Annotated in this window: 54 protein-coding genes, 8 tRNA genes and 2 pseudogenes; 27 read left to right on the top strand and 37 right to left on the bottom strand. The window is 72.4% G+C overall.

Annotation, left to right across the window (positions count from 1 at the left end; translation table 11 throughout):
• From ABZ881_RS28105 to ABZ881_RS28090, 4 genes are all read right to left on the bottom strand, one after another.
• The coding region (locus ABZ881_RS28105; RefSeq protein WP_358488689.1) for a bifunctional adenosylcobinamide kinase/adenosylcobinamide-phosphate guanylyltransferase at window positions 1-990 on the bottom strand (990 nt) is incomplete at its 3' end.
• Window positions 991-1,515: 525 nt separating this feature from the next.
• A complete protein-coding gene (locus tag ABZ881_RS28100; protein WP_358488692.1) occupies window positions 1,516-1,767 on the bottom strand; it encodes a hypothetical protein in 252 nt (83 codons plus the stop codon).
• Window positions 1,710-1,973, bottom strand: a complete 264-nt coding sequence (locus ABZ881_RS28095; RefSeq protein WP_358488688.1) for an ATP-binding cassette domain-containing protein — start codon at window positions 1,971-1,973, stop codon at window positions 1,710-1,712. Before ABZ881_RS28095 ends, ABZ881_RS28100 begins: the two co-directional genes overlap by 58 nt.
• A 7-nt stretch (window positions 1,974-1,980) precedes the next feature.
• On the bottom strand, window positions 1,981-2,640 hold the full coding sequence (locus tag ABZ881_RS28090) for a DUF3043 domain-containing protein (protein ID WP_358488687.1): 660 nt from the start codon (window positions 2,638-2,640) through the stop codon (window positions 1,981-1,983).
• Between the two features lie 37 nt (window positions 2,641-2,677).
• On the opposite strand from ABZ881_RS28090, the gene ABZ881_RS28085 reads away from it, so the two are divergent.
• The 3 genes from ABZ881_RS28085 to ABZ881_RS28075 all read left to right on the top strand — a co-directional run bounded on the left by ABZ881_RS28085 (window position 2,678) and on the right by ABZ881_RS28075 (window position 5,413).
• The gene (locus tag ABZ881_RS28085) at window positions 2,678-3,805 is read left to right on the top strand and encodes a glycerate kinase (RefSeq protein ID WP_358488686.1); all 1,128 of its coding nucleotides are present in this window, start codon (window positions 2,678-2,680) and stop codon (window positions 3,803-3,805) included.
• 149 nt (window positions 3,806-3,954) lie between these two features.
• Window positions 3,955-4,332, top strand: a complete 378-nt coding sequence (locus tag ABZ881_RS28080; RefSeq protein ID WP_344023405.1) for an iron-sulfur cluster assembly accessory protein — start codon at window positions 3,955-3,957, stop codon at window positions 4,330-4,332.
• A gap of 145 nt (window positions 4,333-4,477) precedes the next feature.
• Window positions 4,478-5,413: a carbohydrate kinase family protein gene (locus tag ABZ881_RS28075; RefSeq protein WP_344023449.1), complete on the top strand. Its 936-nt coding sequence runs from the start codon at window positions 4,478-4,480 to the stop codon at window positions 5,411-5,413.
• Window positions 5,414-5,768: 355 nt separating this feature from the next.
• On the opposite strand, the gene asnB is transcribed toward ABZ881_RS28075, so the two are convergent.
• Complete coding sequence (gene asnB, locus ABZ881_RS28070) at window positions 5,769-7,715, bottom strand: asparagine synthase (glutamine-hydrolyzing) (RefSeq protein WP_344023400.1); 1,947 nt, start codon at window positions 7,713-7,715, stop codon at window positions 5,769-5,771.
• 284 nt (window positions 7,716-7,999) lie between these two features.
• Between asnB and ABZ881_RS28065 the strand changes: the two genes are divergently transcribed.
• The gene (locus ABZ881_RS28065; protein ID WP_344023398.1) at window positions 8,000-8,950 is read left to right on the top strand and encodes a cytochrome c oxidase subunit II; all 951 of its coding nucleotides are present in this window, start codon (window positions 8,000-8,002) and stop codon (window positions 8,948-8,950) included.
• Between the two features lie 14 nt (window positions 8,951-8,964).
• Window positions 8,965-9,363, top strand: coding sequence for a cytochrome c oxidase subunit 4 (locus ABZ881_RS28060; protein WP_358488685.1), 399 nt, complete (start codon window positions 8,965-8,967; stop codon window positions 9,361-9,363).
• Window positions 9,364-9,516: 153 nt separating this feature from the next.
• Here ABZ881_RS28060 and ABZ881_RS28055 read toward each other — a convergent pair whose 3' ends face one another.
• Entirely contained in the window at window positions 9,517-10,674 is a 1,158-nt protein-coding gene (locus ABZ881_RS28055; protein WP_358488684.1) for an acyl-CoA dehydrogenase family protein, read from the bottom strand.
• 128 nt (window positions 10,675-10,802) lie between these two features.
• Here ABZ881_RS28055 and ABZ881_RS28050 point away from each other — a divergent pair, with 128 nt between their 5' ends.
• Both ABZ881_RS28050 and ABZ881_RS28045 read left to right on the top strand, forming a co-directional pair.
• Entirely contained in the window at window positions 10,803-12,272 is a 1,470-nt protein-coding gene (locus ABZ881_RS28050) for a sensor domain-containing protein (protein ID WP_344023390.1), read from the top strand.
• A gap of 38 nt (window positions 12,273-12,310) precedes the next feature.
• Window positions 12,311-12,952: a response regulator transcription factor gene (locus ABZ881_RS28045; protein WP_358488691.1), complete on the top strand. Its 642-nt coding sequence runs from the start codon at window positions 12,311-12,313 to the stop codon at window positions 12,950-12,952.
• Window positions 12,953-12,958: 6 nt separating this feature from the next.
• Here the strand turns inward: ABZ881_RS28045 and ABZ881_RS28040 are convergent, their stop codons facing one another.
• Complete coding sequence (locus ABZ881_RS28040) at window positions 12,959-13,846, bottom strand: trypsin-like serine protease (RefSeq protein ID WP_358488683.1); 888 nt, start codon at window positions 13,844-13,846, stop codon at window positions 12,959-12,961.
• Between the two features lie 18 nt (window positions 13,847-13,864).
• Complete coding sequence (locus ABZ881_RS28035) at window positions 13,865-15,682, bottom strand: NHL domain-containing thioredoxin family protein (protein WP_358488682.1); 1,818 nt, start codon at window positions 15,680-15,682, stop codon at window positions 13,865-13,867.
• A gap of 60 nt (window positions 15,683-15,742) precedes the next feature.
• On the opposite strand from ABZ881_RS28035, the gene ABZ881_RS28030 reads away from it, so the two are divergent.
• Window positions 15,743-16,321 carry a hypothetical protein gene (locus tag ABZ881_RS28030; RefSeq protein WP_358488681.1) on the top strand — a complete coding sequence of 193 codons (579 nt, stop codon included), beginning with the start codon at window positions 15,743-15,745 and terminating at the stop codon, window positions 16,319-16,321.
• A gap of 25 nt (window positions 16,322-16,346) precedes the next feature.
• Here the strand turns inward: ABZ881_RS28030 and ABZ881_RS28025 are convergent, their stop codons facing one another.
• Both ABZ881_RS28025 and pgi read right to left on the bottom strand, forming a co-directional pair.
• The gene (locus tag ABZ881_RS28025) at window positions 16,347-17,012 is read right to left on the bottom strand and encodes a phosphatase PAP2 family protein (protein ID WP_358488680.1); all 666 of its coding nucleotides are present in this window, start codon (window positions 17,010-17,012) and stop codon (window positions 16,347-16,349) included.
• The gene (pgi, locus tag ABZ881_RS28020; RefSeq protein WP_358488679.1) at window positions 16,997-18,670 is read right to left on the bottom strand and encodes a glucose-6-phosphate isomerase; all 1,674 of its coding nucleotides are present in this window, start codon (window positions 18,668-18,670) and stop codon (window positions 16,997-16,999) included. Before pgi ends, ABZ881_RS28025 begins: the two co-directional genes overlap by 16 nt.
• 565 nt (window positions 18,671-19,235) lie before the next feature.
• On the opposite strand from pgi, the gene ABZ881_RS28015 reads away from it, so the two are divergent.
• From ABZ881_RS28015 to ABZ881_RS28000, 4 genes are all read left to right on the top strand, one after another.
• On the top strand, window positions 19,236-19,703 hold the full coding sequence (locus tag ABZ881_RS28015; RefSeq protein WP_358488678.1) for a DoxX family protein: 468 nt from the start codon (window positions 19,236-19,238) through the stop codon (window positions 19,701-19,703).
• A 145-nt stretch (window positions 19,704-19,848) separates the two neighbouring features.
• Complete coding sequence (locus tag ABZ881_RS28010) at window positions 19,849-20,718, top strand: HipA family kinase (protein WP_358488677.1); 870 nt, start codon at window positions 19,849-19,851, stop codon at window positions 20,716-20,718.
• Window positions 20,715-21,158 (top strand): DUF3037 domain-containing protein, encoded by a 444-nt coding sequence (locus tag ABZ881_RS28005; RefSeq protein ID WP_344023379.1) that lies wholly within the window; start codon window positions 20,715-20,717, stop codon window positions 21,156-21,158. Before ABZ881_RS28010 ends, ABZ881_RS28005 begins: the two co-directional genes overlap by 4 nt.
• Window positions 21,159-21,359: 201 nt before the next feature.
• On the top strand, window positions 21,360-21,839 hold the full coding sequence (locus ABZ881_RS28000; RefSeq protein ID WP_358488676.1) for a DUF6069 family protein: 480 nt from the start codon (window positions 21,360-21,362) through the stop codon (window positions 21,837-21,839).
• A 6-nt stretch (window positions 21,840-21,845) separates the two neighbouring features.
• Here ABZ881_RS28000 and ABZ881_RS27995 read toward each other — a convergent pair whose 3' ends face one another.
• Window positions 21,846-23,204, bottom strand: a complete 1,359-nt coding sequence (locus tag ABZ881_RS27995) for a cytochrome P450 (RefSeq protein WP_358488675.1) — start codon at window positions 23,202-23,204, stop codon at window positions 21,846-21,848.
• Window positions 23,205-23,334: 130 nt separating this feature from the next.
• Between ABZ881_RS27995 and ABZ881_RS27990 the strand changes: the two genes are divergently transcribed.
• Complete coding sequence (locus ABZ881_RS27990; RefSeq protein WP_358488674.1) at window positions 23,335-24,210, top strand: metallophosphoesterase; 876 nt, start codon at window positions 23,335-23,337, stop codon at window positions 24,208-24,210.
• 53 nt (window positions 24,211-24,263) lie between these two features.
• A complete protein-coding gene (locus ABZ881_RS27985; protein ID WP_358488673.1) occupies window positions 24,264-25,592 on the top strand; it encodes an FAD-dependent oxidoreductase in 1,329 nt (442 codons plus the stop codon).
• Window positions 25,593-25,673: 81 nt separating this feature from the next.
• Here the strand turns inward: ABZ881_RS27985 and ABZ881_RS27980 are convergent, their stop codons facing one another.
• A complete protein-coding gene (locus tag ABZ881_RS27980; protein ID WP_358488672.1) occupies window positions 25,674-25,925 on the bottom strand; it encodes a type B 50S ribosomal protein L31 in 252 nt (83 codons plus the stop codon).
• Between the two features lie 73 nt (window positions 25,926-25,998).
• Between ABZ881_RS27980 and ABZ881_RS27975 the strand changes: the two genes are divergently transcribed.
• Window positions 25,999-26,412, top strand: coding sequence for a hypothetical protein (locus ABZ881_RS27975; RefSeq protein ID WP_358488671.1), 414 nt, complete (start codon window positions 25,999-26,001; stop codon window positions 26,410-26,412).
• A gap of 70 nt (window positions 26,413-26,482) precedes the next feature.
• Here the strand turns inward: ABZ881_RS27975 and ABZ881_RS27970 are convergent, their stop codons facing one another.
• Window positions 26,483-27,256 carry an IclR family transcriptional regulator gene (locus ABZ881_RS27970; protein ID WP_358488670.1) on the bottom strand — a complete coding sequence of 258 codons (774 nt, stop codon included), beginning with the start codon at window positions 27,254-27,256 and terminating at the stop codon, window positions 26,483-26,485.
• 48 nt (window positions 27,257-27,304) lie between these two features.
• Between ABZ881_RS27970 and ABZ881_RS27965 the strand changes: the two genes are divergently transcribed.
• The 5 genes from ABZ881_RS27965 (at window position 27,305) to ABZ881_RS27945 (ending at window position 32,188) form a co-directional block, all read left to right on the top strand.
• Window positions 27,305-28,588, top strand: coding sequence for an MFS transporter (locus tag ABZ881_RS27965; RefSeq protein WP_358488669.1), 1,284 nt, complete (start codon window positions 27,305-27,307; stop codon window positions 28,586-28,588).
• On the top strand, window positions 28,585-29,694 hold the full coding sequence (locus ABZ881_RS27960) for a cupin domain-containing protein (RefSeq protein WP_358488668.1): 1,110 nt from the start codon (window positions 28,585-28,587) through the stop codon (window positions 29,692-29,694). Before ABZ881_RS27965 ends, ABZ881_RS27960 begins: the two co-directional genes overlap by 4 nt.
• A gap of 31 nt (window positions 29,695-29,725) precedes the next feature.
• Window positions 29,726-30,571, top strand: a complete 846-nt coding sequence (locus ABZ881_RS27955; RefSeq protein WP_358488667.1) for a fumarylacetoacetate hydrolase family protein — start codon at window positions 29,726-29,728, stop codon at window positions 30,569-30,571.
• Entirely contained in the window at window positions 30,568-31,254 is a 687-nt protein-coding gene (locus ABZ881_RS27950) for a maleylpyruvate isomerase family mycothiol-dependent enzyme (RefSeq protein WP_358488666.1), read from the top strand. Before ABZ881_RS27955 ends, ABZ881_RS27950 begins: the two co-directional genes overlap by 4 nt.
• 109 nt (window positions 31,255-31,363) lie before the next feature.
• Window positions 31,364-32,188 (top strand): SDR family oxidoreductase, encoded by an 825-nt coding sequence (locus ABZ881_RS27945; RefSeq protein WP_358488665.1) that lies wholly within the window; start codon window positions 31,364-31,366, stop codon window positions 32,186-32,188.
• A 14-nt stretch (window positions 32,189-32,202) separates the two neighbouring features.
• Here ABZ881_RS27945 and ABZ881_RS27940 read toward each other — a convergent pair.
• Together ABZ881_RS27940 and ABZ881_RS27935 are read right to left on the bottom strand one after the other, a co-directional pair.
• Window positions 32,203-32,278 (bottom strand) — tRNA-Gly (locus tag ABZ881_RS27940).
• A gap of 90 nt (window positions 32,279-32,368) precedes the next feature.
• Window positions 32,369-33,259, bottom strand: coding sequence for an SMP-30/gluconolactonase/LRE family protein (locus ABZ881_RS27935; protein WP_358488664.1), 891 nt, complete (start codon window positions 33,257-33,259; stop codon window positions 32,369-32,371).
• A 105-nt stretch (window positions 33,260-33,364) separates the two neighbouring features.
• Here ABZ881_RS27935 and ABZ881_RS27930 point away from each other — a divergent pair, with 105 nt between their 5' ends.
• Window positions 33,365-34,006, top strand: coding sequence for a TetR/AcrR family transcriptional regulator (locus ABZ881_RS27930; protein WP_358488663.1), 642 nt, complete (start codon window positions 33,365-33,367; stop codon window positions 34,004-34,006).
• A gap of 9 nt (window positions 34,007-34,015) precedes the next feature.
• Here the strand turns inward: ABZ881_RS27930 and ABZ881_RS27925 are convergent, their stop codons facing one another.
• From ABZ881_RS27925 to ABZ881_RS27890, 8 genes are all read right to left on the bottom strand, one after another.
• Window positions 34,016-35,017 carry an LLM class flavin-dependent oxidoreductase gene (locus ABZ881_RS27925; protein ID WP_358488662.1) on the bottom strand — a complete coding sequence of 334 codons (1,002 nt, stop codon included), beginning with the start codon at window positions 35,015-35,017 and terminating at the stop codon, window positions 34,016-34,018.
• Window positions 35,018-35,174: 157 nt separating this feature from the next.
• Window positions 35,175-35,249: transfer RNA gene (locus ABZ881_RS27920), tRNA-Val, on the bottom strand.
• 1 nt (window position 35,250) lies between these two features.
• Window positions 35,251-35,322: transfer RNA gene (locus ABZ881_RS27915), tRNA-Cys, on the bottom strand.
• 29 nt (window positions 35,323-35,351) lie between these two features.
• Window positions 35,352-35,424 (bottom strand) — tRNA-Gly (locus tag ABZ881_RS27910).
• A gap of 144 nt (window positions 35,425-35,568) precedes the next feature.
• A tRNA-Val gene (locus tag ABZ881_RS27905) sits at window positions 35,569-35,643 on the bottom strand.
• A gap of 1 nt (window position 35,644) precedes the next feature.
• Window positions 35,645-35,716 (bottom strand) — tRNA-Cys (locus ABZ881_RS27900).
• A 51-nt stretch (window positions 35,717-35,767) separates the two neighbouring features.
• Window positions 35,768-35,840, bottom strand: a tRNA-Gly gene (locus tag ABZ881_RS27895).
• A 152-nt stretch (window positions 35,841-35,992) separates the two neighbouring features.
• Window positions 35,993-36,421, bottom strand: a complete 429-nt coding sequence (locus ABZ881_RS27890) for an SsgA family sporulation/cell division regulator (protein WP_344023347.1) — start codon at window positions 36,419-36,421, stop codon at window positions 35,993-35,995.
• 275 nt (window positions 36,422-36,696) lie between these two features.
• On the opposite strand from ABZ881_RS27890, the gene ABZ881_RS27885 reads away from it, so the two are divergent.
• The 4 genes from ABZ881_RS27885 (at window position 36,697) to ABZ881_RS27870 (ending at window position 39,078) form a co-directional block, all read left to right on the top strand.
• Window positions 36,697-37,374 (top strand): sigma-70 family RNA polymerase sigma factor, encoded by a 678-nt coding sequence (locus ABZ881_RS27885; protein WP_358488661.1) that lies wholly within the window; start codon window positions 36,697-36,699, stop codon window positions 37,372-37,374.
• Between the two features lie 26 nt (window positions 37,375-37,400).
• A complete protein-coding gene (locus tag ABZ881_RS27880) occupies window positions 37,401-38,384 on the top strand; it encodes an anti-sigma factor (RefSeq protein ID WP_358488660.1) in 984 nt (327 codons plus the stop codon).
• 137 nt (window positions 38,385-38,521) lie between these two features.
• Window positions 38,522-38,944, top strand: coding sequence for a TIGR02611 family protein (locus ABZ881_RS27875; RefSeq protein ID WP_358488659.1), 423 nt, complete (start codon window positions 38,522-38,524; stop codon window positions 38,942-38,944).
• A gap of 62 nt (window positions 38,945-39,006) precedes the next feature.
• Window positions 39,007-39,078, top strand: a tRNA-Val gene (locus ABZ881_RS27870).
• 79 nt (window positions 39,079-39,157) lie between these two features.
• Here the strand turns inward: ABZ881_RS27870 and ABZ881_RS27865 are convergent.
• The 7 genes from ABZ881_RS27865 to ABZ881_RS27835 form a co-directional block, all read right to left on the bottom strand.
• Window positions 39,158-40,420 (bottom strand): site-specific integrase, encoded by a 1,263-nt coding sequence (locus tag ABZ881_RS27865; RefSeq protein ID WP_358488658.1) that lies wholly within the window; start codon window positions 40,418-40,420, stop codon window positions 39,158-39,160.
• Window positions 40,417-40,662 (bottom strand): helix-turn-helix domain-containing protein, encoded by a 246-nt coding sequence (locus ABZ881_RS27860; RefSeq protein WP_020627013.1) that lies wholly within the window; start codon window positions 40,660-40,662, stop codon window positions 40,417-40,419. The genes ABZ881_RS27865 and ABZ881_RS27860 overlap by 4 nt, the downstream gene beginning before the upstream one ends.
• A 13-nt stretch (window positions 40,663-40,675) precedes the next feature.
• The gene (locus ABZ881_RS27855; protein WP_358488657.1) at window positions 40,676-42,205 is read right to left on the bottom strand and encodes a replication initiator; all 1,530 of its coding nucleotides are present in this window, start codon (window positions 42,203-42,205) and stop codon (window positions 40,676-40,678) included.
• Window positions 42,205-42,522 carry a hypothetical protein gene (locus ABZ881_RS27850; protein WP_358488656.1) on the bottom strand — a complete coding sequence of 106 codons (318 nt, stop codon included), beginning with the start codon at window positions 42,520-42,522 and terminating at the stop codon, window positions 42,205-42,207. Before ABZ881_RS27850 ends, ABZ881_RS27855 begins: the two co-directional genes overlap by 1 nt.
• Window positions 42,519-43,484 carry an FtsK/SpoIIIE domain-containing protein gene (locus tag ABZ881_RS27845; RefSeq protein WP_358488655.1) on the bottom strand — a complete coding sequence of 322 codons (966 nt, stop codon included), beginning with the start codon at window positions 43,482-43,484 and terminating at the stop codon, window positions 42,519-42,521. The genes ABZ881_RS27850 and ABZ881_RS27845 overlap by 4 nt, the downstream gene beginning before the upstream one ends.
• Window positions 43,477-44,286 carry a hypothetical protein gene (locus tag ABZ881_RS27840; protein WP_358488654.1) on the bottom strand — a complete coding sequence of 270 codons (810 nt, stop codon included), beginning with the start codon at window positions 44,284-44,286 and terminating at the stop codon, window positions 43,477-43,479. Before ABZ881_RS27840 ends, ABZ881_RS27845 begins: the two co-directional genes overlap by 8 nt.
• Before the next feature lie 125 nt (window positions 44,287-44,411).
• Window positions 44,412-44,735 carry a hypothetical protein gene (locus ABZ881_RS27835; RefSeq protein ID WP_358488653.1) on the bottom strand — a complete coding sequence of 108 codons (324 nt, stop codon included), beginning with the start codon at window positions 44,733-44,735 and terminating at the stop codon, window positions 44,412-44,414.
• A gap of 157 nt (window positions 44,736-44,892) precedes the next feature.
• Between ABZ881_RS27835 and ABZ881_RS27830 the strand changes: the two genes are divergently transcribed.
• Together ABZ881_RS27830 and ABZ881_RS27825 are read left to right on the top strand one after the other, a co-directional pair.
• Window positions 44,893-45,636, top strand: coding sequence for an XRE family transcriptional regulator (locus ABZ881_RS27830; RefSeq protein WP_210027361.1), 744 nt, complete (start codon window positions 44,893-44,895; stop codon window positions 45,634-45,636).
• Window positions 45,637-45,643: 7 nt separating this feature from the next.
• Entirely contained in the window at window positions 45,644-46,111 is a 468-nt protein-coding gene (locus ABZ881_RS27825) for an NUDIX domain-containing protein (protein ID WP_358488652.1), read from the top strand.
• Here ABZ881_RS27825 and ABZ881_RS27820 read toward each other — a convergent pair.
• The 7 genes and pseudogenes from ABZ881_RS27820 to ABZ881_RS27790 all read right to left on the bottom strand — a co-directional run.
• Entirely contained in the window at window positions 46,102-46,659 is a 558-nt protein-coding gene (locus ABZ881_RS27820) for an HD domain-containing protein (RefSeq protein WP_358488651.1), read from the bottom strand. The two genes, ABZ881_RS27825 and ABZ881_RS27820, sit on opposite strands and share 10 nt — an antisense overlap.
• 193 nt (window positions 46,660-46,852) lie before the next feature.
• Window positions 46,853-47,737, bottom strand: coding sequence for a HipA domain-containing protein (locus ABZ881_RS27815; RefSeq protein ID WP_358488690.1), 885 nt, complete (start codon window positions 47,735-47,737; stop codon window positions 46,853-46,855).
• A 42-nt stretch (window positions 47,738-47,779) separates the two neighbouring features.
• Window positions 47,780-48,106, bottom strand: a pseudogene (locus ABZ881_RS27810) (HipA N-terminal domain-containing protein); the annotation flags it as partial.
• Window positions 48,096-49,706 carry a DUF262 domain-containing protein gene (locus tag ABZ881_RS27805; protein ID WP_358488650.1) on the bottom strand — a complete coding sequence of 537 codons (1,611 nt, stop codon included), beginning with the start codon at window positions 49,704-49,706 and terminating at the stop codon, window positions 48,096-48,098. The pseudogene ABZ881_RS27810 and the gene ABZ881_RS27805, both read right to left, overlap by 11 nt.
• A 591-nt stretch (window positions 49,707-50,297) precedes the next feature.
• On the bottom strand, window positions 50,298-51,527 hold the full coding sequence (locus ABZ881_RS27800; RefSeq protein WP_358488649.1) for a site-specific integrase: 1,230 nt from the start codon (window positions 51,525-51,527) through the stop codon (window positions 50,298-50,300).
• 8 nt (window positions 51,528-51,535) lie between these two features.
• The gene (locus ABZ881_RS27795; RefSeq protein ID WP_358488648.1) at window positions 51,536-51,727 is read right to left on the bottom strand and encodes a helix-turn-helix domain-containing protein; all 192 of its coding nucleotides are present in this window, start codon (window positions 51,725-51,727) and stop codon (window positions 51,536-51,538) included.
• Window positions 51,728-51,795: 68 nt separating this feature from the next.
• A pseudogene (locus ABZ881_RS27790) lies at window positions 51,796-52,008 on the bottom strand (transposase); the annotation flags it as partial.
• Window positions 52,009-52,094 lie beyond the last annotated feature (86 nt).

Genomic DNA, 52,094 nt, shown 5'->3' with positions numbered 1-52,094 from the left:
CACTCTTCCCCTCCCCCCCGCTCTCCCGAACTCCCAGCCGCCGCGCCCGCCGACCCGCCCCCGGCCGCCCGGGGGCAGCGCGAGGCCGTCGACGAGCGCGACGGCCTCGCGCCGGGTCCGCAGGTCGGGCCGCCCGACGGCGGCGGGGACGGACGGCCGCTCGGCGGGCTCCTGCCCGGTCACCTGCGCGGCGGAGGAGCCGGTCGCCGGGGTGACCGCGCCGGGGACGCCCGCCGGGGTGCCGGCGACGTCACCGTCCGGGTCGGCGACGCCGGGATCCGCGGGGGCGGGCGGCACATCCGGGACCGCCGCACCGGGCGCCCTCGCTGCCGGGTCCGGGACGCCGGCTGCCGCACCGGACGCGCCGCCGGCTGCCACCCCCGCGGCGCGGGCCGCCGCATCCGGGGCGGGAGCCGGGGCACCTGCGGCGGGGGCCGGGGCACCCGCCGTACCGGCGTCCGGCCCCGGCAGCCGCAGCGCCCGCCCGGCGACCACCAGCACCGTGTCCGCGCAGACCTCGGCGAGCGCGGCGTTCAACCCGCCCAGCAGGTCCCGGAACAGCCGCCCGGAGGCGGACCCGGGCACCACGCCCAGCCCCACCTCCGCCGACACCAGCACGACCGGCCCGGGCGCGCCGGCCACGGCGGCGACCAGGCCGTCCAGCAGCTCGTCGATCTCGGTGTGCGGCCCCGGCCGGTCCCAGGCGCCCGCGTCGTCGAGCACCCCGGCCAGCCAGGTACCGAGATCGTCGACGAGCACCGGGCCGGGGACGGCGAGCGCCGCGACGAGCGCGCCGCCGGAGACCTCCTCGGTCGTCCACGCCGCCGGGCGGCGGACGACGTGCGCGGCGATCCGGGCGTCCCACTCGGCGTCGCCGTCGGTCCGCCGCCCGGTCGCCAGGTACCGGACCGGCACCTCCCCGCCGAGCAGCTGCTCGGCGTAGCGCGACTTGCCCGACCGGGTGCCTCCGATGACGAGCGTTGCGTTCATGCCGCACATCGTGTCGCACCCGTCCGGCGCGGCATCCGGAAGGGGGCTCGTCAGAACTCCACGAGGTTGTCCCGGAATAGCGGGTGCGCACCCGGCCACGTCGCTGCAGGGCGGGGACGAGCCCGTCGCAGACCCGGCCGACGACGTCGCGGGACATCTCCCCGGAGACCAGGAAGCCATCGCCGCCGACCTCGTCCATCGCCGCGCACATCGCGTCGGCCACGGTGTCGGGGGGCCCGACGAGCTCGAGCGAGGAGATCGTCCAGCGCGCCGCGGCCTCGCGCAGGGTGGCGGCGTCGGCGGCGCCGCGCAGGAAGTCGGCCAGCGTGGACCGCTGCCCGTTGGTGGTGACCCGGGGGACCGGGCCGACCAGGTCGAAGCCGGAGAAGTCGTTCTCGGTGAGCGCGGACAGGTGCGCCCGCGCGGCCTCGGCGAGCACCGGCGCCACCACGAAAAGGATCTTGCAGCTGTCCGGGTCGCGGTCGGTCCGCTCCATCCAGGACCGGACGTCGTCGCGGTTGGCCTTCATCGCCTCGACCCCGGCGCCGAGGCGATGATCGTCTCGGCGTGCGCGGCGGGCGTACTCCCGGCCGCGCGGCGAGCCGCCCGAGCCACCACCCGCCGCGGGTGCGCCGCCAGCAGCCCTCGGGTGTGGAGGTGCTCGGCGGCCCGCACGATGTCGGCCGACGGCCCGCGCTCGACGACGGTCCCGCGGTGCATCACCGTGATCTCGTCGCACAGGAACGCGGTGGCCGGCAGCCCGTGCGAGACGAACACCAGGCCGGTGCCGCTGCCGACGCGCTGGTCGGCTCGTCGGTGATGACCAGCTCGGGGTGTCCGGCGTGGGCGAGCGCGAGCATCACCCGGTGGCGCATACCGCCGGACAGCTCGTAGGGCGGGCGCCGAGCACCCGCGCGGTGTCGGGCAGGCCGACCCGCACCAGCCAGTCGGCGGTCTGCTCGCGGGCCTGCGCCCGGATGCACCCGGTCGTCAGGGGTTGTCGCCGCGCTTGACCCGCGGCTTCGGCACCCGCATCCGGCGCGGCTGGGTGGCCCGGGAGAACGCGTACCAGCCGGTGCCGAGCCCGCGGATGTCCTCCTCCGGGAACTTCTCGCGGGCCTTGCGCAGCACCTGGTAGCCGAGCAGCGTGCCCTCGACGACCATCACCGCCAGCATCAGGAACGTGAACAGCGTGACGTACTGCTGGATGACCGGGTTCTGGATCAGCGCGGCGACCAGCACCAGCGCCGCCAGCGGCAGGAACAGCCCGATCACGTGCGGGCGGGAGTCGACGATGTCGCGCACGTAGGCGCGGACCTTGCCGCGGTCGCGGGGGAGCAGCACCCGGTCGTCGCCCGCGTCCATCCGGCGGCGGCGCTCCGCGGCCTTGGCCCGGCGGTCCTCCCTGGACGGGCGGTTGGCCTTGGCCAGCTTCGCGGCCTCGCGCTGGGTGCGCGGCGGGGGCGGGGCCGGCCCGCGGCGCTTGCTCTCGGCATCGCGGCGCTTGGGCGTCGCGCGGCCCTTGCCGGGTGTGGTGTGCGGGCGGGACCGGCCGTCCGCGCCCTCGTCCTCGGCGCCCTCGGCGACCGGGGTGTCGACCGCGGTCTGCCCGGCCTGGTCGGAGCTGTCGGAACGGCGCAGGAACCTCACACCTCTCACAATACGGGCCCGGGCTAGCCTCGCCCGCATGCGGATCGTGGTTGCCCCGGACTCCTTCGGCGGGACGCTGAGTGCGCTCGAGGCGGCGGAGGCGATCGCCGAGGGCTGGCGGAGATCGGTACCGGCGGCGGACCTGCGGCTGGTCCCGCTGGCCGACGGCGGGACCGGTTTCGTCGAGGTGCTGCACACCGCGCTCGGCGGCACCGTGCACGAGCTGGAGGTGACCGGCCCGCTCGGCGACCCGGTCCCGGGTTCCTGGCTGCAGGTCGGCGACACCGGCTACCTGGAGTGCGCCTCGGCGTGCGGGTTGCACCACGTGGCCCGGGCGGACCGGGTACCCGCGGTCGCCCGGACCGCCACCACCTACGGCGTCGGCGAGATGCTCGCCGACGCCCGCGACCGGGGCGTCCGGACGGCGGTCGTCGGGCTCGGCGGGTCCGCCACCACCGACGGCGGCGCCGGGATGCTCGCCGCGCTCGGCGCCGCGCCGGTCGACACCGACGGCCTCGCGCTGCCCCCGGGCGGCGCCGCGCTGGCCCTCTGCGACCGCCTCGACGGCCGCCCCGACCTGGGCGGGATGCAGCTCGTCGCGGCCTCCGACGTGGACAACCCGCTGCTCGGCGAGCACGGCGCCGCCGCGGTGTTCGGGCCGCAGAAGGGCGCCGACGCGGCCACCGTCGCCGAGCTGGACGCCGCGCTGGGCGTGTTCGCCGGGGTGCTGGCCGGGACGGCCGGGCGCGAGATCCGCGGCGACGCCGCGGGTGGTGCCGCCGGCGGGCTCGGTGCGGCACTGCTCGCGCTCGGCGCACGCGTCGAGTCCGGGGCCGGCCTGGTCCGGCGGCTGGTCGGGCTGGACGCCGAGCTGGACGCCGCCGCCGGGGCGGGCGGCCTGGCCGTCACCGGCGAGGGCAGCTTCGACTGGCAGTCGCTGCGCGGGAAGCTGATCACCGCGGTCGCCCGCGGCGCGGCGGACCGGGGGATCCCGTGCGTGGTGCTGGCCGGCCAGGTCAGCGTCGGGCGCCGGGAGGCCGGTGCGGCAGGCGTCGACGCGGCGCACGGCGTCGCCGACGAGCTCGGTCTGGACGCCTCGATGGCCGACCCGGCCGGGACGCTGGCCGAGCTCGCGTCCCGGGTCGCGCCGCAGTGGAACCGGTGACCGGGCGGGGCACGGTGACGGCCGCCACGTCCACCGTCGCCGAACGGGGGTTCGCCACCGGGCTGGACTCCCACCCGGCGTCGTAGTATTGACCTGAGGAAGAGCACCGCCGGGGGAACACGGCGGACCCGCACGTTGTTGGGAGAGCCATGACCGTCGAGAACGCAGTGAACGCCGGAAACGCCGCCACCGCGGAAGAGACCCACGGTGTGGAGCTCACGGAGTCCGCCGCCGTGAAGGCGCGCACCCTGCTCGAGCAGGAGGGGCGCGACGACATGCACCTGCGCATCGCCGTGCAGCCGGGTGGCTGTGCCGGGCTGCGCTACCAGCTCTTCTTCGACGACCGCTCGCTCGACGGCGACCTGTTCCGGGACTTCCAGGGCCTGAAGGTGGGCGTCGACCGGATGAGCGCGCCGTACCTGCAGGGCGCCACGATCGACTTCGTCGACACCATCGAGAAGCAGGGCTTCACCATCGACAACCCGAACGCCGGTGGCTCCTGCGCCTGCGGCGACAGCTTCAACTGAGGTCTGCGTCACCGGCGTATTGCCTGGTGAAAGGCACACCCGGGCCCCGTCAAGATCGCTTCGATCATGACGGGGCCCAGTTGCGTGACGTAGGGTCCCCTGCGTGCCTATTGCCGTGACGGGATCGATCGCCTCCGACAACCTGATGCACTTCCCGGGGAAGTTCTCCGAGCAGATCCTTGCCGAGCAGCTGGACCGGATCTCGGTCAGCTTCCTGGTCGACGACCTGACGGTCCGCCGGGGCGGGGTGGCCGGGAACATCGCCTTCGCGCTGGGCGTGCTGGGCCAGAGCCCGGTGCTCATCGGGGCGGTCGGAGCCGACTTCGCCGAGTACAGGAAGGTGCTGGAGGACCTGGGCGTGGACACGTCCGGCGTCTCCACCCACGACGACGTGCACACCGCGCGGTTCGTCTGCACCACCGACGACGACATGCGCCAGATCGCCTCCTTCTACACCGGCGCGATGGCCAAGTCGAAGGAGATCGAGCTGGCCCCGATCGCCGAGCGGGTCGGTGGGTTCGACCTGGTGCTGATCGGCGCCAGCGACCCGGAGGCGATGGTCCGGCACACCGACGAGTGCCGTGACCGTGGCTATCCGTTCCTCGCCGACCCCTCGCAGCAGCTCGCCCGGATGGAGGGCCCCGAGGTGCGCCGGCTCGTCGAGGGCGCCACCTACCTGGTCACCAACGACTACGAGTTCGAGCTGCTGATGAAGAAGACCGGCTGGACCGCCGAGGACGTCGGCGCGAAGGTCGGCACCCGGATCACCACCTTCGGCGAGAAGGGCGCGGTGATCGTCGAGTCCGGCGGCACCGAGACCTGGATCGACGTCGTCCCGCCGACCGAGCAGGTCGACCCGACCGGGGTCGGCGACGCCTGGCGCGCCGGGTTCCTCACCGCCGTCGCCGGTGGTCTGCCGCTGGAGCGCTCGGCGCAGCTGGGCGCGCTGATCGCGACCTACGTCCTGGAGTCCGACGGTCCGCAGGAGTGGACCTGGGACCGGGACGCGGCGCTGACCCGGCTGCGCGACACGTTCGGCGATCTCGCCGCCGACGAGCTCCGGGCCGTGCTGCCCGCCTGACCGTCCGCTCCCGTGACACCCCGGCCGGCGCCCGCGACCCGCGGACGCCGGCCGGTCCGCTGTCCGGGGGTGCGGCCCGGCCCGGGTGCGGGGACGGCGGCCGGGTGACCGCGGTCGCCGTGCTGCGCCGCGAGTACCTGCGCCTCGGCGGCGGCGAGCTCGCCGCCGCTGCCGTGTTCGCGGCGGTCCCGGTCGCCGGGCGCCTCGCGACCGGCCCGGCGCCGGCGCCGCGCTCGCCGGGCTGCTCGCGGTGCTGCTGCACGCCGGGACGTACTGGCTGCTCGCCCGCCGCACCGGTGGCTCGACGGGATCCGCCGCTGCAGGTCGCCGCGCCTGCGCCGCGACCTGCAGCGGGTCAGATCTTGACCGGGTAAGTGGGCGTCGGGACGTCCGGCACGATCCGGCGCTCGACGAAGATGCCGTGCCAGATCAGGAACACCAGCACCGCCCAGATCCGCCGGGAGTGGTCCACCGGACCCTCCCGGTGCGCGTCCAGCATGCGGTGCACGGCCTGCAGGTCGATCAGGTGCCCGGCACCGGAGTTCTGCAGGATGTCCCGGGCCCAGGCGTACATCTCGTCTCGCAGCCAGTGCCGGATCGGCACCGGGAAGCCCAGCTTCGGCCGGTTCAGCACGTGCGGCGGGATGATCCCCTCGCAGGCCCGGCGGAGCGCGTACTTCGTCGTGCCGTTCGAGCCGTGGGTGATCTTCTGCGACTGCGGCAGCGACGACGCGATGTCGAACACCTCGGGATCGAGGAACGGCACCCGCAGCTCCAGCGAGTGCGCCATCGTCATCTTGTCGGCCTTGACCAGGATGTCGCCGCGCAGCCAGGTGAACAGGTCCACGTGCTGCATCCGGGCGACCGGGTCCCAGTCGTGGCTGGCGAAGTAGTGCGGCGCCGTGACGTCCTGGTGCGACACCCGCGGGTCGTAGCCGCGCAGCACCTCGTGCAGCTGGTCGTCGCGGAAGATCCGCGCGTTGCCGTAGTAGCGCTGTTCCAGGCTCAGCGAGCCGCGGCGCAGCAGGTCCTTGCCGCGCATGCCCTCCGGCATCCGCCGCGACGCCCGGCGCATGATCGGCCGCAGCGTGCCGGGGACCTTCTCGAACGGCGCCAGCGACAGCGGCTCCCGGTAGATCGAGTACCCGCCGAACAGCTCGTCGGCGCCCTCGCCGGACAGCACGACCTTGACGTGCTCGCGGGCCTCCCGCGCGATGAACCACAGCGGGACCAGCGCCGGATCGGCCACCGGGTCGTCGAGGTACCAGATGATGAGCGGCAGCGACTCCATCATCTCGTCCGGCTTGACCGTCCGGACCACGTGCCGGACGCCGATCGCCGCGGCCGACTCCGCGGCCACGTCGACCTCGGAGTAGCCCTCGCGCTCGAACCCGGTGGTGAACGTGATCAGGTTCGGGTTGTGCTCCTTGGCGAGCGCCGCGATCGCGGTCGAGTCGATGCCGCCGGAGAGGAACGCGCCGACGGTCACGTCGGCGCGCATGTGCTTGGCCACCGAGTCGCGCAGCACGTCGGCGATCTCGCCGTGCACGATCGCCTCGGCCTCGGCGCTCGCCGGGGCGTGGCTGGGCAGCGAGATGAACTTCGGCGCGAAGTAGCGCTGGTGCAACGGCTCCTCGCCGGGGCGGACGGTCACGTGCGTGCCGGACTCCACCCGGGAGATCATCCGGTGCAGCGACATCGGCTCCGGCACGTACTGCAGGGTCAGGTAGTGCTGCAGCGCGGCGGGCTCCAGGTCCAGCCCGATGCCCAGCTCGCCGGCCAGCGCGAGCAGCGACTTCTTCTCGCTGGCGAACGCGGTGCCGGTCGCGGTCGTCGCCAGGAACAGCGGCTTGATGCCGAACGGGTCGCGGGCGAGGAACATCTCGCGCTCGACGGCGTCCCAGATGGCGAACGCGAACATCCCGCGCAGCCGCTGCACGGCGTCCGGGCCCCAGTAGTGGAACGCGGCCACGATGACCTCGCCGTCGCCCTCGGTGGCGAACGCGGCGTCGTAGGTCTCGATCAGCTCCTCACGGAGCTCGAGGTAGTTGTAGATCTCGCCGTTGAAGACGATCGTGTACCGGGTGTCCTCGCCGGGCACCGGCCCCCAGTGCAGGGGCTGGTGCGAGTGGTCGACGTCGATGATGGACAGCCGATTGAACCCCAGTACGAGATCGTGGTCGTTCCACGTCGCGCTCTCGTCGGGGCCGCGATGCCGCGCACAGCGCAGCGCGTCGGCGATCGGCTCGACCCGGTTGGCGGCGTCCGCCCCGGCGGTCAGCAGTCCCAGCAGTCCGCACACGAAAGTCAGTATGACGAGTCATCCGGACGCGTCGTGCGCGCCCCGGGGCGAAGCGGCCTTTTTCCTGCGAGACTGCCTGATTCCGCACGCCCGGGTGATCCCGCGCAACGACCCCGGAGGACGCGCGGCGGGCGGCCTTCGTCTAGTCTCTACGCGAGGTCGAAGACGGTGCTCCATTCGAGTGGGGCGGAGCCCGTCGCGGCCGTTCCCGTGGTGACGGCAAGGCAGGAAAGAACGTGCTGGCAGTGCGGCTGACGCAGGAGACGACAGGAAGGCGGCGCGCAGTGGCCCGAACGGAAGGCCGCTCCCGGATCGCCCGGGCGGCGAAGGTCGGCCTGCTGGGTGTGCTGGCGGCGCCGGTGCTGTCCGGCTGCTCGGTGGAGGAGGTCATCCGGTTCGGATGGCCGGTCGGGGTCACCCCCGAGGCCGAGGCCATGCGGAACCTCTGGACCTGGTCCGCGATCGCCGCGCTCGTCGTCGGCGTCATCACCTGGGGCGTCATGTTCTGGGCGATGATCTTCCACCGGAAGCGCAAGGACGACGACGGCTCGCTGCCGCGCCAGACGCAGTACAACCTCCCGGTCGAGCTGGTCTTCACCGCCATCCCGACGGTCATCGTCGCGGTGCTGTTCGGCTTTACCGTGAACGTGCAGAACTACGTCGACAAGGACGAGGCCACCGCCGGCGGCCCGGCCGACGTCCGCGTCGACATCGTCGGCTTCCAGTGGAACTGGGAGTTCTCCTACCCCGACGAGGTCGGGCCGGACGGGCAGCCGGTGAGCACGCTGGGCACCAGCGACGTCATCCCGATCATGGTGCTGCCGACCGACCGCTCGATCGAGTTCACCCAGCGCTCGCCCGACGTGATCCACTCGTTCTGGGTGCCGGAGTTCCTGTTCAAGCGCGACGTCTTCCCGTTCCCGGAGCGCAACGACCAGGACAACACCTACGTGATCGACAACATCGACACCGAGGGCGCGTTCGTCGGCCGGTGCGCCGAGCTCTGCGGCACCTACCACTCGCAGATGAACTTCGAGGTGCGCGCGCTGCAGCCCGCCCTCTACGACCGGTACATCCAGCTCCGCAAGGAGACGAACCCGGTCACCGGCCGGCCGTACAACGCCGGTGAGGCGCTGCAGGAGCTGAACTGCGGCGAGTGGTGCGCCCCCGAGGCGATCACGACGACGCCGTTCCCGACCGACCGTGGCCAGCTGGCCGCGCAGGCCACGGGCTGAGGGGAGAACGACTCATGAAGATCGAGTCCCGGATCTTCGAGATCTGCACCGGGTTCTTCGTCATCGCCGCGCTGGTGTACATGTTCCTCACCCAGGAGGTCGTGGGCACGACGGCGCTCTGGCTGACCGCCGGCCTGTCGCTGATCATCGGCACCTACTTCCGGTTCGTCTCGCGCCGGCTGGAGGAGCGGCCCGAGGACAACCCGGAGGCCGAGGTCTCCGACGGCGCAGGCGACGTCGGCTTCTTCTCCCCGGGCAGCTACTGGCCGCTGGGTATCGCGGCCGCCGCGGCGCTCACCGCCATCGGGCTCGCCTTCTGGTACCCATGGCTGGTCACCGTTGGCGTGACCCTGATCCTGATCGCGGTGGGAGGGCTCGTCTTCGAGTACCACCGGGGTGTCGCACACCACTGATCCCGTTCCATCGAACGCCCCGCCCGGCACCCCCGGGCGGGGCGTTCGTCGTTCCGCGGCCCGGCCCGGCTCCTCGACCTGCGCCGCCCCGACCTGCGCCGCCCGGCCCCGCCCCGCGCCGCGCCGAGGCCCCGCTCCGCGAGCCCGGCCGGGTCAGGCCCGGGCGGCCTTCCCCAGCGCATCCCGGGCGATGATCACCTGCTGGATCTGGCTGGTGCCCTCGTAGATCCGGAACAGCCGGGCGTCGCGGAAGGACCGCTCGACGGCGACCCCGCGCATGTACCCCGCACCACCGTGCACCTGGACGGCCCGATCGGCGACCCGCCCCACCATCTCCGAGCAGAAGTACTTCGCCGTGGCGGGGCCGGAGACTTTGTCGGACCCGTCGTCGAAGCTGCGGGCCGCGTCGAGGACGAGGCCGCGGCCGGCCCGGGCGTCGGTCACCGAGTCCGCGACGAGACCCTGGACCAGCTGGAACCGGGCGATCGGCCGGCCGCCCTGCTCCCGGGTGCGCGCGAACTCGACGGTCTCGTGGACCAGCCGGTCGGCCATCCCGACGCACACCGCGGCGATGTGCAGCCGTCCGTGGGCCAGGCAGCGGGCGGCGGTGAGGAAGCCGCTGTCGATCCCGTCGGTGCCGCCGACGACGGCGTCGAACGGGACGCGGACGTCGTCGAGATGGACGTCGGCGGTCCAGGCCCCGAACTGGCCCATCTTGTGGTCCTTCGGTCCGACCGTCAGGCCCGGGGTGTCGCGCGGCACCAGGAAGGTCGAGATGCCGCGGTTGCCGGGGGCGTCCGGGTCGGTCCGGGCGAACACCATGATCACGTCGGCGACCGGGGCGTTGGTGATGTAGCGCTTCGAGCCGTTGAGCACCCAGGAGACGCCGTCCCGGACGGCGCGGGTGGTCAGCGACGAGGGATCGGACCCGGCGTCGGCCTCGGTCAGCCCGAACGACGCGGTCACCTCGCCCGAGGCCAGCCGCGGCAGCCACCGCTGCTTCTGCTCCTCGGTGCCGCCCTCCAGCAGGACGTGCCCGGCGATGCCGGTGTTGGTGCCGAACAGCGAGCGCAGCGCGGGCGTCGTCCAGCCGAGCTCGAAGGCCATCCGGACCTCCTCCGACGCGCTCAGCCCCAGGCCGCCGTACTGCTCGGGGATGGTGAACCCGTAGAGCCCCATCTCCTTGCACTGGGCGACGATCCGCGCGGGGACCTCGTCCTCGGCATCGATCGTCTCCTCCAGCGGCACCACCTCGGTGCGGATGAAGTCGCGAACCGAGTCCAGCACGTCCTGCAGGTCGGAGGGGTCCACCGGAAGATCCTCGCTCTCACGTCGGCGCCGTCGCGCGCCCAGCTCATCACGTCACACCCGGCATCGCGAGCGCATCGCCGCGCGCCGCCTATTCTCGACGCGCACCACCCGAACCGGAGGGGGCCGCGATGCCCGAGACCACCCGCGCGCCGGGGAACGACCCGGCGGCCGCCGGTGACCCGGTGGCCGGGCCGGAGCGGGTGCCCCCGGGCGGTCCGCTCGATCCGCACCTGGTCCGGGCGGCGGACGGCCGGGGCATCGGCGGGATGCGCGAGCACGTGTTCCGGGACGGTCCGCTGCACCTGCCGCAGGCGATGCACTGGCCGTCCGGCTGGCCCGGCCGGACCCGGCTCGGCGCACAGATGGCGTACCTGCTGGCCGGGCTCCCGCTGGCCGTGGTCAGCGGGCTGGTGGTGATCATCGGGCTGGTGCTCGGCGCCGGGACGTTCGTCATCTGGATCGGGATCCCGATCACCGTCGGCACGCTGGCCGCGGCCCGCGGCTTCGCCGAGCTGGAGCGCCGCGCCACCGAGGCGGCCACCGGGCTGCCGCTGCCACCGCACCACTACCGGCCCAACCGCGGCCGGCGGCTGATGGGCCGGCTGTTCCGCGCGCTTGTCGACCCGCAGAGCTGGCGGGACGTCGCGCACGCGGTCATCGCGCTGCCGGTCCGCGCGGTGACCGCGGCCGTTGCGCTGGTCTGGTCGGTGGCCGGCCTGGGCGGGCTGCTCTACGTGTTCTGGCAGTGGTCGATCCCGCGCGGCAGCGAGGACTGGACCCTGTTCCGGTCGGTGACCGGGGTGCACTCCGGCGTCGGGGACATCGCGCTGAACACCGGCCTCGGCGTGCTGCTGCTGGTCACCCTGCCGACTGTGGTGCGCTGGCTGACCGACGTGCGTGCCCTGCTGGCCCGCGGCCTGCTGACCAACCAGACCGCGGCACTGCGCGCGCGGGCGCAGGCGCTGGCCTCCGGCCGGCGGGCGGCGGTCGCCGCGGAGGCGCAGACGCTGCGCCGGCTGGAGCGGGACATCCACGACGGGCCGCAGCAGCGGCTGGTGCGGCTCGGCATGGATCTCGAGTCGGCGGTGCGGCGGCTCGACGACGATCCCGAACGCGCCCGGCCGCTGCTGCACGAGGCCCTCGAGCAGACCCGCGAGGCGCTGTCCGAGCTGCGCGCGCTGTCCCGCGGCATCGCCCCGCCGATCCTCGCCGACCGCGGCCTGGGCCCGGCGCTGGCCGCCGCGGCCGGCCGCTGCCCGGTGCCGGTCGACCTCGACGTCGAGCTGGACCCGGGCGCCCGGTTGCCGGCACTCGTCGAGAACACGGCGTACTTCGTGGTGTCCGAGGCGCTGACCAACATCGCCAAGCACGCCGGTGCCTCCGCGGTCACGGTGACCGTCACCGTCGACGACACGGTCCTGCGGGTGGTGGTCCGCGACGACGGCCGCGGCGGCGCCCACCCGGGCAAGGGGCACGGGCTGGCCGGTCTCGCCGACCGGCTGGAGATCGTCGAGGGCAGCCTGGACGTGCACAGCCCGCCGGGCGGGCCGACGGTGCTCACCGCCGAGGTCCCGGTCGCCGGGCTGGGGGAGGGGTGAGCGCTCCGCGGCGCACCGGCGAGGATGCACGCATGACGATGCGCGTTGTCCTCGCCGAGGACTCGATGCTCCTGCGGGAGGGGCTGGTCCGGCTGCTGGAGGAGGCGGGTGCGACGGTGCTCGCCGCGGTCGGTGACGGGGCCGCGCTGGTCGAGGTGGTGGCCGAGCACCGCCCGGAGGTGGCGGTGGTGGACGTGCGGATGCCGCCGTCGTTCACCGACGAGGGGCTGCGCGCGGCGCTGGAGATCCGCAGCCAGTACCCGGAGATCGGGATCCTGGTGCTCTCCCAGTACGTGGAGGAGTCCTACGCCACCGACCTGCTGGAGGCCGGCGGCGGCGTCGGTTACCTGCTCAAGGACCGGGTGTCCAAGCTCGCCGACCTGTCCGACGCGCTCACCCGGGTCGCCGCAGGCGGCACCGTGCTCGATCCGGAGGTGGTGTCGGCGCTGCTCACCCGGCGCCGCCGCCGCGACCCGCTGGCGGAGCTGTCGCCGCGCGAGCGCGAGGTGCTGGAGCTGATGGCCCAGGGCCGCACCAACACCGCCATCGGACGGCTGATGGTGATCACCCAGGGCGCCGTCGAGAAGCACATCTCATCGATCTTCACCAAGCTCGGGCTGCCCCCGTCGTCGGACGACCACCGGCGGGTGATGGCGGTGCTGACCTGGCTGGAAGGGTGAGGCGGATCAGCCGGTGAACCGCCCGGTGACGCTCGCCCGGTCGATCAGGCGCTGCAGCTCGGCGGCGTGGGTGGCGACCCGCGCGTGGTAGTTCGGGGTTGCCGGGTCCGGGTCGGGGCCCCAGGCGTTCACCCCCGCCAGCCGGCCGCTGACGACGACCGGTGCTCCGCTGTCGGTCGGCCGGTACGGGGGGTTGGGCACGCCTGGTCCGGGTGCCGGGGTCCCGGCCGCGCAGAGGTAGTCGGCACGGTCGTACACGTAGCCGTGCCGGACCGGGACGGGGAACGTCAACCGGACCGCCCGGGCGATGGCGGCGCACTCCCGGTCGTCGAGCACGACGACCGGTGACTGCCAGAGCACCGGCAGGTCCGCCGGATCCACCCGCCACCCGTAGAAGACGGCGGCCGCGCCGGGGGTGGCGTCACCGGCCGTGTCGAGCGGCAGCGTCGGCTGTGCCAACGGCTCGGCGAGGAGCACCATCCCGAGGTCGGGTGCCGCGGCCACCGGGCCGGACAGCCCGCCGAGGAGCCGGTTCCCGTCGAACGCACCGGGCACCTCCCACAGGTCGGCCGCCGGGACCTCCACACCGTCGCGGGTCCGCAGATCTGTCCGACCGGCGATCACCGTCAGGTCCGCCGGCTCCCGGTTCATCACACAGTGCGACGCCGTGACGACGACCGACGGCGCGACCAGCGTTCCCACGCAGTGCTTGACCGGAGGATCGGCGGCGGACGCGAGCGCCACCACCCACGGCGCCCGCTCGGTGCTGACGGCGCCGTGCCCCGGCACCGGTGGCGGCTCGGCCCGCGGCCGGTAGTTCCATGCCACGAACCCGGCGAGCAGCACGAGCACGGCGAGCAGCGGGTAGGGCCATCGTCGGCTCCGCGAGGTCACCGAGCCGTTGTAGCGGACTCAGTGGACCGCGCGCAGGTCCAGGTCGAGTGTGGACGGCCCGTCCGGGGTCACGACGACCGGGATGCCCCAGTCCTGCTGGTAGCGGTGGCAGGCGGCGAACGTGGCGGAGGTGCCGTCCGGCGCGGCGTCGCAGGCCGCGGCGGCGACCGCGACCTGCAGCACCCCGGACCCGACCGCGGGATCGAGCTCGAGGGTCCGGACGAGGCCGGTCGCGGTGCCGGTGCCGGCGCGCAGCAGCCCGGGCGGGTCGGCGGCCACGGTCAGCGACGTCGGGTCGCCGAACCGGTCGTCGAGATGCTGACCGGCGGGTGGGGTGAACCCGATCCGCAGGCTGACGCCGGCGGCCAGCGGCGTCGGGACCCGGCGCACCCGGTGCGCGTCCCCGGCGACCGGCGACCCGGCGGGAATCGGCAGCCGGACCAGCCGGTGCGCCGCCGACTCGACGACGACCAGGGTGTCGCCGTCGACCAGCAGGTCCGACGGCTCGGCGAGGCCGTCGGCGAGGGTGCTGACGGTGCCGCGGTCCGGATCGAAGCGGCGTACGGCGCCGTTGTAGGTGTCGGCGACGGCGACCGAGCCGTCGGGCAGCACGGTGACGCCGAGCGGGTGCTGCAGCAGCGCCTCGGCGGCCGGCCCGTCCCGGTGCCCGAAGTCGAACAGGCCCAGCCCGACGGCGGTGCCCACCTGCGGCCCGGTGACCGGCTCGGCCGACACCCGGCGCAGCGCCGACACCTCGGAGTCGGCGACCCACAGCGTGCCGTCCGGCCCGGTGGCGAGCCCGCTCGGCTGGGCCAGGAACGCCTCGTCGAACGCGCCGTCGCGCAGGCCCTCGTTGGTGGTGCCGGCGAGCACGGTCGCGGCCCCGGTGCCCGGGTCGACGGTCCACAGCTGGTGCGAGCCCGCCATCGCGACGACCACCCGGCCGTCGTCCCACAGCGCCAGGTCCCACGGCGACGACAGCTGTGCGGCGCCCGATCCGGGCGGGATCCGCTCGCGCAGCTGCTCGCCGGTCCCGGCGAGCGTGGAGATGGTGCCCGCGGCCAGCGACAGCGACCGGACGGCGTGGTTCACGGTGTCGGCGACCAGCACGGTGTCACCGTCGGGCAGCACGAGCAGCCCCTGCGGCTCGGCGAACCGCGCGTCCGCGGCCGGTCCGTCGCGCAGCCCGCGGGTCCCGTCGCCGAACCGGCGCCGCTCGGTGACCAGGTCGTCGGCCAGGTCGACGAGCTGGTGGTGCGCGCTGTCGGACACCAGGAACCCGCCGTCCGGGAGCCGGGTCACCTTCCCGGGGAAGCGCAGCGCCGTGGCCGGGGCGGGCGGCGGCAGGTACGGGTCGTCGCCGCGGCGCAGCCGGTCGCCGTGCTCGGCGATCAGCTCCCGGACCAGGGCGGCCAGGCCGGGGCCGTGCCCCTCACCGGCCATCCGGGCGACGACGAACCCCTCCGGATCGACGACGGCCAGCGTCGGCCAGGCGCGGGCGGCGTAGGCGTCCCAGGTGGTCAGCTCCGGATCGTCGAGCACCGGATGGGCCACGCCGTAGCGTTCGACCGCCGCCTCGACGGCCGCCGGATCGGCCTCGTGCAGGAACTTCGGCGAGTGCACGCCGATCACGGTGAGCACGTCGCCGAACTCGTGCTCGACGGCGCGCAGCTCGTCGAGCGCGTGCAGGCAGTTGACGCAGCAGAAGGTCCAGAAGTCCAGCACGACGATCCGGCCGCGGAGCCCGGCCAGGGTCAGCTCCCGGCCGCCGGTGTTCAGCCACCGCCGCCCGCGCAGCTCCGGCGCGCGTACCCGCATCCGCTCGGTCACGATCATGACAACGCCGGTGCGGCGCGCGCGTGTTCCGCGTCCCGGGGCCGGTGGCATGATCTCGGCGTGCCGGACGACTCGGATGCCGCCCTGCTGTTCGTCGACCGCGGCCTGGTCCGGGCCGAGCATGGCCCGCCGGACCGGGCGGCACAGCATCGCGCCGTCGCGCTGGCCGGATGGACCCGACGGCTGCGGTTCGCGGTGCCTGTGGTCGCCGTGGCGGCGGTGCTCGGTGCGTTCCTCGGCACCGGCCCGGCGCTCGCCGGGGCGGCGCTGGTGCTGCTGACGCTGGTGGGGTTGCTGCTGGTGGCGCGGCGGGCGCAGGTCGCGCACGCGGTCGCCGGGCTGCCGGTGCCGATCGAGAACGTCGCCGAGGTCGCGAAGGCGATGCGTGCGGTCGGCGCGATGACCCGGGTGCTCGCCACCGACCGCCGGTGGCGCCGCTCGGACTCGGCGGGGGAGGCGACCGGGGTGCTGCGGACCTGGTCCCGGGGCGCGGACGCGCTGCGCGGCGCCTGGGTGCGCGACGACGTCGTCGAGTGGATCGAGACCGCCCGCGAGCTCGCCGCGACCCGGTCGCGGGCCGAGGCGGTCACCCGGGCCCTGGACCCGCCCGCCGACGAGGAGCGGTACCCGGAGGGCTGAACCACCCGGCCGGGCCGGCGAGGAGTCAGACCTCCGCGGCCCGGCGCGCCGTCACCGCGGCCAGCACCGCCACCCCGGCGAACGCCAGCCCGGCCCCCAGCGCCCAGCCGGCGAGCACGTCGGACAGCCAGTGCACGCCCAGGTAGATCCGGGTGATCCCGACCGCCGCCACCCACAGCACCGCGAACCCGGAGAGCAGCGCGCGGCCCCGGGCCGCGCACCGCGGCCACAGCACGAGCACCAGCACGGTCCAGGCGGCGGCCGCCATCGCCGCGTGCCCGGACGGCAGCGACTCGTTCGCCACCGCCATCACCTGCAGCTCCTCCGGCGGCCGGGGCCGGTCCAGGACCCGCTTCAGCGCGCTGAACACGACGCTGGTCAGCAGCGGGACGATCGCCACGCACAGCCCCTCGGCCCGGAACCCCTGCCAGGCCAGCGCGCCGCCGACCACCAGTGCGAGGCCCGCGCTCGCGGCGGTGTTGCCGATCTCGGTCACGACCAGCGCGGTCGCGGTCGCCGCCGGGCGCCGCTCGTCGGCCAGCCCGACCGCGGTGCCGACGTCCCGGCCGGCCAGCGCGCCGGAGCTCGCGACGGCCATCAGCGCCACCGCCGCCGCGAGCAGGACCAGCGCGACGACCGCGAGCCGGCGGACGTCGCGGGCCGGGGCGGCCGGGCTCACCGCCCGCGCCACGCCCGGTACTGGCCGATCAGCGCGGCGGTGGACGGGTCCAGGCCGGCCTCCTGCGCCGACGGCGGCTCGGCCGCGGACAGCGCGGGCCCGAACTGCCTGGCCATCACCTTCCCGAGCTCCACGCCCCACTGGTCGAAGGAGTCGATGCCCCAGATCGTGCCCTCGACGAACGTGACGTGCTCGTAGAACGCGATCAGCTGGCCGAGCACGGCCGGGGTCAGCTTCGCGGCGAGGATCGTCGAGGTCGGCCGGTTGCCGGGCATCACCTTGTGCGGCACCACGTCGGCCGGTGTGCCCTCGGCGGCGATCTCCTCGGCGGTCTTGCCGAACGCCAGCGCCGCGGTCTGCGCGAACAGGTTCGCCATGAACAGGTCGTGCATGTCCCCCGGGTCGCTGTCCTCGCCGGGGAGCGCGTGGTGCGGCTGCGCGAAGCCGATGAAGTCGGCGGGCACGATCCGGGTGCCCTGGTGCAGGAGCTGGTAGAACGCGTGCTGGCCGTTGGTGCCGGGCTCGCCCCAGAAGATCTCGCCGGTGACGGTGCTGACCGGGGTGCCGTCGCCGCGGACGGACTTGCCGTTGGACTCCATCGTCAGCTGCTGCAGGTAGGCGGGCAGCCGGTGCAGGTACTGGCTGTAGGGGAGCACCGCGCGGGTCTCGGCGCCGAAGAAGTTCGTGTACCAGATGCCGAGCATCCCGGCGATGACCGGCAGGTTCTCCTCCGGCGGGGTGGTCCGGAAGTGCACGTCCATGGCGTGCATCCCGGCCAGGAACCCGGCGAAGTGCTCCTTGCCGATGGCGCACATCAGGGAGAGCCCGATCGCGGAGTCCAGCGAGTACCGGCCGCCGACCCAGTCCCAGAAGCCGAACATGTTGTCGGTGGAGATGCCGAAGCCGGCGACCTTCTCGGCGTTGGTGGACACCGCGACGAAGTGCTGGGCGATCGCCTTCCCGTCGTCGGTGCCGAGCCCGTCGAGCAGCCAGGACCGGGCGTTGCGGGCGTTGGTCAGCGTCTCCTGGGTGGTGAACGTCTTGGACGACACCACGAACAGCGTGGTCGCCGGGTCGAGCCCGGTCAGCGCCTCGGTCAGGTCGGTGGGGTCGATGTTGGACACGAACCGGCACTCGATATCGCGCCGGGCGTAGTCGCGCAGGGCCTCGTAGGCCATCACCGGGCCGAGATCGGAGCCGCCGATGCCGATGTTGACGACGGTGCGGATCGGCTTGCCGGTGAACCCGGTCCACGCGCCGGACCGGACCGCGTCGGTGAACCCGCCCATCCGGTCGAGCACCGCGTGCACGTCGGCGACGACGTCCTGGCCGTCGACGACCAGCGTCGCCCCCCGGGGGAGCCGCAGGGCGGTGTGCAGCACGGCGCGGTTCTCCGAGGTGTTGACCCGCTCCCCGGTGAACATCGCCTCGGTGCGCTCGCGGAGCCCGGCGGCCCGCGCGAGCGCGCCCAGCAGCCGGACCGTCTCCCGGGTGATCCGGTGCTTGGAGTAGTCGAGGAGCAGGTCGGCGCCGCGCGCGGTCAGCGCGGCGGCCCGGCCCGGGTCGTCGGCGAACAACGCCCGCAGGTGGCGGGGCTCGACCTCCGCCGCGTGCTCGGTCAGCGCGGTCCACTCCGGAGTGGCGGTGATGTCGATGCTCGTGTCGGACACGGGTCCATCATTCCGCAGTGAGGATCGGGCAGCGCGCCGACACGAGCGAGCCGCAGTATCGGACGGTGCTGCAGGACGGTGCTGCAGGACGGTGCTGTCGGACGGGGGTACCGGCGACGGTCCGCACAGGTCCGGTCGCGCTGGGCCGCCCGGGGGTACCGCCCGTCGCGGACGGCGCCGTCCGCGACGGGCGGTACCGCACGGGCGACCGGCTGCCGGGTGCCGGAAACGGTCCGTGATGCCGCCCCAAGTTACCCGAGAGTACTGCAGCAGACGAGTGACCGGCCGCCGTCACTGTATACGTTCCGTGCCTGTGACCAGCAGCGATGCGGAACCGCCCGGGCCGCTCGGCGGCGTCCGGACCGGTCGTGGCGCCGGATCGCCCGGTCGTGGCGGGCGCCGCACGACGAGGTGTGAGTGCAACGACACTCGTCGCGCGATGCGGTCAGCTCGTCGCGCAGAGTCGCTGGACCGGGTGGCGCAAGGCAGTTGATCTCCTAGGCTCTTGTGCATTCAGTGATCATCGTGTCACCCGACGTGATCATGCCCGCACCCTGGAGGCACCGTGTACCGCTCCCTGACCGGCACCCCGCGCGACGTCGTCCTGCTCGTCGGCCGTGTCCTGCTCGCCTACATCCTGGTGATGCACGCCTGGAAGAAGGTCGACGCCGGCCTGTTCGACACGGCAGCGGTGTTCAGCAAGTTCGGCATCCCGCTGGCCATCGCGGCGGCCTCGTTCACGATCGTCGTCGAGCTGGTGCTGTCCGCCTCGCTGCTGCTCGGCCTGCGGATGGTCGTGCCGTCGGCGCTGATGGTGTTCGTGATGGCGGGCGCGATCTACTTCGTGCACGGCCAGCACGGCCTGTTCATGGCCGACAACGGGTGGGCGCTGGTCGGCGTGATCATCTGCGGGCTGCTCGCCTTCATGGTCTCCGGCCCGGGCCGGTTCAGCGCGGACGAGCTGCTCGCGAAGCACGCCGAGCGCCGGATCGAGCAGACCCAGGCCATCCCGCGGCAGACCGTCTCGGTCTGAGCACGCCGGACCTCCCGGCCCGTCCGCGCACCCCGACGCCGGACGGGCCGGTGAACCGCCACCCGCCCGCACCCCGACGCCACGGGGTGCGGGCGGTCGCGCATCTGGATCGCGACCGCCCGGCGCGCCGCACTACCCTCGCGCCGTGCCCTCCCCACCGGCCCCGCCCGAGCGGGGCCTGCGTCATGTCACGGCGATCCGCTACGTGCTCCCGCTGCGCGAGGGCGGATCGCTGCCCGGCCTGATGGAGGCCGACGATCTCGGCAGCTACGCGGTCAAGTTCACCGGCGCGGGCCAGGGCCGGGCGGTGCTGGTCAACGAGATCGTCGCGGGGGAGCTGGCCCGCGCGCTCGGCCTGCCGGTCCCGGAGATCGCCACGATCACCGTCGACGGCGGCCTCGGCCGCTCCGAGCCGGACCAGGAGGTCCAGGAGCTGCTCCGGCGCTCCGCCGGGCTGAACCTGGCGATCGACTTCCTGCCCGGGGCGCTCGACCTGGACCCGCTGGCGTTCGACGTCGGCCCCGGGTTCGCCGGGCGGGTGCTGTGGTTCGACGCGCTGGTCGGCAACGTCGACCGGTCCTGGCGGAACTCGAACATGCTGCTGTGGCACCGCAGCCCGTACCTGATCGACCACGGCGCGACGCTGACCTTCGCCCACGACTGGGGCTCGGTGGCCCGGTTCCCGACCCGGCCGTTCGACGCGGGTGACCACGTGCTGCTCGGCGCGCACCCGGACCTGGCCGCCGCCGACACCGCGCTCGCCCCGCTGGTCACCGCCGAGCTGCTCGACGGCGTGCTGGCGCTGGTGCCCGACGAGTGGCTGGACGGCACCGACGGGTTCGGCTCGCCGGACGCGGTCCGGGCCGGCTACCGCGGCGCCCTGCTCGACCGGGTCGCGCAGCGCTCCGCCTGGCTGCCGGGGGTGGCCGGGGCGGTCGCGGCCGGCCGGCCGCGACCGGTGCAGCGGGAGCCCCGGCACCCGTCGTGGCTGCGGATCGGCGGGGCCGGCCGGTGAGCGGTCCGGTCGGCTACGAGTACGCGCTGCTGCGGGTGGTCCCGCGGATCGAGCGCGGCGAGACGATGAACGCCGGGGTGCTGTTGTACTGCCGCCCGCACGACGCCCTGGTGGTCCGGGTCGAGCTGGACCGGGCCCGGCTCGCCGCGCTGGACCCGCACTGCGACGCCGACGCCGTCGACGACCTGCTCGCGACGATCGCGGCGGTCGCCTCGGTGCCCGAACCGCCGCGCTCGGACCGGCACGCCACCGGGGCGCTCGCCGCCCGCGGCCCGGGCGCGGGGGAGGACATCGGGCGCCGGTTCCGCAGGCTGACGACGGCGCGCAGCACCATCGTCGCCCCCGGCCCGGTGCACGCCGGCCTCACCACGGACCCGGCGGCGGAGGCCGATCGGCTGCTCGACCGGCTGGTCCGCCCGCCGGGCCCGCCGCGCGGCTGACCCGGCCATCTCGGCGGAGTGGGGCCACGATCGGTGCGAGTCCCGCGGGTTGCCGGTACGGCTGGTTCCACGTTGCCGGGTCGCGGCGTAACGTGCCGGGCGCGCCGGGTGATCACGCGTGCTCCGCACGGATGCGTCACACTCCTCGTGCGATCCACCCGCCCGATCCACAGACCAGCGCGACACCCGGGGGAGACGACGATGTCCGAGGACGACCGGACCCGTGAGATGAGCCGGGATCCCCACCCCCCGCGCCGGCCGGCCGTGCAGGCGGGCCGGCTGTGGGCCGGCGGCGTCGCGACCGCGGTGATCGCCGCGCTGATCGCGATGGTCGGGTTCCTGATCGTGCGGGTGCTGCTGCAGATCCCGTACCTGGCGCCGATCGAGGGCGACATCATCGGCGGCTGGGACGGCGCCGTCCAGCTCGCGATCGCCGCCGCGCTGGCCGCGCTGGCGGCGACCGGGCTCGCCCAGCTGCTGCTGGTCGCGGTGCCCAGCCCGATGGCGTACTTCGGCTGGATCGCGGGCCTGCTCACCGCGGTGGCCACGGTCTACCCGCTGGCGTTCTCCACCGGGCCGCTCACCGTCCGGATCGCCACCGGCGTCATCCACCTGGTGATCGGCATGGCGATCATCAGCCTGGTCACGACGACCGTGACCAGCGCGTCCACCCGGACCTGAGCCGGCTCAGGCGACCGGCTCCTGCACCTCGCTGCGGGCCTCGCCGAGCCGGACCGGCAGGCTGCGGTAGCCGCGCAGCACCCGGGTCCCGCGCAGCTCCGCCGGCCCGTCGGAGCGCAGGTCCGGATAGCGGTCGAACAGGGCCCGCAGGCCGACCTCGCCCTCCATCTTGGCCAGCGCGGCGCCCAGGCAGTAGTGAATGCCCTGGCTGAACGCGACGTGCCGGTCGGCGTTCTCCCGGCCGACGTCGAACCGCTCGGGATCGGTGAACACCGCCGGATCCCGGTTGGCCCCGCCGAGCTGGGTCAGCACCAGCGCACCCCGCTTGACCGGGAAGCCGCACACCTCGGTGTCCCGGGCGGCGACCCGGCCGGTGCGCTGCACCGGGGAGTCGAAGCGCAGGATCTCGTCGACGGCGTTCGGCCAGAGCGACGGATCGGCGCGCAGCCGCTCCAGCTGGTCGGGATGGGCCAGCAGCAGGCGGGTGCCGTTGCCGATCAGGTTCACCGTGGTCTCGAACCCGGCGGCGAGCAGCAGCAGCGCCAGCGACACCAGCTCGTCGTGGGTGAGCCGGCCCTCCTCCTCGTCGTAGGCCTGGACCAGCGAGGACAGGATGCTGTCGTTCGGGTTCCGGCGCAGGTACTGGAAGTGCCCGTCCATCCAGTCGGCGAGCGCGTCGATGTCCTTCTCCGAGCGCCGGAACATCGGGTAGGTCAGGCCCATGTCGAGCGAATAGGCCCCGCCCTCGCCCCAGCGCAGGAAGTCCTCGCGCATGGACAGCGGCGCACCGAGCATCTCGGCGATCACGGTGGCGGGCAGCAGCGAGGCGTACTGCGCCACGACATCGGCCCGCCGGAGCGTGCCGGTGCCGGCCCGTCCGGACTCCATGTCGTCGAGCAGGCCGGCCGCGACCTCCTCGGTGCGGCCGCGCAGCCGGGTGATCGCCTTCGCGCTGAACGAGCGGGTGACCAGCTTGCGGATCCGGTTGTGGTCCGGCGGGTCGATCGCGAGCAGCGACGGCGGCTCGGCCGGTCCCAGCGGCCAGCTCCCACCGGCCCGCAGTGCCGCCTTGAGCAGCCCGGGTGCGTTCTCCGGCATCCGCAGGCCGACGCAGAAATCGGGGCTGCGCAGCACCTCGGTGGTGATCTCGTGGTCGACGGTGGTCCAGCTCAGCGCCGAGCGCACCAGTCGGCCCTGCGTCCGCAGGGCCTCGTAGTGCGGGTACGGGTCGCGCACCGCGTCCGGTTCGATGATCATCCGGGCGCCCAGGTCACCCCTGGCGGCCTGCCGGGACACCTCCCGCCGCACCGCCCCGTGCCGCAGCACCCACCGGATCCAGCGCCGCGCCCCGCGCGATCCCGCCATGCCGACCTCCCGCGTCGTGTCCTCGTCGTCGAGCTCGGGATCGAGGCTACCGGCAGTAAGCTACTCGCGGTAAGGAACTTTCGGCCATCCCGGTCCGATCCGGGCCGGCCCGGCGGGTACTACTGGTGACGTGCCAGCCCACAACGGTCCGCGCCTGCTCGCGGTGAGCGACCTGCACGTCCGTCACGCCGAGAACCGGACGATCACCGACGCGCTCGCCCCGGCGCACCCGGACGACTGGCTGATCGTCGCGGGCGACGTCGACGAGCGCATCGAGGGCGTCGCCGGCACCCTGGCCGCGCTGCGCGAGCGGTTCGCCACGGTGCTCTGGACGCCCGGCAACCACGAGCTCTGGACCCGGGCCAGGAACGCCCGCGCCGAGGAGGTCGAGCAGCTCGCCGGCGTCGCCCGCTACGACGAGCTGGTCCGCCGCTGCCGCGAGATCGGCGTGCACACCCCGGAGGACGCGTACCCGGTGTGGGACGGGCCGGGCGGGCCGGCCGTCGTCGCGCCGTTGTTCGTGCCCTACGACTACTCGTTCCTGCCGGCCGGCACGTCCACCTCGGCCGAGGGGCTGGCCGCCGCGTACGCGGCCGGGGTGGTGTGCACCGATGAGCACCTGATGTATCCCGACCCGTACCCGACCCGGGAGGCGTGGAGCGTCGCCCGGGTGGCGACCACGACGGCCCGGCTCGACGGGCTCGACGAGGACCTCCCGACCGTGCTGGTCAACCACTGGCCGCTGGTCCGCGAGCCCTGCGACGTGCTGCACCATCCCGAGTTCGCGCTGTGGTGCGGCACCACGGCGACCGCCGACTGGCACCGGCGCTACCGGGCGAAGGTCGTCGTGCACGGGCACCTGCACATCCCGCGGACGGTGACCGTCGACGGCGTCCCGTTCGTCGAGGTCTCGCTCGGCTACCCGCGCGAGTGGCGGCGGCACTCCGAGCGGATCGGCGGTCACTTCCCGGACCTGTTGCCGCGCATCGTGTTACCTTCATCATAATAAGGTAAGGCTTACCTCATCTACGCTCGTGGTCGTCGACCCCGAGGAGAACGATGAACGCGCTGCGCGTCGCGGTGGTGGGTGCCGGCCCGGCCGGGATCTACGCCGCCGACACCCTGATCAAGTCCGACGCCGAGGTGGCGGTGGACCTGTTCGAGAAGCTCCCCGCGCCGTTCGGCCTGGTGCGCTACGGCGTCGCCCCGGACCATCCGCGGATCAAGCAGATCGTGCACGCCCTGCACCGGGTGCTGGACAACCCGGCGGTCCGGCTGTTCGGCAACGTGCACTACGGCACCGATCTCACCCTGGACGACCTGCGCGAGCACTACGACGCGGTGATCGTCGCGACCGGCTGCGAACGCGACCGCGACCTGGACGTCCCCGGCATCGACCTGCCCGGCAGCCACGGCGCCGCCGAGTTCGTGCAGTGGTACGACGGCCATCCCGACGTCGGTCGGGAGTGGACCCTCGACGCGTCGTCGGTCGCCGTGATCGGCGCCGGCAACGTCGCGCTCGACGTCGCCCGGGTGCTCGCCAAGTCCGCCGAGGACATGCTCTCCACCGAGATCCCGGACTCTGTGCACGCCGGTCTCGCCGTCAATCCGGCGACCGACGTGCACGTGTTCGCCCGGCGCGGTCTCGCGCAGGCCAAGTTCAGCCCGATGGAGCTGCGCGAGCTCGATCACGTGCCCGGCCTGGAGGTGGTCGTCGATCCGGAGGACGTCGAGTTCGACGACGGCTCGATGGCCGACATCCGCGCCACCAAGCACGTCCAGATGGTGGTGAAGATCCTGCAGGACTGGGCGATCCGCGACCGCCGCGGCGATCCGCGCCGGGTGCACCTGCACTTCTTCGCGCGGCCGGACCGGGTGCTCGGCACCGACCGGGTGACCGGTCTGCGGGTCGAGCGCACCGAGTACACCGGCGACGGATCCGTGCGCGGGACCGGGGTGTACACCGAGTACCCGGTCGGTGCGGTATACCGGGCCGTGGGCTACACCGGGTCCGAGCTCGCCGGGCTGCCGTTCGACGCCGCGCGCGGCGTCGTCCCGCACGAGGCCGGCCGGGTCGCCGGCCATCCGGGCGTCTATGCCGTCGGCTGGATCAAGCGCGGCCCGGTCGGGCTGATCGGGCACACCAAGGGCTGCGCCTCGGAGACCGTCGGCAGCCTGCTGGCCGACGCCGACGGTCTGCCCCGCGCCGCGCAGCGCGATCCGGAGGCGGTCGACGCGCTGCTGGCCGGGCGCGGCGTCCCGTTCACCACCTGGGACGGCTGGCTCACCCTGGACAAGCACGAGCGCGGGCTGGGCGAGGCCCGCGGTCGCGAGCGGATCAAGGTGATCCCGCGCGAGGAGATGACGGAGATCAGCCGGGCCGGCTGATCCCGGGCAGGACCACCCGGTGCGAGACCGGGCTCAGGGACGGGCGGCCGCGGAACCCCGCGGCCGCCCGTCCGGCCGTGCTCAGCGCTTGCGCTCACCGAACCGGCGACGGAACTTCTCGACCTGCCCGGCGGCGTCGAGCACCCGGGTGTTGCCGGTCCAGAACGGGTGCGACGCCGCGGTGATGTCGACCCGGACCAGCGGGTAGGAGTTGCCGTCGGACCACTCGACGGTCTCCCGGGACGTCTCGGTGGACCGGGTCAGGAACCGGTCGCCGGTCGACATGTCCTGGTAGACGACCGGACCGTACGAGGGGTGGATGCCGGGCTTCACGGGGTTCCTCCTGCGTCGACGACTGCTACCGTGAATTCTAAACGACAATGGTTCCGGTTTGCAGGAGGTGTCCATGGACGGCTTCACGGTGGTCCGGTGCGGGTCCTGTGCGCACATGCCCTCCGGCTTCGACGACGACGACGGCGGCGGCGTTGTCGCGGCGCTGCCGGGGATCGACGAGGTGCTGTTCGAGGGCCTGCGCGCGGTGGTGCGGGACAGCCCGCACGGCATGCTCGTCACCGCCGGCTGCCGGCTCGGCCCCGCCGTCTGCGCCGGCCGCCGGCCCGGCCTGATGCTGCTCGTGCAGGGCTGCGTGCCGGACCGGAGCCGTGCGACGTCGCCGGTGGTCGCGGTCGGCCCGGTCCGCAGCACCCTCGACGTGCGGGTGGTGACCGGCTGGCTGCAGGGCGGCGGGGCGCCCGACCCGATGGCGCTGCCCGCCCGGCTGCGCTGCGCGATCAGCCCCGCCCCGGCCGGAGGGCGGTAGCCGGACCAGCGGGCGCCCGTCGCCGTCCAGGCTGCCGCCCGGGGCGTCGGCGGAGGGCGCCGGTGCCGGATCAGCCGGTCCGGTAGCTCGCCGCCTCCACCGCCCACTCGGTCCCGATCCGGCCCGTCGCGGTCGCCAGCTCGGCACCGAGCTCGGCGACCCGGTCCCGCCGGAACCGGACGGTCGGCATCGCGATCGCGACGGCGGCCGGGACCGCGCCGGGCGGACCGTCCACCGCCCGGCCGATCGCGGTCACCCCGGACTCGGTCGCCTGCTCGTTCAGCGCGTAGCCGCGGCGCCGGCACCGGCGCAGCTCCCGCAGCAGCGCCTCGACGTCGACCGGGCCTGCCTCGGCCGCCTCCGGCCCGGCGAGCCGGGCCCGGACCTCGTCGTCGGGCAGGGTGGCGAGCGCGGCCTTCCCGCCGGACGCCAGATGGGCCGGGAGCACCCGGCCGGCCCGGTCGCCGACCCGCAGCACCTGGGTGCACTCCACGGTCGCGACGAACCGGGTCCGGTGCCCGACCGTCACGGTGACGCTGGTGGTCTCGCCGGTCCGCGCGGTCAGCTCGCGCAGGTGCGGCTCCGCGATCCGGCGCAGGTCGGCGACCGGCTCGGGCGCCGACGGATGCCGCAGTGCGGGCCCGGCGAGGTAGCGGCGGTCGTTGTCCTGCTCGGCGAAGTCGCGGTAGACCAGCATCGCGAGCAGTCGGTGTGCGGTGGAGCGGGCCACGCCGAGGTGCTCGGCGGCCTCCATGACGCGCAGCGGTCCCTCCTGCTTGAGCAGGGTCGCGAGGCGCAGGGCGTGGTCCACCGAGTCGATGCCGTACGCGGGCCGATTCTTCATGTCAGAATCTTATCGCCCGTCTTGCAGAATCCCTATACCGTCCGGGGCATGACAGTGACGTCTCGGCACGGGGCGGCGGCCACGGTGACGCTGCTCTGCTGGCTTCTGATCGTCTTCGACGGTTACGACCTGATCGTCTACGGCACCGTGCTGCCCGCGCTCCTGGAGGAGCCGGGCTGGGGGCTCGATCCCGGCAGCGCCGGGCTGATCGGCAGCCTCGCGTTCGTCGGCATGCTCGTCGGCGCGCTGCTGGCCGGTTTCCTCACCGACCGGCTCGGCCGCCGGCGCACCATCCTGGCCTGCACCGTGGTGTTCTCGGTGTGCACCGCGATCTGCGGCCTGGCGCCCGGCCCGGTCGTGTTCGGGCTGTTCCGGCTGCTGGCCGGGCTCGGGCTGGGCGGGCTGGTGCCCGCCGCGAGCGCGCTGGGCGCCGAGTTCGTCCCCGCCCGCTACCGGCCGGTGGTGGCGACCCTGATGATGTCCGGGATCCCGATCGGCGGATCGATCGCGGCGCTGGTCGGGATCGGCGTGCTGCCGGCCGCCGGCTGGCGGCCGATGTTCGGGATCGCGCTGCTCGCGCTGGTGCTCGTCGTCCCGGTGTGCCTGTTCCGGCTGCCCGAGTCGCCGGCCTGGTTGCGCGGGCGGGGCCGGATCGCCGTGGCCGAGATCGTCGAGGCCCGGTACGGCGTGCCACCCGAGCCCGCCACCGCCACCCCGGCGGCGGCCGGCCCCGGTGAGCTGTTCCGCGGCCCCTACCTGCGCCCGACCGTGCTGTTCGCGGTGGCCACCGCGGCCACCCTGTTCACCTGGTACGGGCTGGGCACCTGGCTGCCGCAGCTGATGCGGACCGCCGGGTTCGAGCTCGGGCCGGCGCTGGGCTTCCTGCTCGCGCTCAATCTCGGTGCGGTCGCCGGCTCGGTGTTGGCCGCCGTGGTCGCGGTGCGGTTCGGCGCGGCCGGGACCGGTGTCGCCGCCTGCCTGCTCGCCTCGGCAGGGCTGCTGATGCTGCTCACCGGCCCGGGGGTGGCCGGGTCCTACCTGGCGCTGGTGCTCGCCGGGATCGGCACGCACGGCACCCAGTGCCTGATCATCGCGATGGTCGCCGGCCGCTACCCGGCCGCGATGCGCGGCACCGCGCTCGGTGTCGCGCTCGGCGTCGGCCGGATCGGTGCGGTCGCCGCGCCGCAGGTCGGCGGCCTGCTGCTGGCCGCAGGGCTGGGCGTGAACGCCAACTTCCTGATCTTCGCCCTGGCCGCGGCGGCGGCCGGGGCCGTCCTCCTGATGATCCGCCGTCCGGTGGGCGAGCCCCGCCCGGAAGGAGTCCCCGCATGACCGTCCACGCCTCGCCGGTGTCCCTGCGCGCCACCGGCGGACCCGGTCAGCCCGAACCGGGCCCCGCGCTCTCCGAGCTCTACCGGGGCTTCGAGCGGCAGTCGCTGGTCCCGCTCTGGACCGAGATCGGCGACCTGATGCCGCCGTCGCCGCGGCCGCGGGCGGTGCCGCACCGGTGGTGCTGGTCGGAGCTGCTGGGTCTGGCGCAGCGTTCCGGCGATCTGGTGCCGGTCGGCCGGGGCGGCGAGCGCCGTGCGATCGCGCTCGCCAATCCGGGACTGGGCGGGGCACCGTTCGCGACGCCGACGCTGTGGGCCGCGATCCAGTACCTGAACCCGCGCGAGGACGCTCCGGTGCACCGGCACGCGCAGAACGCGTTCCGGTTCGTCGTCGAGGGCGAGGGCGTCTGGACCGTCGTCGACGACGACCCGGTCGCGATGCGCCGCGGCGACTTCCTGCTCACCCCCGGCTGGCGCTTCCACGGCCACCACAACCGGTCGGACGCGCCGATGGCCTGGCTGGACGGGCTGGACATCCCGTTCGCCCACCACATGGGCTCCGGGTTCTTCGAGGACGGCCCCGAGGAGGTGCCGGACCGGTCGGCGCCGGCCCGCTCCCGCTCGGAGCGGCTGTGGTCCCATCCCGGCCTGCGGCCGGTCGGTGTCACCGGGGAGACCCGGTGCTCGCCGATCGCGGCCTACCGCTGGGAGCACACCGACGCCGCGCTGCGCGAGCAGCTGGCGCTGGCCGACGAGGGCCGCCCCGGCGTGCTGGAGGCAGGCCACGCCGCGGTGCGTTTCAGCAACCCGGTCACCGGCGGCGACGTGCTCCCCACCATCCGCGCCGAGATGCACCGGCTGCGGGCCGGCACCAGGACGGCGACCCGCCGCGAGGTCGGCTCGTCGGTCTGGCAGGTGTTCGACGGCGAGGGCACGGTGCGGGTCGGCGACCGGGAGTGGGCGGTGCACCGCGGTGACCTGGTGACGGTCCCGTCCTGGGTGCCGCTGACGGTGATCGCGGTGACCGGACTGGACCTGTTCCGGTTCTCCGACGCGCCGATCCTCGAACGCCTGCACCTCGACCGGGTCCAGCTCGGCAACCCCTGAAAACCCACCAGAGAAGGAAGAGGAACATTCCATGCGACTGACCACCCTGCGGACCGCCGCCGGAACCCGGGCGGCCCGGATCGACGGCGACACCGCCGTCGAGATCGGCGCCCCCGACCTCGGTGCGCTGCTCGCCGACCCGATGTGGGAGGCGCGCGCCGCCTCGGCCGACGGCCCGCGGCACGACCTGGCCGGCGCCGACCTGGCCCCGGCCGTCCCGCACCCGGGCAAGATCTTCTGCGTCGGGCTGAACTACCGCTCGCACATCCTGGAGATGGGCCGGGAGCTGCCCGAGTACCCGACGCTGTTCGCGAAGTTCCCGGAGGCGCTGATCGGCCCGGACGACGTGATCGAGCTGGATGCCGCCTCGTCGGCCGTCGACTGGGAGGCCGAGCTGGCCGTCGTCGTCGGCCGCCGGGTGCGCCGGGCGTCGGAGGCCGAGGCGGCCTCGGCCGTCGCCGGGTTCGCCGTGCTCAACGACGTGACCATGCGGGACTGGCAGTACCGCTCGGTGCAGTGGCTGCAGGGCAAGACGTTCGAGGCGACCACCCCGCTCGGCCCGCAGCTGGTCACCCCGGACGAGCTGCCCGGCGGCGTCCGCCCGGCGCTCGACCTGAGCTGCACCGTGGACGGCGAGACCATGCAGCGGGCCGACACCTCGGACCTGGTGTTCGACCCGGTCGCGCTGGTCTCCTACATCTCCTCGATCGTCACCCTGAACCCGGGCGACGTGATCGCGACCGGCACCCCGGGCGGCGTCGGGCACGCCCGTGAGCCGCGCCGCTACCTGACCGACGGCGCCGTCCTGGGCACCGCGATCCGCGGGCTCGGCGCGCAGCGCAACGCGGTCGCCGCGGCCGCACCGGTGCCGGCGTGACGGCGGCGACCGCGTCCGCCGCTCGCACCTGGGTCGACGAGGGGACCCGGCTGCTGCTCGGCGCCCTCGACACCCTCGACGACGGCGCGCTGGACCGGCCGTGCGCGCTGCCCGGCTGGAGCCGGCGGCACCTGCTGGCCCACGTCGCGTCGAACGCCGAGGCGCTCGGCCGGCTGCTGGACTGGGCGCGCACCGGGATGGAGAACCCGATGTACGCCTCCCCGGAGCATCGGGCCGCCGAGATCGAATCCGGTGCGCTGCACGCCGACCTGCCCGAACGGGTCCGGGACACCGCCGAGCGGCTGTCCGCGGCGATGGACACGATGCCGGCGGCCGCCTGGTCGGAGCCGGTGGTGACCGCCCAGGGCCGCACGGTCCGGGCGGCCGAGACGATCTGGCTGCGCGCCCGGGAGACCTGCATCCACGCTGTCGATCTCGACGCGGGGGTCCGGTTCGCCGACCTCCCCGGGGACTTCCTGGTCGCGCTGATCGAGGACGTGGTGGCCTGGCGGTCGACGCGCAGCGGGCCGCCGGCGGTGCTGCGCACCCCGCGGACGCTGCACGAGCTGCCGGGGAAGGGGGAGCGGCACAAGGTGGAGCTGCCGGTGCCGCTGGCCGCGGCCTGGCTGGTCGGCCGCGCGCCGCACTGCCCGGACCTGCCGGAGCTGCCCCGGTGGCTGTGACGGCGCCGCACCACACCGGGCCGGCGGCGCGTCACGCGGGCCGGTCCCGGGCCGGCCGGTCCGGCGAAACCGGGTCGCGGGCGCCTGCCGGGTCCGGTAGGCCGGTGTGGTGAGCAGTCTGCGGCGGGACCCGATGCCCCTGCGCGGCCGGGCCGCGCTCGTCACCGGCGCCGGCCGGCGCGGCGGGATCGGGCACGCGACCGCGTGCCGGCTCGCCGCGTACGGCGCGAGCGTCGTCGTGCACCACTTCGCGCCGCACGACGCGACCCAGGAGTGGGGCGCCGACGACGTCGGCGCCGCCGTCACCGAGGTGCGCGGCCATCGCGCGGTGGACGGCGCGGTGGTCGCCGACGTGCACGCCGACCTGGCCGATCCGGCCGGGCCGCAGCGCCTGGTGGACGCCGCCCGGGCGCTCGTCGGACCGCTGGACGTGCTGGTCGCGAACCAGGCGCTGTCCGGGTCCGACGGCCCGCTGGGCGAGCTGGGGGAGGAGCTGGACCGGCACTGGGCGGTGGACGCGCGGGCGTCGATCCTGCTGGCCCAGGCGTACGCGAACGCGCACGACGACGACCGCCCCGGCGGCGCGATCGTGCTGCTCACCTCCGGCCAGGCGGAGGGCCCGATGCCCGGCGAGGTCGCGTACGCGGCCGCGAAGGCGGCCGTCGCCGGGATCACGCCGACCCTGGCCGATCAGCTGGCGGACCGGCGGATCCGGGTGAACACGGTCAATCCGGGGCCGGTCGACACCGGTTACCTGGGGCCGGAGGCGTTCCGCGCGATGGCGGAGATGTTCCCGTTCGGCCGCTACGGGGAGCCGGACGACCCGGCCCGGCTGATCTCGTGGCTGTGCACCGACGAGGCCTACTGGATCACCGGGCAGGTGATCGCCTCGGAGGGCGGTTTCGCCCGGCACCGCAACGGATGGCGGCCCTGACCGGTCCCGGGATGTGGAGCGGACGACGGGACTCGAACCCGCGACCCTCACCTTGGCAAGGTGATGCGCTACCAGCTGCGCTACGTCCGCACGCCTCGCACCGTGCCCGGTGCGATCTGCGTGGTGGACCGTAGCGCACCCGGCAGGCGCCCGGACCCGTGGGGGCCCGGGCGCGGTGGCTCAGGGGGTGCCGCCGTGCCCCACCTCGACCCGGACCGCCACCACGGCGCCCTCCCGGGCGTTGCGGCGGGCCTCCTCGTGGAAGTCCGGCGCAACGCTGGCGAACAGGGTCCGGCCGTCGGAGCCGCCGAGCATGCAGGCGAACACCCCGGTGCCGGTCTCGATCGTGTCGACGATCTCGCCGCCCTCGCGGACCCGGATCAGCCGGGCGTTGAGCGCGTCGGCGACCCACAGGGCGCCCTCGGCGTCCAGCCCGCAGCCGTCCGGCGCGACCGCGATCTGGCCGAGCGCCTTCTCGACGTCGCGGTCCGGCAGCTCGCCGAACGAGGCCCACACCCGGCGGCCGCTCAGCGAGCCGTCCTCGGCGATGTCGAACGCGGTGATCCGGTTGCCGAAGGTCTCGTTGACCAGCAGCGTGCCGCCGTCGGTGATCACGCTGCCGTTGGGGAACCACAGGTCGTCGGCGACGACGGCGACCGAGCCGTCCGGGTCGATCCGGACCAGTGACGCGGTCTGCAGCGGCGCGCCGCCCATCAGGTCGAAGCCGAAGTTGCCCGCGTAGGCGCGCCCCCGGGCATCGACCACCATGTCATTGAGGTGCCCGCCGGTGTGCGCGGAGACGTCGGCGTGGGTGACCAGGGTGCCGTCGGGCTCGCGGCGGAGCACCCGGGCGTCGCGCATGGACACCACGAGCAGCCTGCCGTCGGGCAGCCAGCCGAGCCCGGAGGGCTGCTCCGGGACCTCGGCCTCGAGGCGCTGGTCACTGCCGTCCTCGGCGACCGAGAGCACCTGGTGGGTGTAGAAATCGACGAACCACAGGCGGCCGTCGTGCCAGCGCGGGCACTCGGTGTAGGTCAGGCCGCTGACGATGGTGCTGATCTCACGGGGCATGGGGGATTCCTCCGGCGGCGACGGCGCTGATGACTGAGCGCATAGTCAGTGGATCTGCTAGATGTGTCAAGGAACACGGTGGGTACGTGCGGTGGAGGGGACGACATGACGCGGAACGCCGCGGATCCGGCGGCCGGGCTCTGGGGTGACGATCTCGCGCCGGTCGCCCGGACGCTGCTCACCTCCGCCGTGCACTGCTTCGCCCGGCGAGGCTTCACCGGCACGACGACCCGGGACATCTCGACCGGCGCCGGGCTGAGCCCGGCCGCGCTGTACGTGCATTTCCGCTCCAAGGAGGACGTGCTGTTCGAGATCGCCCGGCGCGGCCACCTGCGGGCGCTGGAGGCGGTCTCCGCGCCCGAGGTGACGGCCGGGCTCGACGACCCGCCGGCCCGGCTGCGGGCGGTGGTGGCCCGGTTCGTGTCCTGGCACGCCCGGCACCACGTCGCGGCCCGGGTGTGCCAGTACGAGCTGGCGGCGCTGGGCCCGGAGCACCTGGACGAGATCGTCGCGATCCGCAGGCAGTTCCCGGAGCTGTTCCGGTCGGTGATCGCCGAGGGCGTCGACCGGGGCGACTTCGCCCCGGTGGACGCGGGCCGGGTGGTGCGGGCCCTGCTCTCGCTGGGGGTCGATCTCGTGCGCTGGTACCGGCCGGACGGCCCGGACTCGCCCGAGCAGCTCGGCCGGTTCTACGCCGATCTCGCCGTGAGCATGGTCTCCGCGGTCCCCGGCCCGCAGCCGGGCTGACGACCCGGCTCAGGCCGTCGCGACCGCGCGTGCGGCCTCCAGGAACCGCTCCAGCTCGGAGCGGGTGTCCGGCCCGCAGGGCTGGAAGACGATCTCGGTGACACCCTGCGCGCCGAGGTCGTCGATCTTGCGCCGGACCTCGTCGCGGGTGCCGCTGATGGTGGCGTCGCGCAGCAGCACGTGCCCGCCGGCGGCCCAGGCGGCCCGGTCGGCGTCGTTGAGTTCGACGCAGTGGCCCGCGTGCACGGTCAGGTGCCGCTCGCCGTCGGCGGTGCGCTCGACGGTGTCCATCCAGGCGTCACCGCCGGGCAGTGCGCGGACGGCGTCGGGGCCGCCGAACTCGTAGGCGCCGTGGTAGGCGAGTGCCCAGCCGGGCCCGCCCGCCGCGCGGACGCGGTCGGTGTCGACGCCCTCGTCGTCGTCCAGCACGGTGCCCCACACCAGGAACGCCGCCCACGGGTGGTCCTTCATGAACTCCGGGGCCTGCAGGGTGGCGTACAGGCCGTCGCCGAGCTCGCGGGCGACCGCGTCGCCCTTGGGGCCGAGCGCGCCGATGAGCACCGGGACGTCGACCGGGCGGGCGGGGGAGTGGCCGTCCGGGTGCAGCATCTGCATCCGGGCACCCTCCCACTCGACGACCTCGCCGCGGAGCAGGCCGCGGTAGGCGCGGATGTAGGAGTCCATGAAGGCCCAGGTGATCGCCCGGTAGCCCATCGCGCGCCGGCCGGTGAACCCGGTGCCGAACGAGACCGCGACCCGGCCGGGTGCGAGCGCGGCGAGGGTCGCGGTGCCCGCCGCGTTCACCATCGGGTGCCGCAGGCTCGGGACCAGGACGCCCGGGCCGAGCCCGATCCGCTCGGTCCGCTCGGCGGCCAGGGCCAGGGTCATCCATACGTCCGGGCTCTGCTGCGGGGTGTCGTAGACCCAGGCCCGGTCGTATCCCAGCTGCTCCGCGAGCGCGATGTCGTCCGGCGAGCCCAGGCTCGTCGGGAAGGCGCACGACACCTCCATTGGTGTCCTCCGTTCGTTCCGGGGTGGGCCATGTCACGACCGCTGACTAAGCGCATAGTCACCGCCGGAGGGGGTCGTGTCAAGCGGGCGGCGCAGCATGCCCCCGGAACGCCGAGAACCCCCTGACCGACGCCGTCGATCAGGGGGTTCTCGCTGGTGGTGCGCGATACTGGGATTGAACCAGTGACCCCTACCGTGTCAAGGTAGTGCTCTCCCGCTGAGCTAATCGCGCGAGGCGGCGGCGGGAATCGAACCCGCGTACAGGGCTTTGCAGGCCCTTGCCTAAGCCACTCGGCCACGCCGCCGGATTCCCGACTCGTTCCGAGACCGGCCGAGCGGACGACGGGACTCGAACCCGCGACCCTCACCTTGGCAAGGTGATGCGCTACCAGCTGCGCTACGTCCGCATCGCACCGTTCCCCGGTGCGTTGGGAGAACACTAGCGCACGGTCCGTGGCGGGGTGCGAGGGGGGTCGGTCGTGATCGACCGACCGCGACGGGGCCCGGGAAACGACGAGGTCCCCGGGTCGTGGCGACCCGGGGACCTCGGATGGTGCGCGATACTGGGATTGAACCAGTGACCCCTACCGTGTCAAGGTAGTGCTCTCCCGCTGAGCTAATCGCGCGAGGCGGAGGCGGGAATCGAACCCGCGTACAGGGCTTTGCAGGCCCTTGCCTAAGCCACTCGGCCACTCCGCCGGAACCGGTGTGATCCCGCTGGAAGGTCCCGGCTCAGGGGCCGATCCTCCGAGCGGACGACGGGACTCGAACCCGCGACCCTCACCTTGGCAAGGTGATGCGCTACCAGCTGCGCTACGTCCGCACGAGCACCGCATCTCCGGCTGGGAGCCGGTCCACGGTGCGGTGAGAGGACACTAGCACCCGCCCCGAGGGGGAGCAGTCACCCCCCTCTCCACCACCGGATGTCCTCTCACGTGCGGAGATCGACTCCGCCCGGTGGTGGGGTGCGTCGGCTCAGTCCCGGGCGGTCGTGTCGAGCAGGTCCGCGAGCGCGGCGTCGAAGTCGAGCCAGGAGTACTCGGCGGCGGCCGGGACGGCGTCGTAGGTCGCCTGCAGGAACTCCGAGAGGGTCTGCGCCGAGGTGGTGAACAGCGCGTGCCCGGACGGCGAGGTGAGCTCGAGCTCGATCCGGGTGGGGTCCTCGCTCATCGGCTGGACCCGGACGTCACCGGTGCCAGCCGAGTCGACCAGGCCGTCGGCGAGCAGGTCGCGGGCGAAGACCCAGTCGACCGTGGTGTCGTGTCCGGTCCGGAACGAGGCCTGGACGGCGTAGGGGTCGCGGCTCGTGTAGGACAGTTCGACCTTCACGGGCACGACCGGCGCGTCCGGAGCGATGAGCTCGAACATGGCCGTCGCCCGGATCGTCTTGGACTCGTCGCGCATCGGTCATCCTCTTTCGTGGGGCGTTGCGTGGGGCGTCAGTCGGGAGAACGAGCAAGCGGCCCCTGGGGTGACGGGTCCGGTACGCATCAACGTGGATCACCACGGGATGACGCCCGATCGAGTCACAACGGTGTAACTCCCCGCTGCGGACACGCGGCTGAACGGGCACTCTGCCGTCCTGGCGTGTGAGGCGGACGGCCGCCGGCGACTACTCTTGCCGGAGTCCGAACCGTTCGGACACAGATCCCGAAGACTGCAATGTGAGGACAACGCTGGTGGCAGGCATCGCCGACCCGCCGGAGCGTCCGGAACGCGGGCGGCCCGGTGACGGTGCCGCGCGCCGCGAGCCACCGCGTCGTGACGACGCCGGCGACGCCCGGCTCGTGGAACGGATCCTGGCCGGGGACTCGACCGCACTGGGTGAGCTCTACGACCGGTTCGGGCGGCAGGCGTACTCGTTGGCGCGACGGATCTGCGCGGACGAGGGAATCGCCGAGGACGTCGTGCAGGAGGTGTTCCTGGCCTTCTGGCGGGACCCGTCCCGGTTCGACCCGAACCGCGGACGGTTCGGCACCTGGCTGCTCACCCTCGTGCACCACAAGTCGGTGGACGCGGTCCGCCGGGAGAGTGTGATCCGGCGACGGAGCGTGCCCGCCACCGAGGACGGCGCCGAGTGGAACGCCCCGCCCGGCCCGGGCGCCGACGAGGATGCGATCGGCTCGGTGGTCGCCGGCCAGGTGCGGGACGCGCTCGGCAGGCTGCCCGCCGAGCAGCGGCAGGTGCTCGCGCTGGCGTACTACGGCGGCTACACCCAACGCGAGGTGGCCGCGATGACCGGGGTGCCGCTGGGCACCGTCAAGTCCCGGATGTTCACCGGGGTGGCGCGGCTGCGGAACCTGCTGGGACCTGCGGTCGCGGACGCCGGTGGCGATCTCTCCGGAGGAATGTCGTGAACGGGAACGAGAGGAGGCACTGTCCGATGGTCGAGCAGACGGTCGGATGGGCCCTGCACGCTCTCGAGCCCGACGAGGAGTTCGAGGTCGTCGAGCACCTGCCCGGCTGCGCGGAGTGCCGCCGGACGGCCGCCGAGGTCGCCGACGTGACGACCGGGCTGGCCACGGCGCTCCCGCAGTACGAGCCGCCGCCCCGGCTGCGCGAGTCGATCGTCGAGCAGGCCCGGCGGACGCCGCAGGTCGGCCGGGGCGCCGGTGAGCGTCCGGTGCCGGGGGACCGGCTCGGCCCGCCGCCGCAGGCCCCGCGGCACGCGCGCAGGCAGCCCGGCCCGCCCGCCGACCCGGCGTCCGGCCGGTTCCCGCCGCCCGCGGCCGTGCCGCCGCCGGTGCCGGCCGGGCCGCCGCGCCCGGAGCCGGTCGCCGGGCCGCGCCAGGGTCCGGCGCCGGGGCCGGGGCCGTCGCGGCCCGGGCGGCCGGACGGCGGTGCCGGGAGCGGTCCCGGACGGGCCGGCCGGAAGCCGCGCCGCGCCGGACGGGTGCTGGTCGCGGCCCTGGCCGCGCTCGCCGTCGTCGTCGGCGGAGGTGTGGTGCTCACCGAGTTCCAGAGCATGCGCGCCGAGCGGGACGCGAGCATCGCGCAGGCCCGGCAGATGGAGGGCGTGCTCACCGCGCTCGCCCAGCCCGGCACGTCGCACGCGTTCCTGGCCCCGGAGGCGGGCGAGCCCGCCGTCGCGGCGGTGCTGGTGCACGACGGCGGCCGCGAGATCGTGCCGATGGGACTCGAGCCCAACCAGGTCGACGCACAGACCTATGTGCTGTGGGGGCTCGAGGCAGACGGGACCCCGCGGGCACTCGGGACGTTCGACGTCCGGTCGGGGACCGTCGGACCGTTGTCAGTAGCATCGGTTGACCGAGAGGCGTTCGGTGCGTACGCCGTCTCGCTGGAGCACGGAAGGGAGGCCCCTTCCGAGCCCACGGCAGTAGTCGCGGCTGGGCAGGTGGGGACCTGAGTACGACGGAGCAGAACGACGCCGGTGCACCGGCGGCGGGGCAGCAGAGCCGCCGCCGGTACACCGGGATCCGCAAGTGGTTCCGGCGGACCAAGGTCCGCTACCGGGCCTTCCGGGCCGAGGTCGCCTGCCGGCCCGTGCTCGATCTGAGCTACCGGATCACCGCGGGCGTGCTCGGCACCGCCATCGTGATCCTCGGGATCATCGCGCTCCCCGCGCCCGGCCCCGGCTGGGCCATCATCTTCCTCGGTCTCGGCGTGCTCGCCGCCGAGTTCCGCTGGGCCAAGCGGCTGCTGCACTGGGTGCGGGTGCGCTACGACGCCTGGGTGGCCTGGATGCACCGGCAGACCCGGCCGGTCCAGCTGCTGGTGATGACGCTGATCCTGGGTGTGGTCGCGGTCTGCGCGTGGCTGTTCGGGGTGTTCGACACCGTCGGCGGATGGCTCGGGATCGAGTGGGCCTGGCTGGAGTCGCCGCTCAAGCCGATGATGGGGCCGTCGCCGGTCGGGCCGGCGCCGGGCGGGATGCCTGCACCGGGGGTCGTGCCGGAGGTGCGGTGATCGGGACCGACCCCCCGCGGTGGGTGGGGGAGCGGGCTGTGTAAAGTACGGGACACCGCTGAGGGCGATTAGCTCAGGGGGAGAGCGCTTCGTTCACACCGAAGAGGTCACTGGTTCGATCCCAGTATCGCCCACGCAGGTCAGAGGCCCAATCCGAGCAATTCGGGTTGGGCCTCAGTCGTTCCCGGGGAACATTCAGGGAACATTCCCGGATCACCGCGGCACCGCCATTCCCGCGGTCGGGCCGTCGTCCGGGTCCTCGTCGTCGGGGCCGTCGGCGCCGAGCATCGAGCCGCCCAGGGCGTCGAGGATGCGGTCGTGGTTCTCGGTCCGCCGCGTGTAGAGCTGCAGCGTCGTGGTGACGCTCTCGTGGCCCATCACCCGCTGCACCATGTTCGGCGGCACGCCGTCGTCGACGAGCCAGGTGGCGTACGAGTGGCGCAGGTCGTGGAACCGCAGTCCGGTGCCCGCCGCGCTCGCCACCGCCTTGACGGCCGCCGCGTGGGTCTCGCGGACGAGCGTGTTCGCGCGTCCCTCGTCGTCGATCCAGCGGCCGGTGAACTCATGGGAGCCGGTGTGTTCGACCGAGCCGAGCAGCCCGGCCCGGACCAGCGACGGCCGCCAGATCCGCGAGCGGAACAGTGTGCGCCGCAGCGGCTTGCCGACGGCGTTGGGGAACACCAGGCCCCGCTCACCGAGCCCGTAGCGGGCGACGTGGTCACGCAGCTGCGGCACGAGCCAGCGGGGGAGCGGCACCGTCCTGCGGCCGGCCCCGGTCTTCGGGTACGGCTTGTAGTCGGTGTTCCCGCTGACCTCGACGACGGTGCGGATGACCCGCAGCGTCCCTCCGGCCAGGTCCAAGGCGTCGCTCTGCAACCCGACGGCCTCGCCCCAGCGCAGCCCCGTCCACGCCGTGGTGGCGACCAGCATGCGGTACCGGGCCGGGACGGCCGGGAGCAGATCGCCCGAGAGCTGGTCACGGGTGATCACCCGGTCGTCGTGGTCGTGCTTGCGGCGGCGGGGGAGGGTCACGTCCTCGCACGGGTTGTACGGGATCAGCCGGTTCCGCACCGCCGAGCGCAGGACACCGGAGGTCAGCCGCAGTGCCTCGGCGACCGTCGCGGGGGAGCGGCGGCGGCCGAGCTCGCTCACCCAGCTCTGCACGGACAGGTGATCGATCTTGCCGAGCTGCCAGTCGCCCCACTGCGGAAGAACGTGGGTGCGCATGACGGAGGCGTCCCGGGCCCGGGTGGTGGATTCCCCGGTCCTGCTCGCCAGCCATGCTTCGGCGTGCTCGGCGAAGCGCTGACGACCGGCCTGCGGGTCGACGTAGGTGCCGTTCGACGCCGAGGTCCGCACCGTCGCGAGGAAGTCCCGCGCCTCGCGCTTGGTCGCGAAGTTCTTCGAGCGCTGCCGCCCGGACGGGTCGCGCCACTTGGCCCGGTACTGCCCGTTCGGTGTGACGTGGATGCTCACGACGCCGACGCCATGTCGAGCAGCCAGGCGTGGAACGACTCACGCGGGACGAGCCACCGTCGGCCGAGCCGCTTGGCCGGGATCTCGCCCTTTCGGATCAGGTCGTAGGTCATGCCCAAGTTGAGCCCGAGCAGGCCGGCCACCTGGCGCACGGTGTAGACCTGCGGCGCCGGGATGTCACGCAGCGAGACCGCGTCATCGCTCCGGTCCGGTAGCCGCAGGACCGAGTGGTTGTCTGTCATCTCCGTTCCTTCCTCATCCGGCCGTGCTGGTCAGTTCCTCGCGGGCGGCACGCCTCCTGGCCCGTGCCTGGGCGGCCGCGGTGTTGGCCAGCAGCGCGTCAGCGGTGGTGTGCCAGCCGATCCCGGCGAAGTGCAGCGCGGAGATGACCACCTCGGTCGTGTCTTCGCCGTCCAGGCGCTCGACCTCATCCGCAGCGGGGCGGGGGTTGGCGTGGTCGCGCTGCCAGTCCCGCCGTGCCTGCCGCAACGCGGTGAGGGTGGTGGAGTAGCGCCGGGAGCGGGTGGAGAAGTGGCCGGCGAATCCGAGCATGTGCGCCCATCGCCACAGCCGTCCCCAGGACGTGGACCAGTCGTCGGGGTCCCAGCCGACGGGGCGTTGTCCGAGGCGCCAGCAGGCGTCGATCTGACGGCCGGTGTGGGTGGTGTGGTCGGTGTAGGAGCGCACCGTGTCCGGACGCAGCCGGGTCGAGAGGTGCCCGGCGGTCTCGGTCGCCTTCGTGGCGTACTTGGCGAGGTAGGCGGCGACGGCGGTCGTGGTGATCTCCGCAGCGTCGTCGAGGTCGCGAGCGGCGAGCCGGACCGGGCGTGGGTCGACCTGCTCACCCCACGCGATCGGCCACCCGTGGGGCCGGTAGGGGTGCGAGGCGGTGGTGAACGAGGTCTCGGTGACCGCTCCACGGAGCAGTAGCGCGACCTGGGCGTCGGAGATCCCGGGCGGGGGCGACAGGGTCAGGTGCGACAGCGCCGGGTCGGGGTCGCGGCCGTCGAGCCGAACCAGGGCGTGCAGGTGGACCGCGCCGCGGGCCTGGAACTCGGCGACCTTGGTGTAGCTCAGACGGAGCTTGGCGCCGGTGAGTTTCTCGAGCTGCCGCAGGTTGCGGGTGGCGGCGATCATCGTGCGGCGCCACAGCTCTCCGACGTGCAAGTTCCACACCGCCTGGTGCGGGTGGTCGTAGCAGTCCAAGCACAGCGGCTGCCCGACGCGCGGGTCGTCGGCGGCGTGGCGCTCCCAGCAGGCGTACCCGGTCCCGTGCTCGCAGCTCGTGTCGTCGCGGCGGGGGCGGCACGGAAGAGGCCGGCCTTTCCGATCGGTGCGGTGGGCGTGGACCGGACCGAACGACGGGGCGGTGACGGTCAAGAACACGCACGGGTGCCCGGCCACGCTCGCGGGGGTGCCCTTACCGCCGACCAGCCCGGCGGTGACGAGCTGGAAGGTGTCGGCCCGGTAGGTCTCGGCACACGAGGGACAGACAGAGGCGCGGCGGTTGCCGCAGGCGGTGTAAATCAGGCCGTCGGGCATCTCCGCGGTGTGGCGCTCGGAGGTGATGCGGCCGGTGGCTTCCTTGACCCGGAACACCGTCCCGGACAGGCGGATCGGGTGGGCGCACCCGGCGGCAGGGGTGACGTGGCGCAGCCACCCAGCGAAGTCCTCCCGGCGACCTGCGGCAGCGACCAGGTCGGCGGCGGGGGTGGCTCCGGCCAGGCGGGACAGGCGTCGGGCCGCGAGGCTGTCGACGGTCGCCGAGCCGTGGCCGGTGCTCATCACGCCACCCGAGCCACAGCGGTGCCGGTGTACTCGCGGGCGGTCCGGGCCCAGTCGGCGGCGGAGCGCAGGGCGCCGGCCTCGGCGTCGGACACAGCCGCGACGTAGACGAGTGGGATCGTGTGGTCGGCGACGGCGCTGCGGGCGAGCACAGACCACCAGCGGGCGTCGCGGGCGTGCAACGCGGCGAGAGCGTCGGCCCACTCAGCGGCGGTGACGGCTCCGCGCTCGTAGCGGGAGCTGGCCTGACGGCGAGCAGCCGCGCACCGACGCAGCCCTGCGTGGACCAGCTCGGCCGTTGTCGGGCGGGCGGTCATGCGGCACCACCGGTGGTGTCGTCGAGGTCCTGGCCGTGGGCGATCCCGGCGGCGAGCCGTCGCATGGCGGCACGGTCGGCCAGGGCGTAGACCTGCTCGTCGGACAGGTGCGCGGCCTTGATCCGCCGCGGGACACCGCCTTCGGCGAGGAGGAACCCGATGCCCTTGGTCTCCGGAGCCACGCTCGCCGCGGAGTGACCGCGGGAAGCCCAGCCGTGGCCGAGCACGATGTCCGAGCTGGCGTCGGTAGTGCAGCGGAAGGCCCACCGGTAGCCGAACAGGTCCCGCAGGCTCGTGGGGATGATGTCCGAGCTGGGCCGCTGCGTCGCCGCGACGACGATGATCCCGGCTGCACGGCCCCGGGCCACCAGGTCACGCACGAGCACGGAGAAGGCTTCCTGCTCGCGCTTGGTCCCGACGGTGGCGGAGAAGTAGGCCAGCTCGTCGAGGACGACCACGATCGGCGCGACGCCGTCGGCGGGGGCGATCTTGCGGCGCCGCTCGTCGTCGAGGACGGCGTAGCGCTGATCCATCTCCGACTGCAGGTCCAGCAGAGCGGCGATGGCGTCGTCGAGGCTGTTGGCGACGAACCGGTCCGCGCACGACCGCCAGAGGCCGAGTTCGACGATCTTGCCGTCGAACAGCCACAGTCGGCAGTCCGTGGCGAGCGCGGCGTGGGCGACGATGTTGTTCAAACCCACCGACTTCCCCGCGCCGGGCTCACCGGCCAAGAGCATGTTGCGGTAGATCAGCGGGACCCGGACAGGACACCCGTCCTCGCCGGTACCGAGGTGGATCGGCTCCCAAATCGACGGCCCCTCGTCGGTGCGGCGTTCGCGGCGGTGGGCGCGGTACTCATCGGCCCACCGGCGCAGGACCACCAGCGGGCGGACCAGCCGCCCCGAAGAGTCCTCGTCATCGGTGCTCAGTGGCAGGGGCTGTGTGGGCGGGTGCTCAGACATAGTCCGACCAGTCCCCACCACGACCGCTGTCGGACGGGCCGTCGAACGCAGGCTGAGGTGCCGCGGGCAGCGCCGAGCGGGACGGCTCCCGGCGCGGGGTCGGGACCGGCGAGTCGGGGCCGTCGTTGGTGGGCCAGCCCGGGGCGTGGATGTCGCCGGAGGCGTAGCGGAACAGGTCCGAGCGGATCAGGTTCGGCGCCAGCGGGTCGCGGCGGATGATCTCGACTCGGACCACGGTGGTGAACCGCGGCCACGGGACGACGCGGGCCTCGCGGGCGAAGCACGCCGATGCCAGCTCCTCGGTTTGCTCGGCGATCGCGGTCGGGGAGATCCCGGCGCGCAGGACTACCCACACCGCTTCCCCGACCCGAGTCGGGCGGGCCCACACGGTGAGCGGGCAGGCCCGGGAGCGGGAGTTCAGGACCCGGCATTCCAGGAGCGTCTGCCGGACCCGGTGACGGGTCAGCACGGCCTGAGCGCGGTGGAACAGGAACCGCCGCGTCCACGGGAGCCCCGCGAGCACCAGCCCGATCGCGACGAACAGCGCGACCCGCGTCGTGGTGTCGAAGCCGGTGCCCGGGACGGCGACGAATCGGCCGGCCTCATCACGGACGTGGTCCGGGCCCACCGCCACCCACGCCCACACACCGACGACGAGGACGAACAGCTCCGCACGCAGCCGCAGCAGCAGGGCGGCGACGCGGACGGCGGGGTTGGCGGGCGGGGCGGAGATGATCTCGAAGGAGTCCACACGGGACTTCCCGGCACCGAAGGTGCGGGCAGGAGCGGCGTTGCGAGCCATGACAGGGCCTTCCGGACGCGGGGCGAGCGACGAGGCGGGGAGCGCGAACAGCGACGGAGCGTCGGGGTGCGGGGCGGGACTCCGGGGAAGACAGCCCCGACCCGCACCACCGACCAGACAGGCGGTCAGGACGCCTTGGACGTCTGCGCGTGCGCGGGCTCGATCCGGTCGGCCTTGAACGCCACACCGGCCCGCTGGCCCTGCTGCCACGGGATCGCGATCAGCCCGACCGGGCGGACCTCTGCGCCCTGCTCGACCTGCGGAGCCCCCGGTGTGGTGATGGTCAGGATCTCCGCGCCCTCGGCGTCGACCTTGACCAGCTGCGTGGTGAACAGCGGCGTCCCGGTCTGGCGGTCGGTGCGCTGACGGCCGTCCATGTCGTTCTTCGGACGCGGAGCCGCGCCCACGGTGTAGCGGGTGCCGGTGGTGTCGACCTTGATCGTTGCCATGACCGTCCTCCAGGGACTGAATCGGGATGGCCCTCGTAGCGGGGCAGGTCCAAGACTCCGGAAATCACCGGGACGGCCCGACCACACAGAGGGACATCTCAGGACGTCTCAGCTAGAATCAAGACGTCCCAGCTCGTGTCCACGGAGGGGTACGGCGATGGCGAACGAGCGACTGCGCGACGCGCTGATGAGCGCCGGCCTCACGCCCGCGACGGCGGCCGAGCAGATCGGCGTCGACGCCAAGACCGTCGAGCGGTGGGCTACCCAGGGCCGCACCCCGTACGCACGGCACCGGGCCGCGCTGTCCGCGCTGGTCGGGCAGAGCGAGTCCTACCTGTGGCCCGCAGCGGTACCGCCCGAGCGTCAGGCGAAGATCGCGGCCTCGGAGATCGTCGCCGCCTACCCGCACCGCGGCGCGGTCCCCGCAGAGCTGTGGGACGAGCTGCTCGCCTCGGCGACCGACCGAATCGACGTCCTGGTCCACGCCGGCCAGTTCCTCATCGAGCGTCCGGACTTCATTCGCACCGTGGCTGAGAAGGCTGGCGCCGGGGTGACCGTGCGGATCAACTTTGGCGACCCCGACAGCGACGCCGTCGAGCTGCGCAGCCAGGAAGAACGCCTCGGGACCGGGACGCTGGCCGCGCGGATCCGCTATGGGCTGGCCGCGTACCGGCCGCTACTGGACACCCCGGGCATCGAGTTCCGTTTCCACACGACCACGCTCTACAACTCGATCTTTCGGTTCGACGACCAGGCCATCATCAACACCCACGTCTACGGGGTCCCCGGCGCCCACGCCCCGGCGCTGCATCTGCGCAAGCTCGGCGCCGGGGACCTGTTCGACACCTATGCGCGTAGTTTCGTCGACGTGTGGAGCACCTCGACCCCAGCGCGTTGGTGACCGGCGCGTGGCCCGGACCGACCACTTCCATGACCCGGACGCCCCGAAGGCGACCAGCATCGTCATCGCCGTGAGCGCGTTCGTCACCGACAAGCGCGACCGGCTGCTGATGATCCGCCGCACCGACAACAACCTCTACGCGCTCCCCGGCGGACGCCACGAGCTCGGCGAAACCATGACCGAGACCGCGGTCCGCGAGACCGACGAAGAGACCGGCCTCCACATCGAGGTCACCAGCCTGGTCGGGATCTACAGCAACCCCGACCACGTCATGGCCTACAGCGACGGCGAGGTCCGACAGGAGTTCTCCATCTGCTTCCGCGCCCGGCCGGAGGGCGGGGAACCGAGGACGAGCGACGAGTCCTCGGAAGTGCTGTGGGTCGAGCGGGCCGAGCTGGACGGCATCGAGGTGCACCCGTCGATCCGGCTGCGGATCGAGCACGGGTTCAGCCGGCGGGACCCGTACTACACCTGACCAGCCAGGCCCACGGACGATAGCCACACCTCTGCGCGGTCTACGGCGCCACGGCGGTCGGCCATGCTGCCGTCGAGAGCGCGGCTCACGTAGTGGTCGGCGGGGTAGCGCTCCCGCACCTCGGCCATGCGGTCGTCGAACGAGACGCGCTCGCCGTCCGGGCTCGTAGTCATGTCCAGGTACCAGAGCAGATCGCGCACAAGTCCCTGCGGATCGTCGAAGGCGCGCAACTCGTCGAGCAGGCCCAGGACGTCAGCCTCGTGTGCGGCGGCTGAGTGGAACGCGACCAGGCCGCACATCAGGTCGTCCGCACCCCAGTCGCGAAGTGCACGGGCACCGTCGAGCGGATGGAACCGTGTCGCACCGAGGTCCGGCGCGTAGCCGACATCATGGAGCCAGCAGGCGGCGACGAGGACCGGGCCGCCATCGAGATGTGGGTCGATGATCTCAGCGCGTGTGGCGACGCCCTGGACGTGGTTCCAGCGACGCGGCAACGCCTCGGCAAGGTGGCGCTCAGCCACCGAGCGGGCTGCGTCGAGGACCATCACATCTCCGAGCCTAGGAGGCTGTCCGGGCGTCCGCCCGGACCATTGACCGTGGTCGACCGGAATCCACCCGCTCGGCCGGTGAGGACTTTCCTTACGTCTTCAAGCCGGCCCTGACGGGCCGGACGGGCGGCGTCGCTACCGTCCGCCTCCTGCCTCCGGCCCGGCGGCCGGCGCGCGCACGCCCGCCACCAGCTCAGATGGACCTGAGATCGTTCACGATGCCAAGTCGTGATAGGCGATCAGTGAGAACGCGATAATTCTCAGCCGTAAGGTAGTCGCGTAATAGTGCCCAATTCTCTATTACTTTCGCCGCTGCGTTCAGGGCGCGTTCTTGGGCTGCGCTGCCTCCAAATCCACTGCGCTCACCCAAGCGGTTGAAGCTCGCTCGCGAAGCAGCTTCAAACGAGCGCTGATCATCTAGCTTCATCCCCATTCGGTCCTCGGCAATGTATAGAACTGTCGGTAATACATCGTACAGTGGGCTAAGCTGTGCGGAACGTCCGTCTGGATAAATGAATGCCCAGTTCTTCAGGTGAGCGTCTCCATTTCCTAGCAGGATATTGAAGGTAATCCGGTCAATTATCTCGCCGACCTCCTCGAGAGTGCAAAGAGCGCCAGTGATGCGTGCAACTGTTTCGTGGTTTGCTCGCATGTACTTGGCATTCTCGATTGCGGTCGGCACTAGAAGGATCTGTGCAACCTCTTCCATGTGCACCCGCCCGCGTGGACTACGATCGAATCGATCGATGGCAAGAGCTTGTCCGTTGGTAGTGACCGCCCACTTCTCTAGGCCGGCAATCGAGTCTACGTTAACAAGCCAGTTGTCAGGAACGCGAATGCCACTTGCTCGGGCGAGCTGTAGGCTGCCGTGTTCTGCCTCGGGAACTCCACTAAATCCTGCTCGCTCGTCTGGGAGTTTGAGAATGACGGTTCCTGCTTCGCCTGAAGCAGGTATTGTCAGCCCCTTCTTGGATCCAGCGAGCGAGTACTTCAGTTGTGCTCCAGCAAGACTAAACTTGAGCAGCGGATTCTGCTCGTCGGGACTTGATGTATCGCTGTCTTCGTCGAAATCGCCCACGCCCGTTGTGTCGCGGTCAGTTGCAGGAACCGCACGCAACGCGCCAGGCAGGTCATTTCGACCGAGGCGCATGAGCAGCTCGAACTCTCGCTTCTTATTTGTCCCGCTTGCGTCGGCAACTGCTGCGCGTAAGCGGCCCTCCGGCAATAGATGTGAGAACCAGGTCGGTAGGGCCGTATGTGAGCTTGGCTTCCAAGACGCTCCACGCTCTTCGAATCGCTGCCCAAGGATTGGCCGGTGTGGCAACTTCCAGTACGAGTCCAGAAACTCAAACGAGTTGCGCTCATATCGGGAATCGAGGTGTCCGACGTCAACCCAAACGCCAGACGGGTCCTGTAGCTGAATAAGCAGTGACGAATCACGGGCCATCGGCGGAATCTTCCATATCTAGAACCAGTAGATCTGCGATCGGTGGTCGATTCGATGCTCCTACCTCAAGCTTAGAGTTCAGAAACTCCTGAAGTAGGATAGTTAGATCGCGCTCGCGGACCTCGATGAATTCAGCTCGATCGCCGATTTTCAGGGCATTAGCTGCGGATTCGCTGATGGCGTGACTGTCGAGTATGTCTTGCAACTCATTTCCTGTCGGACGGACAGAGTTCGCCGGCCAGAAAGCACGAGAAGCGGCCCGAGACCGGTGGTTAGGTACGATTTCACGGATCGCACCTGCACCGAACTGGTTGAGCTCTGCGGCAACGTTCATTTCTGTGCCATTCAAGTTCTTCGGGCGAAGGTCAACTAGAGAAAGTAGTAGGAGTCGACTCCACGATTTGTCAGTGCGAAGGGGGGAGATTGGCAATTCGGGAGGTGCGACGTCGGGTACGTAGTCGAGTAGCCGCTTTACTGCCAAGTATTCATCAGGAGCTTCATTCGGGGCCAGTTTTCGCGGGTTCACACTCGTAATTGCCCGGCGCATCGTTGGAGTCTGGCCGCCCTCTCGGCCGAATTCTCGTACCCATCCACGCCAGAGCCAGCGACTAAGTAGTCGCTCAATCCAAGGCGAAGGCTCTGGATGTAGATGAAAGAATGCTGCAAGAACCGGAAGGGGAAGCGTGTTAGGCATAAGTAGTAGATGCGGAATACCTTGCTTCTGGAGGAACTCTATCGCTCTACCAAGGGCGGCTTCGACCTTGTCGTACCATTCGGCGGGATCGTCGCCAGAAACAAACTCGTCATGAATGTCGCGCTGGACGTTCCCTCCTCGAATTGCGAGGAGGCTCTGCACAATCCGCCCATCATCGATCTCGCCAAATCCTGTCGAGCTAAGTGCCCTCGAAACGCTTGCTGGGCTACCCGGTTGAGTGTCGTTAGCAAAGAGCGCATGGAAAGTCTGTGCTCGCGTAATTGGTCGCCCGGCTGAATTGACTCGGTCGAAGACCTCCCTGAGGAGAGCTTGATTGTCGCCAGAGACAACGTAGGCTGGAATTCTATAATCGCGGATGACTCCAACTAGAGCGTCAGCGGCATCGAAATCGTCAGGTTCGAGGTCGTCGGCGCTCTTGCGGGTCCAAGCTGCAGCGCTCCTGGATGATTGCGCTTCTCGAAGTGGAATCGCACGAGGGCTTATGACTCCATTCTTCGCGTTGACGAACCGCTTTGTCTCTAAATCGAAGTAGACTTCGAATCGCTCATCAACTCCGGCCGCGAGCAAACTCAAGCAGGCAAAAAGTGAAGTAACGCGCTGCTGGCCGTCTACAACCCATAGAGCGTGTGTAGTTTGGGGTGCATTGACCCTGATGGGGCCGAAGAAGATTGTCTCCTGTTCTGCGGGTTGTTGCCAGAGAAGTAGTGTGCCGACTGGAAATCCACGATACAAGCTATCGAATAGCTTTCGAACGTCTGAACCGTCCCAGACAAATGATCGTTGAAAAGTTGGGATCCGGATAGTGCCAGATTCTGCGTACTTAACTAACTCAGGGATCGAGAAATCTGTCGCACCGGTACTGTCGAGAGGTGAGGCGAGAGTCACGGAATTCTCCGATTCTGTTTGTTGTGGTGACTGTACCGAACTGAGCCTCATCGAGGCGTTGAACCTTGAGGAGTAGCTACCTTCGGCTGAGAAGCGCTGGCCGCTCGGAAGCTCAGACCTGCCCCGAGCCGGCCGACGGTCGTACATGGTTCGCGCGCCATCCAGGGCGAACCTGTGCGGGGACCCCTAGCCCCACACAGAACCGTCGCTCCGCGACCGCCTGCCGGCGGCCCTGGACACCACACGAACCATGCTCGTGCGGCCTCGTATCGGGGCAGGGAGGGGAGTGGGCAGGGGAGACGCCGTGCCGTCCGGCCCGATGATCACGAGGAACATCGAGGGAACATCCCTGCCAGGTGCCGCGGGTACGGGCCGCACCGAGCCGGTAGAAGCTCGGCAGGTCAGCGCGTTGTACAAGCCTCGCCAGCAGCAGGAACGTAAGCCGGGCCGCATTCACACCGAAGAGGTCACTGGTTCGATCCCAGTATCGCCCACAGTCAAAACCCCTGGTCACAGCCTCGCAAGAGGTTCGGGACCGGGGGTTTTCTCGTTCCCCGGGTCGAGCAGGCAGCGTGGAGGCAGCAGCGGTCATCAGGCACGCTGCCCGATGCCTGCGGCTCCGATGCCGTCGTCCGGGTCCTCGTCGTCGAGTGCCTGGAGGATGCGCGCCGAGTTGTCGGTCCGCCGGGTGTAGAGGTCCAGCGTCGTGGACGAGCGCTCGTGCCCCAGGACCCGCTGGACCATGTTCGGCGGAACGCCGTCGTCGACGAGCCAGGTGGCGTACGAGTGGCGCAGGTCGTGGAAGCGGAGACCATCGGCGCTGCTGCGGGCGACCTCCATCACGGCCTGGGCGTACGTCGGGGCAGTCTCCGTGTGCTGGTTGCCCTCCCGGTCGAGCCAGCGGGCCCGGAACAGCTTCGGACCGACCTGGACCACCGAGCCCAGGAGACCGGCCCGGACGAGCGACGGCCGCCAAACCCGCGAGCGGAAGATCGTCCGGCCCAGCGGTCCGCCGAACTCGTTCGCGAAGATCGGCGATGTCGACTCTTGCGGCCAGCGGCGCAGGTGCTCCCGGATTGCAGTCACGACCCACTGGGGGAGCGGGACGACGCGACGGCCCGCCGTCGACTTCGGGAACGGCTTGAAGCTCCGCTTGCCCGCGACCTCGATCACCGTGCGCACGATGGACACCGTCCCGGCATCGAGGTCCACGACGTCCTCCCGCAGCCCGGCGACCTCACCCCAGCGGAGGCCGGCTCCGGCCGCTGTGGCGATGAGCGCCCGATGACGCTCCGGAACGGCGGGCAGGAGCACTTCGCGAAGATCCTCCCGGCTGATCACCCGCTCGTCGGTGTCCTGTCGGCGCCGCTTCGGGATCCGGACGTCCGTGGCCGGGTTGAACGCGATCAGTCGATTCCGTACCGCCGAGCGCAGGACCGCCGCGGTGAGCCGGTATGCCTCGGCGACAGTGGCCCGAGACCGGGTGTGGCCCAACTCCGTCACCCACTGCTGCACGGACAGGTGGTCGATCTTCGCGAGCTGCCAGTCCGCCCACTGGGGCAGGACGTGGGTACGCATCACCGAGCGGTCCCGGGCCGCGGTGGTCTGCTCGGTGTTCCACGAGGCGGACCATGCCTCGGCGTGGTCACCGAACGTCGTCCGACCCGCGTGCGGGGACACGTAGGTCCCGTGGCTCTTGGAGGTCTCGGTCTCCGCGAGGAACGCGCCGGCCTCCTTCTTGGTCCGGAACGTCTTGGAGCGCTGCTGCCCGGTCGGGTCGCGCCAGAACGCCTTGTAGCGCCCACCGTCGGTCTTACGCACGAACCCCATCAGGCCACGCCCCGCACGGACTCCCGGACCTCGCCGTCGAGCCAGGCGTGGAAGCGGTTCCGCGGGATCAGCCATCGGCGGCCGACCCGGATGGCCGGGATCTCCCCGGACCGGACCTGCTCGTAGGCGACTCCTCGGGCCACGCCCAGCATCTCGGCGACCTGCTCCACGCTGTACGTCAACTGCTCCACCGGTCTCTCCTTCCTCGGCGTCATGCGGTGGGACTGTCAACTTTCCGGTGTAACTGAGGTTGGTCGGGTTACTTGCGTCCGGCGGACAGGCGTCCGTCGAAGGCGATGTCGAAGGCGTTCAGGGCGGGCTTCCAGCGGATCGACCACCGGCGCTGCCCGGTGCCGGTGGGGTCGAGACTCATGATCGCCATGTAGACGCACTTGAGCGCGGCGGCCTCGTTCGGGAAGTGACCGCGGGCCTTGACCGCCCGCCGGATCCGGGCGTTCACGCTCTCGAAGCTCTCTTGTCAAGCAGCAGTCGCCAAGTTGGTCGGTGTGGTTGTCGTGGAGCGTCTCGCGTCGGTCCACATGTGTCTGATGATGATGT

The sequence above is a fragment of the Pseudonocardia sp. NPDC046786 genome (assembly GCF_040645415.1).
Taxonomy (GTDB): domain Bacteria; phylum Actinomycetota; class Actinomycetes; order Mycobacteriales; family Pseudonocardiaceae; genus Pseudonocardia; species Pseudonocardia kongjuensis.
This window is presented reverse-complemented; position numbering and strand designations above follow the sequence as displayed.

Coding starts and splice junctions, on each gene's coding strand:
- ABZ881_RS28085 (WP_358488686.1), top strand. CDS start 2,678: ATGCGGATCGTGGTTGCCCCGGACTCCTTCGGCGGGACGCTGAGTGCG.
- ABZ881_RS28080 (WP_344023405.1), top strand. CDS start 3,955: ATGACCGTCGAGAACGCAGTGAACGCCGGAAACGCCGCCACCGCGGAA.
- ABZ881_RS28075 (WP_344023449.1), top strand. CDS start 4,478: ATGCACTTCCCGGGGAAGTTCTCCGAGCAGATCCTTGCCGAGCAGCTG.
- ABZ881_RS28060 (WP_358488685.1), top strand. CDS start 8,965: ATGAAGATCGAGTCCCGGATCTTCGAGATCTGCACCGGGTTCTTCGTC.
- ABZ881_RS28050 (WP_344023390.1), top strand. CDS start 10,803: ATGCCCGAGACCACCCGCGCGCCGGGGAACGACCCGGCGGCCGCCGGT.
- ABZ881_RS28045 (WP_358488691.1), top strand. CDS start 12,311: ATGCGCGTTGTCCTCGCCGAGGACTCGATGCTCCTGCGGGAGGGGCTG.
- ABZ881_RS28035 (WP_358488682.1), bottom strand. CDS start 15,682: ATGATCGTGACCGAGCGGATGCGGGTACGCGCGCCGGAGCTGCGCGGG.
- ABZ881_RS28000 (WP_358488676.1), top strand. CDS start 21,360: ATGTCCGAGGACGACCGGACCCGTGAGATGAGCCGGGATCCCCACCCC.
- ABZ881_RS27995 (WP_358488675.1), bottom strand. CDS start 23,204: ATGGCGGGATCGCGCGGGGCGCGGCGCTGGATCCGGTGGGTGCTGCGG.
- ABZ881_RS27985 (WP_358488673.1), top strand. CDS start 24,264: ATGAACGCGCTGCGCGTCGCGGTGGTGGGTGCCGGCCCGGCCGGGATC.
- ABZ881_RS27975 (WP_358488671.1), top strand. CDS start 25,999: ATGGACGGCTTCACGGTGGTCCGGTGCGGGTCCTGTGCGCACATGCCC.
- ABZ881_RS27970 (WP_358488670.1), bottom strand. CDS start 27,256: ATGAAGAATCGGCCCGCGTACGGCATCGACTCGGTGGACCACGCCCTG.
- ABZ881_RS27965 (WP_358488669.1), top strand. CDS start 27,305: ATGACAGTGACGTCTCGGCACGGGGCGGCGGCCACGGTGACGCTGCTC.
- ABZ881_RS27960 (WP_358488668.1), top strand. CDS start 28,585: ATGACCGTCCACGCCTCGCCGGTGTCCCTGCGCGCCACCGGCGGACCC.
- ABZ881_RS27955 (WP_358488667.1), top strand. CDS start 29,726: ATGCGACTGACCACCCTGCGGACCGCCGCCGGAACCCGGGCGGCCCGG.
- ABZ881_RS27935 (WP_358488664.1), bottom strand. CDS start 33,259: ATGCCCCGTGAGATCAGCACCATCGTCAGCGGCCTGACCTACACCGAG.
- ABZ881_RS27930 (WP_358488663.1), top strand. CDS start 33,365: ATGACGCGGAACGCCGCGGATCCGGCGGCCGGGCTCTGGGGTGACGAT.
- ABZ881_RS27925 (WP_358488662.1), bottom strand. CDS start 35,017: ATGGAGGTGTCGTGCGCCTTCCCGACGAGCCTGGGCTCGCCGGACGAC.
- ABZ881_RS27890 (WP_344023347.1), bottom strand. CDS start 36,421: ATGCGCGACGAGTCCAAGACGATCCGGGCGACGGCCATGTTCGAGCTC.
- ABZ881_RS27880 (WP_358488660.1), top strand. CDS start 37,401: ATGGTCGAGCAGACGGTCGGATGGGCCCTGCACGCTCTCGAGCCCGAC.
- ABZ881_RS27860 (WP_020627013.1), bottom strand. CDS start 40,662: ATGACAGACAACCACTCGGTCCTGCGGCTACCGGACCGGAGCGATGAC.
- ABZ881_RS27855 (WP_358488657.1), bottom strand. CDS start 42,205: ATGAGCACCGGCCACGGCTCGGCGACCGTCGACAGCCTCGCGGCCCGA.
- ABZ881_RS27850 (WP_358488656.1), bottom strand. CDS start 42,522: ATGACCGCCCGCCCGACAACGGCCGAGCTGGTCCACGCAGGGCTGCGT.
- ABZ881_RS27845 (WP_358488655.1), bottom strand. CDS start 43,484: ATGTCTGAGCACCCGCCCACACAGCCCCTGCCACTGAGCACCGATGAC.
- ABZ881_RS27840 (WP_358488654.1), bottom strand. CDS start 44,286: ATGGCTCGCAACGCCGCTCCTGCCCGCACCTTCGGTGCCGGGAAGTCC.
- ABZ881_RS27835 (WP_358488653.1), bottom strand. CDS start 44,735: ATGGCAACGATCAAGGTCGACACCACCGGCACCCGCTACACCGTGGGC.
- ABZ881_RS27830 (WP_210027361.1), top strand. CDS start 44,893: ATGGCGAACGAGCGACTGCGCGACGCGCTGATGAGCGCCGGCCTCACG.